The 55,297-nt window shown below is 63.9% G+C and carries 55 protein-coding genes and 1 pseudogene (1 of these 56 only partly in view); 32 read left to right on the forward strand and 24 right to left on the reverse strand.

Annotated features, from left to right (window positions below; all coding sequences use genetic code 11):
* From VDQ28_RS13575 to VDQ28_RS13590, 4 genes are all read left to right on the forward strand, one after another.
* On the forward strand, window positions 1-91 hold the 3' portion of the coding sequence (locus tag VDQ28_RS13575) for an ABC transporter permease (RefSeq protein ID WP_416349429.1). The gene continues 848 nt to the left of window position 1, outside the view; only the last 91 of its 939 coding nucleotides appear in the window; the start codon falls outside the window, past its left edge; its stop codon occupies window positions 89-91.
* Between the two features lie 37 nt (window positions 92-128).
* A complete protein-coding gene (locus VDQ28_RS13580; protein ID WP_323036445.1) occupies window positions 129-575 on the forward strand; it encodes a cytochrome c in 447 nt (148 codons plus the stop codon).
* A 258-nt stretch (window positions 576-833) separates the two neighbouring features.
* Window positions 834-2,165 carry a trigger factor gene (gene tig, locus VDQ28_RS13585; protein ID WP_323036446.1) on the forward strand — a complete coding sequence of 444 codons (1,332 nt, stop codon included), beginning with the start codon at window positions 834-836 and terminating at the stop codon, window positions 2,163-2,165.
* Window positions 2,166-2,303: 138 nt separating this feature from the next.
* Entirely contained in the window at window positions 2,304-3,020 is a 717-nt protein-coding gene (locus VDQ28_RS13590; RefSeq protein WP_323036447.1) for a hypothetical protein, read from the forward strand.
* Window positions 3,021-3,159: 139 nt separating this feature from the next.
* On the opposite strand, the gene VDQ28_RS13595 is transcribed toward VDQ28_RS13590, so the two are convergent.
* Window positions 3,160-4,290: an acyl-CoA dehydrogenase family protein gene (locus VDQ28_RS13595; RefSeq protein WP_323036448.1), complete on the reverse strand. Its 1,131-nt coding sequence runs from the start codon at window positions 4,288-4,290 to the stop codon at window positions 3,160-3,162.
* A 129-nt stretch (window positions 4,291-4,419) separates the two neighbouring features.
* Here VDQ28_RS13595 and radA point away from each other — a divergent pair, with 129 nt between their 5' ends.
* The 3 genes from radA to VDQ28_RS13610 are packed head-to-tail and all read left to right on the forward strand — an operon-like array spanning window position 4,420 to window position 6,992.
* Window positions 4,420-5,778, forward strand: coding sequence for a DNA repair protein RadA (radA, locus tag VDQ28_RS13600; protein WP_323036449.1), 1,359 nt, complete (start codon window positions 4,420-4,422; stop codon window positions 5,776-5,778).
* A gap of 18 nt (window positions 5,779-5,796) precedes the next feature.
* Complete coding sequence (locus VDQ28_RS13605) at window positions 5,797-6,357, forward strand: CvpA family protein (protein ID WP_323036450.1); 561 nt, start codon at window positions 5,797-5,799, stop codon at window positions 6,355-6,357.
* A 14-nt stretch (window positions 6,358-6,371) separates the two neighbouring features.
* Window positions 6,372-6,992 carry a hypothetical protein gene (locus VDQ28_RS13610; protein ID WP_323036451.1) on the forward strand — a complete coding sequence of 207 codons (621 nt, stop codon included), beginning with the start codon at window positions 6,372-6,374 and terminating at the stop codon, window positions 6,990-6,992.
* Here VDQ28_RS13610 and ppk2 read toward each other — a convergent pair.
* Entirely contained in the window at window positions 6,958-7,830 is an 873-nt protein-coding gene (gene ppk2 / locus VDQ28_RS13615; protein WP_323036452.1) for a polyphosphate kinase 2, read from the reverse strand. The two genes, VDQ28_RS13610 and ppk2, sit on opposite strands and share 35 nt — an antisense overlap.
* 132 nt (window positions 7,831-7,962) lie before the next feature.
* Between ppk2 and VDQ28_RS13620 the strand changes: the two genes are divergently transcribed.
* The 3 genes from VDQ28_RS13620 to VDQ28_RS13630 are packed head-to-tail and all read left to right on the forward strand — an operon-like array spanning window position 7,963 to window position 9,064.
* Window positions 7,963-8,217: a hypothetical protein gene (locus VDQ28_RS13620; protein ID WP_323036453.1), complete on the forward strand. Its 255-nt coding sequence runs from the start codon at window positions 7,963-7,965 to the stop codon at window positions 8,215-8,217.
* On the forward strand, window positions 8,214-8,576 hold the full coding sequence (locus VDQ28_RS13625) for a TfoX/Sxy family DNA transformation protein (RefSeq protein WP_323036454.1): 363 nt from the start codon (window positions 8,214-8,216) through the stop codon (window positions 8,574-8,576). The genes VDQ28_RS13620 and VDQ28_RS13625 overlap by 4 nt, the downstream gene beginning before the upstream one ends.
* On the forward strand, window positions 8,576-9,064 hold the full coding sequence (locus VDQ28_RS13630) for a transglycosylase SLT domain-containing protein (protein ID WP_416349430.1): 489 nt from the start codon (window positions 8,576-8,578) through the stop codon (window positions 9,062-9,064). Before VDQ28_RS13625 ends, VDQ28_RS13630 begins: the two co-directional genes overlap by 1 nt.
* A gap of 191 nt (window positions 9,065-9,255) precedes the next feature.
* On the opposite strand, the gene ndk is transcribed toward VDQ28_RS13630, so the two are convergent.
* Window positions 9,256-9,678 carry a nucleoside-diphosphate kinase gene (gene ndk / locus VDQ28_RS13635; RefSeq protein WP_323036456.1) on the reverse strand — a complete coding sequence of 141 codons (423 nt, stop codon included), beginning with the start codon at window positions 9,676-9,678 and terminating at the stop codon, window positions 9,256-9,258.
* A gap of 251 nt (window positions 9,679-9,929) precedes the next feature.
* On the opposite strand from ndk, the gene VDQ28_RS13640 reads away from it, so the two are divergent.
* Window positions 9,930-11,789, forward strand: a complete 1,860-nt coding sequence (locus VDQ28_RS13640) for an ABC-F family ATP-binding cassette domain-containing protein (protein ID WP_323036457.1) — start codon at window positions 9,930-9,932, stop codon at window positions 11,787-11,789.
* Between the two features lie 22 nt (window positions 11,790-11,811).
* On the opposite strand, the gene VDQ28_RS13645 is transcribed toward VDQ28_RS13640, so the two are convergent.
* Window positions 11,812-12,123 (reverse strand): hypothetical protein, encoded by a 312-nt coding sequence (locus VDQ28_RS13645; protein ID WP_323036458.1) that lies wholly within the window; start codon window positions 12,121-12,123, stop codon window positions 11,812-11,814.
* A gap of 19 nt (window positions 12,124-12,142) precedes the next feature.
* On the opposite strand from VDQ28_RS13645, the gene VDQ28_RS13650 reads away from it, so the two are divergent.
* Both VDQ28_RS13650 and VDQ28_RS13655 read left to right on the forward strand, forming a co-directional pair.
* Entirely contained in the window at window positions 12,143-12,754 is a 612-nt protein-coding gene (locus VDQ28_RS13650; protein ID WP_323036459.1) for a MarC family protein, read from the forward strand.
* Between the two features lie 100 nt (window positions 12,755-12,854).
* Window positions 12,855-13,463: a retropepsin-like aspartic protease family protein gene (locus VDQ28_RS13655; RefSeq protein ID WP_323036460.1), complete on the forward strand. Its 609-nt coding sequence runs from the start codon at window positions 12,855-12,857 to the stop codon at window positions 13,461-13,463.
* A gap of 103 nt (window positions 13,464-13,566) precedes the next feature.
* Here the strand turns inward: VDQ28_RS13655 and VDQ28_RS13660 are convergent, their stop codons facing one another.
* Window positions 13,567-14,052, reverse strand: a complete 486-nt coding sequence (locus VDQ28_RS13660; protein ID WP_323036461.1) for an Rrf2 family transcriptional regulator — start codon at window positions 14,050-14,052, stop codon at window positions 13,567-13,569.
* 204 nt (window positions 14,053-14,256) lie between these two features.
* Here VDQ28_RS13660 and VDQ28_RS13665 point away from each other — a divergent pair, with 204 nt between their 5' ends.
* From VDQ28_RS13665 to VDQ28_RS13720, 12 genes and pseudogenes are all read left to right on the forward strand, one after another.
* Window positions 14,257-15,573, forward strand: coding sequence for an FAD/NAD(P)-binding oxidoreductase (locus tag VDQ28_RS13665; RefSeq protein WP_323036462.1), 1,317 nt, complete (start codon window positions 14,257-14,259; stop codon window positions 15,571-15,573).
* A 10-nt stretch (window positions 15,574-15,583) separates the two neighbouring features.
* A complete protein-coding gene (locus VDQ28_RS13670; protein ID WP_323036463.1) occupies window positions 15,584-15,937 on the forward strand; it encodes a DUF5368 domain-containing protein in 354 nt (117 codons plus the stop codon).
* 111 nt (window positions 15,938-16,048) lie between these two features.
* The gene (locus VDQ28_RS13675) at window positions 16,049-16,963 is read left to right on the forward strand and encodes a DMT family transporter (protein ID WP_323036464.1); all 915 of its coding nucleotides are present in this window, start codon (window positions 16,049-16,051) and stop codon (window positions 16,961-16,963) included.
* A 207-nt stretch (window positions 16,964-17,170) separates the two neighbouring features.
* Window positions 17,171-18,559 (forward strand): cysteine--tRNA ligase, encoded by a 1,389-nt coding sequence (cysS, locus tag VDQ28_RS13680; protein WP_323036465.1) that lies wholly within the window; start codon window positions 17,171-17,173, stop codon window positions 18,557-18,559.
* A gap of 115 nt (window positions 18,560-18,674) precedes the next feature.
* Complete coding sequence (gene cimA / locus VDQ28_RS13685) at window positions 18,675-20,342, forward strand: citramalate synthase (protein ID WP_323036466.1); 1,668 nt, start codon at window positions 18,675-18,677, stop codon at window positions 20,340-20,342.
* 264 nt (window positions 20,343-20,606) lie between these two features.
* Window positions 20,607-21,107: pseudogene (locus VDQ28_RS13690) on the forward strand (class I SAM-dependent methyltransferase); the annotation flags it as partial.
* 18 nt (window positions 21,108-21,125) lie between these two features.
* Window positions 21,126-21,308 (forward strand): hypothetical protein, encoded by a 183-nt coding sequence (locus VDQ28_RS13695; RefSeq protein WP_323036467.1) that lies wholly within the window; start codon window positions 21,126-21,128, stop codon window positions 21,306-21,308.
* A 91-nt stretch (window positions 21,309-21,399) separates the two neighbouring features.
* On the forward strand, window positions 21,400-22,173 hold the full coding sequence (locus tag VDQ28_RS13700) for a squalene/phytoene synthase family protein (RefSeq protein WP_323036468.1): 774 nt from the start codon (window positions 21,400-21,402) through the stop codon (window positions 22,171-22,173).
* 132 nt (window positions 22,174-22,305) lie between these two features.
* The gene (locus tag VDQ28_RS13705; RefSeq protein ID WP_323036469.1) at window positions 22,306-23,505 is read left to right on the forward strand and encodes a glycosyltransferase family 87 protein; all 1,200 of its coding nucleotides are present in this window, start codon (window positions 22,306-22,308) and stop codon (window positions 23,503-23,505) included.
* Between the two features lie 39 nt (window positions 23,506-23,544).
* The gene (locus VDQ28_RS13710; protein ID WP_323036470.1) at window positions 23,545-24,303 is read left to right on the forward strand and encodes a glycerophosphodiester phosphodiesterase family protein; all 759 of its coding nucleotides are present in this window, start codon (window positions 23,545-23,547) and stop codon (window positions 24,301-24,303) included.
* Window positions 24,304-24,311: 8 nt separating this feature from the next.
* The gene (locus VDQ28_RS13715; protein WP_323038127.1) at window positions 24,312-25,397 is read left to right on the forward strand and encodes a CaiB/BaiF CoA-transferase family protein; all 1,086 of its coding nucleotides are present in this window, start codon (window positions 24,312-24,314) and stop codon (window positions 25,395-25,397) included.
* The gene (locus VDQ28_RS13720; protein WP_323036471.1) at window positions 25,394-26,779 is read left to right on the forward strand and encodes an FAD-dependent oxidoreductase; all 1,386 of its coding nucleotides are present in this window, start codon (window positions 25,394-25,396) and stop codon (window positions 26,777-26,779) included. The genes VDQ28_RS13715 and VDQ28_RS13720 overlap by 4 nt, the downstream gene beginning before the upstream one ends.
* Window positions 26,780-26,785: 6 nt before the next feature.
* On the opposite strand, the gene VDQ28_RS13725 is transcribed toward VDQ28_RS13720, so the two are convergent.
* The 8 genes from VDQ28_RS13725 to VDQ28_RS13760 form a co-directional block, all read right to left on the reverse strand.
* Window positions 26,786-27,796, reverse strand: a complete 1,011-nt coding sequence (locus VDQ28_RS13725; protein ID WP_323036472.1) for an SMP-30/gluconolactonase/LRE family protein — start codon at window positions 27,794-27,796, stop codon at window positions 26,786-26,788.
* Window positions 27,797-28,008: 212 nt separating this feature from the next.
* Entirely contained in the window at window positions 28,009-28,794 is a 786-nt protein-coding gene (locus VDQ28_RS13730; protein WP_323036473.1) for a cyclase family protein, read from the reverse strand.
* Between the two features lie 12 nt (window positions 28,795-28,806).
* Window positions 28,807-30,120, reverse strand: coding sequence for a TRAP transporter large permease (locus VDQ28_RS13735; protein WP_323036474.1), 1,314 nt, complete (start codon window positions 30,118-30,120; stop codon window positions 28,807-28,809).
* Window positions 30,117-30,668, reverse strand: coding sequence for a TRAP transporter small permease subunit (locus tag VDQ28_RS13740; RefSeq protein ID WP_323036475.1), 552 nt, complete (start codon window positions 30,666-30,668; stop codon window positions 30,117-30,119). The genes VDQ28_RS13735 and VDQ28_RS13740 overlap by 4 nt, the downstream gene beginning before the upstream one ends.
* Before the next feature lie 54 nt (window positions 30,669-30,722).
* Window positions 30,723-31,790: a C4-dicarboxylate TRAP transporter substrate-binding protein gene (locus VDQ28_RS13745; protein ID WP_323036476.1), complete on the reverse strand. Its 1,068-nt coding sequence runs from the start codon at window positions 31,788-31,790 to the stop codon at window positions 30,723-30,725.
* Between the two features lie 68 nt (window positions 31,791-31,858).
* On the reverse strand, window positions 31,859-32,518 hold the full coding sequence (locus VDQ28_RS13750; protein WP_323036477.1) for a TetR/AcrR family transcriptional regulator: 660 nt from the start codon (window positions 32,516-32,518) through the stop codon (window positions 31,859-31,861).
* 34 nt (window positions 32,519-32,552) lie between these two features.
* Window positions 32,553-35,198 carry a chromosome segregation protein SMC gene (locus tag VDQ28_RS13755; RefSeq protein WP_323036478.1) on the reverse strand — a complete coding sequence of 882 codons (2,646 nt, stop codon included), beginning with the start codon at window positions 35,196-35,198 and terminating at the stop codon, window positions 32,553-32,555.
* The gene (locus VDQ28_RS13760; protein WP_323036479.1) at window positions 35,195-36,328 is read right to left on the reverse strand and encodes a metallophosphoesterase family protein; all 1,134 of its coding nucleotides are present in this window, start codon (window positions 36,326-36,328) and stop codon (window positions 35,195-35,197) included. The genes VDQ28_RS13755 and VDQ28_RS13760 overlap by 4 nt, the downstream gene beginning before the upstream one ends.
* 189 nt (window positions 36,329-36,517) lie before the next feature.
* Between VDQ28_RS13760 and nagA the strand changes: the two genes are divergently transcribed.
* The gene (gene nagA / locus VDQ28_RS13765; protein ID WP_323036480.1) at window positions 36,518-37,654 is read left to right on the forward strand and encodes an N-acetylglucosamine-6-phosphate deacetylase; all 1,137 of its coding nucleotides are present in this window, start codon (window positions 36,518-36,520) and stop codon (window positions 37,652-37,654) included.
* Window positions 37,655-37,656: 2 nt separating this feature from the next.
* On the opposite strand, the gene VDQ28_RS13770 is transcribed toward nagA, so the two are convergent.
* The 7 genes from VDQ28_RS13770 to VDQ28_RS13800 form a co-directional block, all read right to left on the reverse strand.
* A complete protein-coding gene (locus tag VDQ28_RS13770) occupies window positions 37,657-38,535 on the reverse strand; it encodes an N-acetylmuramic acid 6-phosphate etherase (RefSeq protein WP_323036481.1) in 879 nt (292 codons plus the stop codon).
* A complete protein-coding gene (locus VDQ28_RS13775; RefSeq protein WP_323036482.1) occupies window positions 38,532-39,425 on the reverse strand; it encodes an N-acetylglucosamine kinase in 894 nt (297 codons plus the stop codon). The genes VDQ28_RS13770 and VDQ28_RS13775 overlap by 4 nt, the downstream gene beginning before the upstream one ends.
* A 465-nt stretch (window positions 39,426-39,890) precedes the next feature.
* Entirely contained in the window at window positions 39,891-40,436 is a 546-nt protein-coding gene (locus VDQ28_RS22620) for a UDP-galactopyranose mutase (RefSeq protein ID WP_416349381.1), read from the reverse strand.
* 318 nt (window positions 40,437-40,754) lie between these two features.
* Window positions 40,755-41,738 (reverse strand): UDP-glucose 4-epimerase GalE, encoded by a 984-nt coding sequence (gene galE / locus VDQ28_RS13785; protein WP_323036483.1) that lies wholly within the window; start codon window positions 41,736-41,738, stop codon window positions 40,755-40,757.
* Between the two features lie 31 nt (window positions 41,739-41,769).
* Entirely contained in the window at window positions 41,770-42,501 is a 732-nt protein-coding gene (locus tag VDQ28_RS13790; protein ID WP_323038128.1) for a UTP--glucose-1-phosphate uridylyltransferase, read from the reverse strand.
* Window positions 42,434-42,640 carry a sugar phosphate nucleotidyltransferase gene (locus tag VDQ28_RS13795; protein ID WP_323036484.1) on the reverse strand — a complete coding sequence of 69 codons (207 nt, stop codon included), beginning with the start codon at window positions 42,638-42,640 and terminating at the stop codon, window positions 42,434-42,436. Before VDQ28_RS13795 ends, VDQ28_RS13790 begins: the two co-directional genes overlap by 68 nt.
* A 196-nt stretch (window positions 42,641-42,836) precedes the next feature.
* Complete coding sequence (locus tag VDQ28_RS13800) at window positions 42,837-43,865, reverse strand: hypothetical protein (protein ID WP_323036485.1); 1,029 nt, start codon at window positions 43,863-43,865, stop codon at window positions 42,837-42,839.
* 88 nt (window positions 43,866-43,953) lie between these two features.
* Here VDQ28_RS13800 and cysD point away from each other — a divergent pair, with 88 nt between their 5' ends.
* From cysD to cysC, 3 genes are read left to right on the forward strand one after another with little or no spacing between them, the layout of a single operon-like run.
* On the forward strand, window positions 43,954-44,859 hold the full coding sequence (gene cysD, locus VDQ28_RS13805) for a sulfate adenylyltransferase subunit CysD (RefSeq protein ID WP_323036486.1): 906 nt from the start codon (window positions 43,954-43,956) through the stop codon (window positions 44,857-44,859).
* 45 nt (window positions 44,860-44,904) lie between these two features.
* On the forward strand, window positions 44,905-45,744 hold the full coding sequence (locus VDQ28_RS22625) for a GTP-binding protein (protein WP_416349382.1): 840 nt from the start codon (window positions 44,905-44,907) through the stop codon (window positions 45,742-45,744).
* A complete protein-coding gene (gene cysC, locus VDQ28_RS22630) occupies window positions 45,728-46,813 on the forward strand; it encodes an adenylyl-sulfate kinase (protein WP_416349383.1) in 1,086 nt (361 codons plus the stop codon). The genes VDQ28_RS22625 and cysC overlap by 17 nt, the downstream gene beginning before the upstream one ends.
* Window positions 46,814-46,894: 81 nt before the next feature.
* On the opposite strand, the gene VDQ28_RS13815 is transcribed toward cysC, so the two are convergent.
* Window positions 46,895-47,614, reverse strand: a complete 720-nt coding sequence (locus tag VDQ28_RS13815; RefSeq protein WP_323036487.1) for an endonuclease NucS domain-containing protein — start codon at window positions 47,612-47,614, stop codon at window positions 46,895-46,897.
* A 56-nt stretch (window positions 47,615-47,670) separates the two neighbouring features.
* On the reverse strand, window positions 47,671-49,272 hold the full coding sequence (guaA, locus tag VDQ28_RS13820) for a glutamine-hydrolyzing GMP synthase (protein WP_323036488.1): 1,602 nt from the start codon (window positions 49,270-49,272) through the stop codon (window positions 47,671-47,673).
* 117 nt (window positions 49,273-49,389) lie between these two features.
* Here guaA and VDQ28_RS13825 point away from each other — a divergent pair, with 117 nt between their 5' ends.
* Together VDQ28_RS13825 and VDQ28_RS13830 are read left to right on the forward strand one after the other, a co-directional pair.
* Window positions 49,390-49,626: a hypothetical protein gene (locus tag VDQ28_RS13825; RefSeq protein ID WP_323036489.1), complete on the forward strand. Its 237-nt coding sequence runs from the start codon at window positions 49,390-49,392 to the stop codon at window positions 49,624-49,626.
* A gap of 102 nt (window positions 49,627-49,728) precedes the next feature.
* Complete coding sequence (locus VDQ28_RS13830; RefSeq protein ID WP_323036490.1) at window positions 49,729-51,273, forward strand: trimethylamine methyltransferase family protein; 1,545 nt, start codon at window positions 49,729-49,731, stop codon at window positions 51,271-51,273.
* 44 nt (window positions 51,274-51,317) lie between these two features.
* Here the strand turns inward: VDQ28_RS13830 and VDQ28_RS13835 are convergent, their stop codons facing one another.
* Window positions 51,318-52,976 (reverse strand): alpha/beta hydrolase, encoded by a 1,659-nt coding sequence (locus VDQ28_RS13835; protein WP_323036491.1) that lies wholly within the window; start codon window positions 52,974-52,976, stop codon window positions 51,318-51,320.
* Between the two features lie 23 nt (window positions 52,977-52,999).
* Complete coding sequence (locus VDQ28_RS13840; protein ID WP_323036492.1) at window positions 53,000-53,470, reverse strand: Lrp/AsnC family transcriptional regulator; 471 nt, start codon at window positions 53,468-53,470, stop codon at window positions 53,000-53,002.
* Between the two features lie 120 nt (window positions 53,471-53,590).
* On the opposite strand from VDQ28_RS13840, the gene VDQ28_RS13845 reads away from it, so the two are divergent.
* Window positions 53,591-55,198, forward strand: a complete 1,608-nt coding sequence (locus VDQ28_RS13845; protein ID WP_323036493.1) for a GMC family oxidoreductase — start codon at window positions 53,591-53,593, stop codon at window positions 55,196-55,198.
* The last annotated feature ends 99 nt before the right edge of the window (window positions 55,199-55,297 follow it).

The following is a 55,297-nucleotide window of genomic DNA, read 5'->3' on the forward strand; positions in this document are numbered from 1 at the left end:
TGTGTTGTCCATCGTGGCGCTGATTCTGGTGGCCCGGCGCGCCGAGGTTCCGGCGGCGCTGATGATCCCGTATCGGCGCGGCGAGCGATGACACTCGACCGATGATACCCGGGGTTGCGGGGGGTTTTATGCGCGTGATCTTCTTGATTGTGATCTGCCTGACCGGCGGCGCGGCCCTGGCGGATCATGAATTGCTGGGCCGGGATATCGAGCACGGGCAGGGGCTCTATGCCGCGCAGTGTGCGTCCTGCCACGGCCTTGCGCTAGAGGGGCAGCCCGATTGGCAAACGCCGGGCGCGGATGGCGTGCTGCCCGCGCCGCCCCATGACGACACCGGCCATACCTGGCACCACGACAACGGCCTGTTGTTTGACTACACCAAACAGGGCGGCGCCGCGGCTCTGGAACAACGCGGCGTGGTCGGATTTGCCAGCGGAATGCCCGCCTTCGCCGGAACCCTCTCGGATGACGAGATCTGGGATGTGCTGGCCTATATTCGCGCAACCTGGTCGCCGCAATTTCAAGACTATCAGGCCGACAGGAACCCCGCGCACAACGCGACGTCTGACCGCTGATCACCCGCCACGCGTGCCCACGGACGGCGGCACATCCACCCCGCCAGTCAAAGCCTGCGCAACGCCGCGATCCAGCCCCGCCCCGCCGCATCGCGCCTGAACCGAAGGGTGCATTCGTCGCCATGAGCGGATTTGGCCGCAAATGCGCAGCCCGCGACGCCAGAATCAGGGTTGATCCCCCTTCGCGCGCCAACTACTAAGACGCTGAAATTATCAGGCCGCCGTCCGGGCGGCCTGTCAGCATATGCGAGGAACACGATGCAAGTCACCGAGACCCTGAACGACGGCCTGAAGCGTGGCTACACGATCACCATTGCGAACTCTGATCTGGAGGCGAAGGTGGACGCGAAGCTGCGCGAGGCACAGCCCGAGGTGGAAATCAAAGGGTTCCGCAAAGGCAAAGTGCCAATGGCCATGCTGAAAAAGCAGTTCGGTCAGCGCATGATCGGCGAAGCCATGCAGGAAGCCGTTGACGGTGCCATGCAGTCGCATTTCGAGGAAACCGGTGCGCGCCCTGCGGGCCAGCCAAAGGTCGAAATGAAGAACGGCGAGACCTGGAAAGAGGGCGACGATGTCGTCGTCGAGATGTCCTACGAGGCGCTCCCCGAGATCGCCACGCCTGATTTCAGCGCCATCACGCTGGAGCGTCTGGTGGTAAAGGCCGATGAGGCCGCCGTTGCCGAGGCCTTGGACAATCTGGCCAAGCAAGCGCAGGATTTCGCCGAGAAAGACGGCGTCGCCGAGAACGGCGATCAGGTTGTGTTCGACTTTACCGGCTCGATCGACGGTGAAGAATTCGAAGGTGGTGCCGCGCAGGATTACCCGCTGGTTCTGGGATCGGGTCAGTTCATCCCCGGCTTTGAAGAGCAACTGGTCGGCGTCAAGGCCGACGACAGCAAGGACGCCACCGTGTCCTTCCCCGCCGACTACGGCGCAGAGCATCTGGCCGGCAAGGAAGCCGTGTTTGCCTGCACCATCAAGGCCGTGAAATCGCCCGTCGCCGCCGAGCTGAACGACGAATTGGCCGCAAAATTCGGCGCCGAATCGCTGGACGGCCTGAAAGAGCAGATCCGCACCGGGCTCGAGGGGGAATACGCCCAGGCCGCCCGCGCCATCGTCAAGCGCAACCTGCTGGACGCGCTGGACAGCACCGTCGAGTTCGAACTGCCGCCGAGCCTGGTGGATGCCGAAGCCTCGCAAATCGCGCATTCGCTGTGGCACGACGACAACCCCGATGTGCATGATCACAACCACCCCGAGATCGAGACCACCGACGAGCACCGCAAGCTGGCGGTTCGCCGCGTGAAGCTGGGCCTGTTGCTGGCCGAAATCGGCCGCAATGCCGAGGTTGAAGTCACCGATGCGGAAATGACCCAGGCGATCATGGGGCAGGCGCGGCAGTATCCGGGCCAAGAGCGTCAGTTCTTCGAATTCGTGCAAAAGAACCCGCAGATGCAGCAGCAATTGCGCGCGCCGATCTTTGAAGACAAGGTCGTCGATCTGGTTCTGGCACAGGCCACCGTGACGGAAAAAGAGATCTCCAAGGACGCGTTGAAGGCCGCTCTGGACGCGCTGGAAACCGAAGCCTGAACCCTTGCGGGATGTGAAACCGTCGAAACCCCGCGTCGTGAAGGCGCGGGGTTTCGCTATGCAAAGAGGGCGTCATAACCCGTATCGAGGGCGCCGGTTTTTGCGCCCGACCATGATTTCAGAGACAAGAGTAGACCGATGGAAACGCACACGATCATTGCCTATCACCTGGCCACCTATACCTGGGCCCTGACCTATATCGGGATCATTTACCGGGGCTTCAAAGACCAGACCTATGGTATGCCGATTGTCGCGCTGACGCTGAACCTGTCGTGGGAAATCGTCTTTGCGCTGTTCATCCCACCCTATGGCAGCGCCGACGCGGGGTTGATCCCCTATGGCGGGCTCAAGGCGCAGATGATCTTCCTGATCTGGGCGACGCTGGATCTGGTGATCCTGTATACGTTCTTCAAATACGGCTACAAACATTTCGCCAAGGTTTACAACATCACCCGCGCGCAGTGGATCGGATTCACCGTGGCGATGCTGATCTTCTCGTTCTTCATCATGTACACGGGCGGGTTGTTCTTCTGGGAATTCGAGGAATATTTCCGCAATGACCAGATCGAGGGCGCAAAGCTGATCGCCTTCGTGCAGAACGCGTTGATGTCGATCTCGTTCATCGCGATGTTCTACATGCGCGGCTCGACCGACGGGCAGAGCTTTACCATTGCCTGGGCGAAATGGATCGGCACCTCGATGACCGGCGGGGTGATCTATATCCTGTCGCGCCCCGATGAGTGGTATTTCGTCGGCACCTTCATCGCCGCGGTGTTTGTGGCGGATGTCTATTACATGGTGATCGTCTACCGCGCGCTACGCCGCCAGGGGATCAACCCGTGGACGCGGCTGTAAGCCTCTTGTGACACGGAAACACCCGGTGCTGGCGCACCGGGTGTTGTTGTTTTGAAGCGCCTGCGGCGCGGGTGGGGGCTTTGCCCCCGGCCTTCGGCCTCCCCCAGGATATTTGCAGAACAAAGACGGGGGCGCGGGTTTATGCGCTGAGGGCGCGGGCGATGATCAGTTTCTGGATGTCCGAGGTGCCCTCGTAGATTTGGCAGACGCGGACATCGCGGGCGATGCGTTCAATCCCGGATTCAACCATATAGCCCATGCCGCCGAAGGTTTGCAGCGCGCCCGAGACGATGCGCTCGGCGGCCTCGGAGGCGAAGAGTTTGGCCATCGCCGCCTCGGTCAGGCAGGGGATGCCGGCGTCCTTGAGGGAGGCTGCATGCAGGGTGAGTTGGCGCGCGGCCTCCAGTTGTGTGGCGAGGTCGGCCAGGCGAAAGCCGACCGCCTGGTGGTTGAGGATCGGCGTGCCGAAGGTCTGGCGGTCCTTGGCATAGGCGACGGCGGCGTCGAGGGCCGCCTGCGCCATGCCCACCGATTGCGAGGCGATGCCGATGCGCCCGGTTTCCAGACTGGCCAGCGCGATCTTGTAGCCTTGCCCCTCGTCGCCGATGCGGGCGTCGTCGGCGATCTCCAGATCGGTGAAGCGCAGGGCGCAGGTGTCCGAGGCACGCTGGCCCATTTTCTCCTCGACGCGGGCGACCTCGAAGCCTTGCGCGTCGGTGGGCACGATCAGCGCGGTGATGCCCGCCTTGCCGCTGGTCCCTTCGAGCCGGGCAAAGGTGATCACATAGCGCCCGATCTTGCCCGAGGTGATGAATTCCTTGGCCCCGTTCAACACATAGCCGCCCTGCACCTTGCGCACCGTCGAGCGCACCGCGCTGGCGTCCGAGCCGGCCTGGGTTTCGGTCAGGCCAAACGCGCCGATGAATTCGCCGCGTGCGGCGGGGCGCAGGATATCCTGTTTATGCTGGTCCGAGCCGAAGCGTTCGAGAATCGCGTTGAACGGCGCGTTGTGCACGCTCATCACCGTCGAGATCGCGCCGTCACCCGCGGCGACCTCCATCAAGGCCAGCGCATAGCTGACGTAATCCGCACCCGCGCCGTCATACTCGGGGTCAACGGTCATGCCCAGGAACCCCAATTCGCCCATCTCGCGCAGGATTTCCGGCTCGATGGTGCCGCTTTTGTCACGCGCCGCGGCGCCGGGGGCGAGGCGGTCGCGGGCAAAGGCGCGGGCGGTGTCGCGGATCAGGGTTTGGTCTTGGGTCAGCATGGCGTCCTCCGGTCAAGGTTGCGCGACTATCGAAGGTCGCGCCGGGCAGGTCAATGCGACACCCGCGATTTGATCGGTGTTTTGGCGCAGGGCGCTTGCGCCGGGGCGACGCGCGGGTGATAACGCCGCATGGCCAAGGCATCCCCACAATTCACCTGCACATCCTGCGGCGCGGTCCACAAGAAATGGGCCGGGCGCTGCGATGGCTGCGGGGCGTGGAACGCGATTGTCGAGGAAGCGCCTTTGGCGGCCGGCCCCAAGGGGCCGGTGGGGCGTGGCCGCAAGATCGCGTTGAGCACGCTGCAAACCAAGGAAGCGCCACCGCCGCGCACCCTGTCCGGCGTGGCCGAGTTCGACCGGGTGCTGGGCGGTGGTCTGGTCGCCGCCTCGGCGATTCTGGTCGGTGGTGATCCGGGGATCGGCAAATCGACGCTGCTGTTGCAAGCCGTGGCAGCTTTTGCGCGCAAAGGGCTGAAATGTCTCTATATTTCCGGCGAGGAGGCGGCGGCACAGGTGCGCATGCGCGCCCATCGGCTGGGGCTGGATGACGCGCCGGTGCAACTGGGGGCCGAGACCAATCTGCGCGATATCCTGACCACGCTGGACGCGGAACGCCCGGATCTGGTGATCATCGATTCCATTCAGACCATGTGGCTGGACAGCGTTGAAAGCGCGCCGGGCTCGGTGGCGCAGTTGCGCGCCGCCTCGCATGAACTGGTGACCTTTGCCAAGAAACGCGGCGTGTCGGTGGTTCTGGTCGGTCACGTCACCAAAGAAGGGGCCATCGCCGGGCCGCGGGTGATCGAACATATGGTCGATTGCGTGCTCTATTTCGAGGGGGAACGCGGCCACCAGTTTCGCATCCTGCGCGCAGTGAAAAACCGCTTTGGCCCCGCCGATGAGATTGGCGTGTTCGAGATGACCGGGGCCGGGCTGGCCGAGGTGCCCAACCCCTCGGCGCTGTTCTTGTCCGAACGCGGCGCACCGGCGGCCGGGTCGGTGGTGTTTGCGGGCATGGAGGGCACGCGCCCGATGTTGACGGAAATTCAGGCGCTGGTCTCGGCCTCGCCGCTGTCGATGCCGCGCCGCACGGTGGTGGGACTGGATTCGGGGCGCCTGTCGACGATTCTGGCGGTGCTCGAGGCGCGTTGCGGCATTCCATTCACCGGTATGGACGTGTTCTTGAACGTTGCAGGCGGCATGCGTGTGCATGAACCCGCTGCCGATCTGGCGGTTGCCGCCGCCTTGCTGAGTGCGCGAGAGGACATCGCCGTGCCCCCGGATACCGTGGTTTTCGGGGAAATCTCGCTGTCGGGGGCGTTGCGTCCGGTCAGTCAGAGCGAAAATAGGTTGAAAGAGGCGCAAAAACTTGGTTTCACCAGCGCCATGTTGCCAACCGGCGGAAAGCCCGGCGCGGTGACGGGTGTTCAGTTGCGCGAGATGACCGATTTGACCGGTTTCGTAGGCGAAGTTTTTGGCGCAGGTTGACGCCCAAGGAGCGGATTGATGGATTCCTTTACTCTGATTGATGGTGCCGTCGCCCTGGTGATCATCGTGTCCGCCATTCTGGCGTATTCGCGCGGCTTGATCCGCGAGTTGCTGGCGATCGCGGGCTGGGTTGTCGCGGCGATTGTTGCCTTCACCCTGGCCCCGACGGTGGAGCCCTGGGTGCGCGAGATCCCCTATCTGGGCGATATTCTGGGCGACAGTTGTGAATTGACCATCATCGCGTCTTTCGCTGCCGTGTTTGCCGTGACCTTGATGATCGTCGCGCTGTTCACGCCCCTCTTTTCCAGCCTGATCCGCAATTCGGCGCTGGGCGGCATTGATCAGGGGCTTGGCTTCTTCTTTGGTGTCGTGCGGGGCATCTTGTTGATTGCGGTTGCGCTGCTGGTGTTCCAGCGCGCGGTGCCGGTGGGCAATGTGCCGATGGTCGACAACAGCCGCTCGGTGGCGCTGTTTGCGCGGGTGCAGACCGCGTTGGTCGACAATCTGCCCGCCGATGCGCCGAACTGGATCATCGAGCAATACAACGGCCTGACCGCAAGCTGCCGTCCCGCCCAATAACGGGGGCGCGTGGCATGGACGCGCAGTTTCTGGCAGAGTTGAACGAACGGCTTTTCGTGCATTATGCAGACGGTCAATGGCGCGCTCCTCTGGGGCAGCGTCTGTTGCCGGTGCTGCCGTTTGACGACGGGCGCATGGGGCGCATCGTCTGCGCCGAAGACGCGGATATAGAGCGCGCGCTGTCCTCGTTGGGCAAGGGCGGCGTGGCGGATATCGCCGCCTTGCAGCACGCCTGGGACAGAATTCAGCCGATGGCCCGGCAATTGCGCCTGTTGGAGGGGGTCGAGGACCGCGTGTCGTCGCCGCAGCGGCCCTCTGTGCCGGGCGAGGGGCCCGTTGTGCTGCTCAGCGCGGCACAGACCCCGGTGGCCGATCTGGTCGGTGTCTTGTTAAGCTCCGTGGCGCGCGGCGTCCTGTGGAAACCTGCGCCCGGTGCTGCGGCCTCTGCGCATCTGGTGGCGCGGGCGCTGGGGCCGTTGATGGGCGGCAATCTGGCGATGGTGCAGGGCGATCACGACACCGGCGGCTTGTTGGTCAATCGCGGGGCGCTGGTCTGGGCCTCACCGCACGCCGTGCCGCAGGGCTTCGCACCACCCGCCCTTATCCTCGCGGCCAAAGCGCCACACCGCCGGTGATCTTCGGATCAACCTCGCCGACGGTTTTGGCGTCTTTGCGGTCATAGTCGAACGCGGACAGGATCCGCTGCACGGCCCCGATCCGCGCGCGGTATTTGTCATCCCCCCGGATCACCGTCCAGGGCGCAAAATCAAAGTCCGACCGCGCGAAGGTCTCGCCGATCGCCTGCGTATAGGCATCCCATTTCGCCAGGCCCTTGACGTCGATGGAGGACAGTTTCCACTGTTTCAACGGATGGCTCTCGCGCGCCAACATGCGGCGCAATTGCTCGGCGCGGCCGACGTTGAACCAGAGTTTGATCACCCGGATGCCATCGTCGATCAGGGCCTTTTCATAGCCCTCGAGTTGGTCAAAGAAATGGGCGCGCTGCTCTGGGGTGCAAAAGCCAAAGACATGTTCGACCACGGCGCGGTTGTACCAACTACGATCCATCAGCGCGATCTCGCCAGCGGCGGGCAGATGGGCGATATAGCGCTGGAAATACCATTGGCTCTGCTCGCGGTCGGTCGGTTTGGGCAACGCCACGATGCGCGCGCCGCGCGGGTTCATGTTTTCGGACACACGTTTGATCGCCCCGGATTTTCCCGCCGTATCGCGCCCCTCGAACACCACCACAACCCGCTGCCCGGTGGCTTCGATCCAGCGTTGCAGCTTCACCAATTCGACCTGAAGATCCTTCATCCGGTTCTCATAATCGGACTTCTTGATCCAGCGGTCATAGGGATAGCTGTCGTCCAGAATGTCGCGCTTGGCACCGTCCTCGACGGCCTCGCGAATGGCCTTGGGCGCGTCATGCTTGAAATAGTGCGAAATGGCGCCGTCGAAGGGTAAATCCATGCGGGTCTCCTTTTGTCGTTTGAGTTTGGCGAGGTGTCAGACCGCAAGCAAGGGGATTTGCTGGAATTGAATGTCAGGCAATTAATGGTCTGATCTATGGCGAGGGGTGAAATTAGGGAATTCGTCAATTGTATGATGTTTCATTTTCTCGTTCAGTCGGTGCAATCGATGCGCCTGGCGCTTTGGGATATTGCTAATTGTGTGCTGCAACAGATTGTAAACATTAAATGTCATACCTTTTTGCAGGTTGACGACCCCAGCACGAATCTGGACAGGAACCCGGCGCGTGCCATGATCCGTGCGGTTGATTTGCGCCATGTATCGGCCTACGAAATTGGCATGAAAGATGTTGCAAATTTCGGGCGATTGGGCAGTCTGAGAGCATGAACACGCCAATTTCCACCATCCGAAATCTGGGTCCGCTGGCGCAAGAGGCGTTTGCGCGGGCTGGCATAACCTGTGCCGAAGACTTGCGCGAACTGGGGGCCGATGCGGCCTATCAGGCGTTGCTGCGGTCTGGGCAGCGCCCGCATTTCATCGGCTACTATGTTCTGGTCATGGCCTTGCAAGGGCGCCCGTGGAATGATTGCAAAGGGCGCGAAAAAGAAGATCTGCGCGCCCGCTTCGATGCGCTGAAAGCCGCGCATTCTGCGTCAGGGGGGATTGCGGGGATCGAGGCGATCCTGGATGAAATCGGCATTCTTGTTCCCGCCAGATCCCGGCGGACAAAACGGCGGAGTGAATGATGCGGGTATCGGTCTGGGTGGCGGTTGTCGGGCTGGGGTTTCTGACCGCTTGCGGGGGTGGGCGAGCATCGGACCCGGAGCCTGTGACGCGGGGGTTATATCCCGGTGAAACGGCGGAAATGCGCCGCCTGATTCAACGTGCCGCGTCGGATCTGGAGATCCCCGAGGCGCTGTTGCACCGGGTCATTCAGCGCGAAAGCGACTATCGGGCCGATGCGCGAAACGGGCCGTATTGGGGGCTGATGCAGATCCTGCCGCAAACCGCGCGCACCATGGGGTTTGACGGGCGCAATGAGGAGTTGCTGCGGCCCGAGGTCAACCTGCGCTATGCGGGACGCTACCTGCGCGGTGCGTGGTTGGTCTCGGATGGGGACATGGATGCGGCGGTGACCCGTTACGCGCGCGGCTATTACTACGAGGCGCGGGATCGGTGCCTGTTGGTGGAAACCGGCTTGTTGAACCGGGAGGTCAATCGGCGCTGCCGTTAAATTCAGGGGGGGGAGCGGCGTGGCGGGGCATCGAGCCCCGCCACGCCGCGCGGGTCCCCACCCGCACCCGGCCAAAGGGGTGCGACGCACCCCCTTGGAACCCCGGTGAGTATTTGTGGCAAGATGAAAACCGGGCGCATGGAAAAAGGGCGGGGAAATCCCCGCCCTTTTTTGGTGTTGCTTGGGCGATCTCAGCCGACCAGTTCGAGGCCCGAGAAGAAATACGCGATTTCTTCGGCGGCGGTTTCCGGCGCGTCCGAGCCGTGGACCGAGTTTTCGCCAACCGAGAGGGCGAAGTCCTTGCGGATCGTGCCTTCGGCGGCCTCGGCCGGGTTGGTGGCGCCCATGACGCCGCGGTAGGTTGCGATGGCGTTCTCACCTTCAAGCACCTGCACGACGACCGGTTCCGAGGCCATGAATTCGCACAATTCGCCATAGAAAGGGCGCGCGGCGTGGACGGCATAGAACACGCCAGCCTGGGCCGGGGTCATGTGAATGCGCTTTTGGGCAATGATGCGCAGGCCGGCGGCCTCGATCTTGGCGTTGATCGCGCCGGTCAGATTGCGCTTGGTTGCGTCGGGTTTGATGATGCTGAAGGTGCGTTGAATTGTCATCTGCGTCTCTCTCGGTAGGGCGGACCCGGCCCGATGCCGACCCGCCGATAAAATCGAAGCGGCGTCTAGCATGGCTGATGGGCCTTGAAAAGCCGCGATTGGGTCTGGCGGACACGCCCCGCCGCCTGTCTTGCCGGTGCGCGCGGCCGACGGACTCGCGTCAACGACGGGCGGCGGCAATTTGCACACGCGGCCCGCCGGGAATGCAACAGGTGCTGGTGGACGCGCAAAGCCTCTGCTATGCGGCGGCCATGCTCAGTATTACAGATCTCTCCTATTCCGTCGATGGCCGCCCCCTGATCACAGGGGCGTCGGCCCGGATTCCGTCTGGCCACAAGGTTGGCCTCGTTGGGCGCAACGGATCGGGGAAAACCACCCTGTTCCGCCTGATCCGCGGTGAATTGGTGTCCGAAGGCGGCACCATCAGCCTGCCGTCACGCGCCCGTATCGGCGGTGTCGCGCAGGAGGTGCCATCCTCCTCGACCAGCCTGCTGGATACGGTCCTTGAGGCCGATACCGAGCGCGCCGCGCTGCTCGCCGAATCGCAGACCGCCACCGATGCCCACCGCATTGCCGATATTCAGGCGCGGCTGAACGACATCGACGCCTGGTCCGCCGAGGCGCGCGCCAGTGCGATCCTCAAGGGGCTGGGCTTTACGCATGACGAAATGCTCATGCCGTGCTCGGATTTTTCGGGCGGCTGGCGGATGCGTGTCGCGCTGGCCGGGGTGCTGTTCGCGCAGCCCGACCTGTTGCTGCTCGACGAGCCGACCAACTACCTCGACCTTGAGGGCGCGCTGTGGCTTGAGGCCTATCTGGCGAAATATCCGCATACCGTCATCGTCATCAGTCACGATCGCGGGCTGTTGAACCGGGCGGTGGGGGCGATCCTGCACCTCGATGAGAAGAAACTGACCCTGTATCAGGGCGGTTATGACACGTTCGCCCGCACCCGCGCCGAGCAGCGCGCGGTTCTGGTGGCGGAATCGAAAAAGCAGGACCTGCGGCGCGCGCATTTGCAGTCCTTTGTGGACCGCTTCAAGGCCAAGGCCTCGAAGGCGCGTCAGGCGCAGAGCCGCGTGAAGATGCTGGAAAAGATGCAGCCGATCACGCCGCCGGCCGAGGCCGCCAAGCATGTGTTCACCTTCCCGACGCCCGAGGAACTGTCGCCGCCGATCATCGCCATGGAGGGGGTTTCGGTGGGCTATGGTGACACGGTGGTTCTGCGGCGTCTGAGCCTGCGCATCGACCAGGACGACCGCATCGCCCTGCTGGGTCGCAACGGCGAGGGGAAATCGACGCTGTCCAAACTGTTGGCCGACAAATTGCCGCCGATGGGCGGCGAGATGACCCGCTCGAACAAGCTGCGCGTCGGCTATTTTGCCCAGCATCAGGTTGATGAATTGTATCTTGATGAGACCCCGGTGCAGCATATCCGCCGCCTGAAACCGACCGAGGGCGAGCCGCGTTTGCGCGCCCGGCTGGCCGGGTTCGGCCTGATGGCCGATCAGGCGGAAACCGTGGTCGGGCGCTTGTCGGGTGGGCAAAAGGCGCGTCTGTCGCTGTTGCTGGCGACCATCGAGGCACCGCATTTGCTGATCCTCGACGAGCCGACCAACCACCTCGACATTGAATCCCGCGAGGCCCTGGTCGAGGCGCTGACCGCCTACACCGGCGCCGTGGTTCTGGTCAGCCACGACATGCATCTGTTGTCGCTGGTCGCTGACCGGTTGTGGTTGGTCAAGGATGGCGGCGTCGAGCCGTATCTGGACGACCTCGACAGTTATCGCAAATTGCTGTTGTCGGACAATCCCGAGAAGGCCGAGAAAGCCCGCGAGAAAAAGCAGCAGCCCGAAAAGGTCAAAGCAACGCGCGAGCAGTTGATGGCGCTGCGCGCCGAGGTTCGCAAATGCGAGCAGCGGGTCGAGAAGCTGGAAGAGATGCGCGAGAAACTGTCGCGCAAACTGGCCGACCAGGCCCTCTATGACGACAGCCGCCGGGGTGAGTTGGACACCTGGAACCGCAAATACGCCGAGGTGATGGAGGCTGTGGATCGCGCCGAGGCCATGTGGATGAAGTCCATAGAAGTCCTTGAGAAGGCAAGCAAATAGGGAATATCAGGAATGTCAGTCATTAAAATGACTGACATTCCGAACCCTGAAATTGCCGGCAAGGCGCAAATGTCATATCATTCTGACCGATGCGACCCGCGCCAAGCCGTGTCAGGCTTGCCTCGCCGTCTTGGCGAGAGCCGTCTGCCTCGTCATCCGGCGTCAGCATCAGGTCTGGACCCTGCGGCGTGATCTGCTGAACGACGCAGATCCCGCCGCTCGACCGATCCAGATCACCGTCGATCGTGAACGCCAGTCCCAGGGTCCGATCGCCCGCCGGACCGGCCGAGCCAATGCGCCGCGTCGTGGCGCGCGTGGTTGACTCGCGCGCCAACTTCCGCAATCTCCTGACCATGTTTGAAACCTCCGCTCTCATTTCGGTTTTTGTCACGCTGTTCGTGGTCGTGGATCCGATTGGCCTGACGCCCATGTTCATTGCCCTGACGCAGGGCACCAGCAACGCGCACCGGCGTCTGGTGGCGATTCGGGGGTGCGTGGTGGCGGCCGTCTTGCTGACCGTTTTCGGACTGGCCGGCGAGACGATCCTGGCGGGGGTCGGCATCACCATGCCCGCCTTTCAGATCGCCGGCGGCATCCTGTTGTTTCTGACGGCACTCGATATGCTGTTTGACCGGCGCACCAAACGCCGCGCGGGCCATGCCGACGCGGTGCCTGATCCGTCGGTGTTCCCGCTGGCCATGCCGTTGATCGCCGGGCCGGGGGCGATGGCGACGATGATCTTGCTGGTCGGCGAAACCTCGGACTGGAGCGGCATTCTGGCGGTGCATCTGGCGATGCTGGCGGTTTTGCTGATTGCCTTCATCCTGTTTTTGTTCGCCACCCCCTTCGAGCGCGCCTTGGGGCCGACCGGAACCATGGTGATCACACGGCTGCTGGGCATGTTGCTGGCGGCGCTTTCGGTGCAATTCGTGCTGAACGGCATTCAGGGCGCGGGCCTCATCTGACGGCTCTGTGACGGCTTGGCCCTTGGTCTGGCGCGCGTCTGGCCCTAAGTTATCATCACCCACGGCACGAAAGGGGCGCAACCCGCGCTACGCAGCGACCATGTCCATGCTCGATTCCCTGACCAGCGATCAGTTGACCCGCCTTGTGTATCTGGGGATTCTGGGCACGGTGTTGATTTCCTATGCGCTGGTGTCGATGCGCGGGCGGATCGCGGAAAGCCTGCGCAGCCTGATCTTGTGGGCGTTGCTGATCACGGGCGTCGCGGCAGGCTATGGGCTGTGGGAGGGCGCGCGCTATTCGGCGGCCTCGGTGCAAAGCTCGGATGGCGAGGGCATCGTGCTGCGCCGGGCGCTGGACGGGCAATATCATCTGACGCTGGAGATCACCGGACCCTCGGGGGCCCCGCATCCGGTGCAGTTCATCCTGGATACCGGGGCCAGCGATATCGTGCTCACGCAAGCCGACGCCGCCAAATTGGGGTTCGGTGCGCGCGATCTGCTCTATCTGGGCACGGCGCGCACCGCCAATGGCGTGACCCGCACGGCACAAGTGGTTCTGGACGCCGTGACGCTGGGCGAGCACACCTCGCACCGCGTCGGCGCATTGGTCAACGAAGGCGAGTTGCACGCCTCCTTGCTGGGGATGCGCTATCTCGAACGGTTCTCGCGCATCGAGATCATGCAGGACCGTTTGCGCATCCAGTTCTGAGGCTTGTTGCGCCCCCTTGCATTCATCTGTCGGTGTGCGTGCCTGTGTGGCGCGGCCTCACCCCATGCGGCGCGTGCCGGAATCCCCAGTGAGACGCCGCCTCTCAGGCGTCTTCGGTGACCTTGGCGCACAGCCCGGATTCGACGGCCCGCGCGCTGGGATCCAGCGCCAGGATCGCATCCAGCGCGTCGTTGCAATCCACCAGATCGCTCAGCATCACCGGATCGAGCGAGGTATAGAACGCCTCGACCGCGCGGTTGATATGCCCCGACATGCGGCAAACCCCCTTCAGCGGGCAGGTGTTGTGATCGGTAAAGCAATCCATGAACGGCAGGCTCGCTTCAAAGATGCGAAACAACCCGCCGACGCTGATTTCAGTGGCGGGCCGCGCCAGCGAAAACCCGCCGTGACGGCCGCGCAGCGTTGTGATCAGCCCTTCCTGCCCCAGTTGGTTGACCACCTGTGCCAAATGGTTCTCCGAGGCATTGATCGCCGTGGCAACGTCGCTTTTGCGAACGATGCGCTCAGGATTTACCGCACAGACCATCAAGGTGCGCAGTGCGAGGTTGGTTCTGGTCGTCAGACGCATGAGAAATGCTCCTAGGTCAGGTTTGTCATCGTTACATACAACCCAAACTAAGATTTAATTGCAGATGCAACATTGATTGAGATCAAGTCGCGGGGGGGTAAATCGGCTAATAGTAAACATATTCACAGAATCGCTTGTGTTCTGGGGTTGATCTTGGGGCGCCGCGACAACGCGGCGTTGTGCCGAACTTAGGGAGGGGCTGTCATGGCAGGACACGATACGTTCAACGCGACACGACGCGGATTTCTGGGCTTGGCCGCAGGCAGTGCGGCGCTGGTGGCGGGCGGGGGCGCGGTGCAGGCGCAGCGCGTGCAAACCTCGGCGCGCATTGCGATTGTCGGCGCGGGGGCAGGCGGCACCGCCATTGCCAACCGCTTGGCCAACCGGCTGGACGGGGCGACGATCACCATCATCGACGGGCGCCAGCAGCATTGGTATCAGCCGGGCTTCACGCTGATCGCTGCGGGTTTGAAGCCATCGACCTATTCGGTCAGTCAGACTGCCGAATGGTTGCCCGATGGTGTCGAGTGGGTGCCGGAATTTGCCGCCGAGATCGACCCCGAGTCCAATGTCGTCACCACCGCCGCCGGGCGGCGCGTGCCCTATGATTATCTCATCGTCGCCACCGGATTGACGCTGGACTGGGACGCGATCGAGGGGTTCTCGCTGGATATGGTCGGCGAAAACGGCGTCAGTGCGCATTATGCCGGCCCCGATTATGCCGAATTCAGCTGGCGCGCCCTGGATCGGTTCCTCGATGAGGGTGGCACCGGCCTGTTCGGGCGTCCCGCGACCGAGATGAAATGCGCCGGTGCGCCGCTGAAAATCACCTTCCTGGCCGATGATATCGCCCGGCGGCGCGGCATGCGCGACCAGGTCGAGGTGATCTATAATGCGCATGCGCAATCGCTGTTCGGCGTGCCGATCGTGCATCACAAGGTGCGCCAACTGTTCGATGAGCGCGGTATCACCACGCGTTATGACCATGTGCTCAAGGCGATTGACGGATCGCGCAAGGTCGCGACCTACGCCACGCCTGCCGGGGATGTCGAAACCGCGTATGATTTCATCAACGTCATCCCGCCGCAGCGCGCCCCGCAAGTGGTGCGCGACTCGGGCCTGAGCTGGGCGGATCGCTGGGTCGGCGAGGGCTGGATCGAGGTCGATATGGAGACCCTGCGCCACCTGCGGTATCCGAACGTGTTCGGCATCGGCGATATCAACGGCGTGCCCAAGGGCAAGACCGCCGCCAGCGCCAAATTCCATCAACCCGTCGTCGAGGACCATCTGGTCTCGGAAATCATGGGTCGGGAAGGCACGGCAACCTACTCGGGCTATACCAGTTGCCCGATGATCACCAAAATCGGCCGCGCGATGCTGATCGAATTCGACTATAACAACAACCTCGTGCCCTCCTTCCCCGGTGTGATCGCCCCGCTCGAAGAGCTGTGGATCAGCTGGCTGATGAAAGAGGTCGCCCTGAAACCCACCTATAACGCCATGCTGCGTGGCTTGGCCTGAGGAGGCACCGATGGAAGAACTCACGTTTTCAACCCTGATCGCGGTGTTCGAGGAGATGTTCGGCACCGGCGTGTTCTGGGCTATGGTCGTGGTCGCCGTGGTGATCACTGTGCTGTATCTTTATGTGCTGATCCGCGACCGCGAAATGTCGATGCGCAAATTCCTGTTGGCGCAACTCAGTATGCCGGTGGGCGCGATTGCCGCGGTCTGGTTCGTGCTGACCTTCACCAATTCGACCCTGGCCGATATGGGCGGGCCGATCGACTGGTTGGCGATCCTCGGCATCGGCGCGATGGGGGCGGTCGGCTTTGCGATCCTTGTCTATGTCGCGCAATCGCTGATCCGGGGCAAAGACGCCGAGTAACCGCCTGCCGGAAAAAACGCACCCTTAACCACGACCAGCGCCACCGTCCGGCGCTGGTCTTTTGCGTGTTGACGGCCTAGCCTGTCGCATCCCTCGGAATAATGGCCCCCGATGCGCTCTGTTGCCCTGACTGCCGCCCTGATGATGGTCTGCGCAACCCTGCTGATGGCGGGCACCACGCTGCTGGCCAAAGCGCTGGGCAGCGGCGCGATGGGGCAATCCCTGCACCCGCTGATGGTCGCCCAGGGGCGGTTTGTCTTTGGCTTTGCGGCGGTGATCGTGATGCTCGGGGCGATCAAGGCCTCGGGCCGCGCCGCATGGCCCGCGCACAGCGCCCGCCCCAACTATCTGCTGCACGCCACCCGCACGCTGCTGGGCTGGTCGGCGGGCGGCATGATGTTTGCCGCCGCCGCGCAAATGCCGCTGGCTGACGCCAACGCGCTGGCCTTCACCGCCCCGGTGGCCACCATGCTGTTTGCCATTCCCCTGCTGGGCGAGAGGCCCGGCCGCTGGCGCTGGCTGGCGGCGGGTCTGGCGATGACCGGCGTGTTTGTCTTGCTGCGCTCGGGCGACGGCGTGATCCAACCGGCCGCCCTGCTGGCGCTGGGGGCGGCGGCGGCGATGGGGCTGGAAGGCATCGCCATCAAACGCCTTGCGGTCAGCGAACCGACCAACCGCACCATGCTGATCAACAACGCGATGGGCGCGGTCCTGTCCTCGGGCGTCGCCCTCAGCGTTCTGGTCTGGCCGCAAAGCAGCGGCCATTGGCTGGCGCTGATCGGCATCGGCGTGATGATGGTCTTGGTGCAGATCCTCAACCTGCGGGCCAATCGCATCGCCGATGCCAGCTTTGTCGCGCCGTTCTTCTATCTGACGCTGGTCTGGGCCGCGCTCTATGACCTGGTGTTCTTCGACGTCTGGCCCGACTGGATCAGCCTCACCGGCGCCTCGATCATCGTCGCCGGCGGGCTGGTGATGACCTGGCGCGAGGTCCACACTCAACGACTGCGCGCCCGCCGGGTCTAAGCCCTCCGTTGCGCTTGCGCGACTTTGGGCGCTGTGCTACCCGCGATGCCATGACGACGCTGCACATCATCCTTTGTTGCTGCACGACCGAGTGACCCCCAAGGGTCGCGCGGGGCGCTGTCTTTTTCCCACGTCGGAGAGATAAGCCGCCACCCCGCGTGAGGGGGGTTTTGACCTGTGCAAACCAAAGGTGAAAAGAGGACGACGATGACCAGGATCCGGCTGTACAACACGCGCACGCGCAGCAAAGACGATTTCACGCCGATTGATGATCAAGACGTGCGGCTCTATGTCTGCGGCCCCACGGTCTATGACCGCGCCCATGTCGGCAATGCGCGCCCGGTGGTGGTGTTCGACACGCTGTTTCGCCTGCTGCGCCATGTTTACGGCCCCGACCACGTCACCTATGTGCGCAATTTCACCGATGTCGATGACAAGATCAACGCCACCGCCCTGCAACGCCAGCAGACCGGGGCCAAGGGGTCGCTGGAGGATCTGATCCACCAGCGCACCGAGGAAACCATCGGCTGGTATCACGCCGATATGGACGCGCTGGGCGCGCTGCGCCCGACCCATGAGCCGCGCGCGACCGAATACGTCGGCGCGATGATCGCCATGATCGAAACCTTGATCGCCAAGGGCCACGCCTATGCCAAGGACGGCCACGTCCTGTTCCGCGTGCGGTCTTACAAGGATTACGGCGCGCTCAGTGGCCGCTCGGTCGATGACATGATCGCCGGCGCGCGGGTCGAGGTCGCGCCCTTCAAAGAGGACCCGATGGATTTCGTGCTCTGGAAACCCTCGGATGCCGACCTGCCGGGCTGGGACTCGCCCTGGGGCCGGGGCCGTCCGGGCTGGCATATCGAATGCTCGGCGATGTCGTTCGAGCTGCTGGGCCCGTCCTTTGACATTCACGGCGGCGGGCTGGACCTGCAATTTCCGCACCACGAAAACGAGATCGCGCAATCGTGCTGCGCCCACCCCGGCGAAGGCTTCGCCAAGGTCTGGATGCACAACGAGATGCTGCTGGTCGAGGGCAAGAAAATGTCCAAATCCTTGGGCAACTTTTTTACCGTGCGCGAGCTGCTGGACCAGGGCTATCCCGGCGAGGTGATCCGCTTTGTGATGCTGTCGACGCATTACCGAAAACCGATGGACTGGACGGCGGAGAAGGCGCGCGAGGCCGAGGCGACGCTGCGCAAATGGCGCGCGCTGGTTGACGGGGTCGAGGGCGGCACCGTGGCGCAGCCGGTGATCGACGCCTTGGCGGATGATCTGAACACCGCTGGCGCGATGGCCGCGCTGCATGATCTGGCCAAGGCCGGGGATGCCGCCGGGCTGCGGGCCTCGGCGGCGGTGTTGGGGCTGCTCACGGAGGCGCTGGGCGATTGGGCCTTGGGCGTTGACCTGTCACATTGGGCGGAAAAGCTGGCCTCGGTCCGTGCCGACGCGATGGCGTCCAAGGATTTCGCGCCGGTCGACGCGCTGAAAACCGCCCTGATCGCCGCCGGGGTTGAAGTGCGCATGTCCAAAGCCGGTGTCGAATTGGTCCCCGGTGCCGGGTTCGACGCGGCCAAACTGGAGGCACTTCGATGAGCGCCGCGCGGGTTTCGGCGTTGGAACTGGGGGTTTCACACCCCCAGACCCCCGTGGAGTATTTTTGGCAAGATGAACGGGCGAAACCGTTAAGAAAAAGTGAAGGCTGCACGCCATGTCCTTGAAAACACACGATGTGTCAACTGTCCCACCCGTGGGACAGCGCGAACGCCTCTATCTGTACGACACCACGCTGCGCGACGGACAGCAGACGCAAGGCGTGCAATTTTCGACCAAAGAAAAGATCATCATCGCCAAGGCTCTCGATGATCTGGGCGTCGATTATATCGAGGGCGGCTGGCCCGGCGCGAACCCCACCGACTCTGAGTTTTTCGAGCAACGCCCCCAAACCCGCGCGACCCTGACCGCCTTCGGCATGACCAAACGAGCGGGTCGCTCCGCCTCGAATGACGAGGTGTTGGCAGGGGTGATGAACGCGAAAACCCCGGCTGTTTGTCTGGTCGGCAAGACCCATGATTTCCACGTCGCAACCGCGCTGGGGATCACCGAAGCCGAGAACCTCGAAAACATCGCCAACTCGGTTGCCCATATGGTCGCCCAAGGCCGCGAGGCGCTGTTTGACGCCGAGCATTTCTTTGACGGGTTCCGCGCGAACCCCGGATATGCGCTGGCCTGTCTGAACGCCGCGCTGAACGCCGGGGCGCGCTGGATCGTCTTGTGCGACACCAACGGCGGCACCCTGCCCAGCGTTGTCGGGCAGATCGTTGCGCAGGTGATCGCGTCGGGCATTCCCGGTGATCATTTGGGCATCCATTGCCATGACGACACCGGAAACGCGGTGGCCTGTTCCCTGGCCGCCGTGGATGCCGGCGCGCGTCAGATTCAAGGGACGTTGAACGGGTTGGGCGAGCGCTGCGGCAATGCCAGTCTGACGACATTGATCCCGACCTTGCTGCTCAAGGACCCTTACGCGCGCCGCTATGAAATCGGCGTCAGCCCGCAGGCCCTGACCGGATTGCTGCGTCTGTCGCGTCAATTGGACGATATCTTGAACCGGGTTCCGACCCGCGCGGCGCCATATGTGGGCGCCAGTGCCTTTGCCCACAAGGCGGGGCTTCATGCCAGCGCGATCCTGAAAGATCCCAGCACCTATGAGCATATCGACCCGGCGCTGGTGGGCAATGCGCGGGTCATCCCGATGTCGAACCAGGCCGGGCAATCGAATTTGCGCGCACGTCTGGCCGCGGCGGGGCTGGAGGTTGCGGCGGGTGATCCCCGGTTGGCGCGCATTCTGGATGTGGTCAAAGAGCGCGAGGATCAGGGCTATGCCTATGACGGCGCGCAGGCCTCGTTCGAGTTGCTGGCGCGGCGCGAATTGGGCCAGATGCCCGAGTTCTTCGAGGTCAAACGCTACCGGGTCACCGTCGAGCGGCGCAAGAATCGCTATGATCAGATGGTCAGCATCTCGGAAGCGGTGGTGGTGGTGAAAATCGGCGGCACCAAGGTGTTGACGGTGTCCGAAAGCATGGACGGCTCGGGCACCGACCGCGGCCCGGTAAACGCGCTGGCCAAAGCCTTGGCGAAGGACCTTGGCCCCTATCAGGCCAGCATCGACGACATGCGGTTGGTGGATTTCAAGGTGCGCATCACGCAAGGCGGAACCGAAGCGGTGACGCGGGTGATCATCGACAGCGAGGACGGGCAGGGCCGGCGTTGGTCAACGGTGGGAGTCAGTGCGAATCTCGTTGACGCATCGTTCAGCGCCTTGCTGGATGCGATCCAATGGAAACTGATCCGTGATGGTCTGGAACCGGCAGGATAAGCACGACAATACGCCGCACTGGACGATTGGCAATTTCCCGCTTAGGCTGAATGCTACCGGTCAAGGGGATTTATTTTGTCGACATTGGCCACTTTGTTTTCAGGCTTGGATCGGCTGGGTCCAGGGAGCACCGAGAGCCTGCGATGGGCCTTGGGGATCGCCGATGTCGAACGTGGCGCACGGGTCCTGGATGCCGGGTGCGGCACCGGGGCCGATCTTGGGATACTCACGTCCCTGTTCTCGCATGAATAGGTCGTCGCGGTCGACCTTGAGCAGACCATGATTGCGCGTGTCAAAAGCCGATTTCCCAAGGTCGAGGCACATGTTGCCGATATGACAAACCCACCGGGTGGCCCGTTCGATCTGATCTGGGCCGCGGGCTCGATCTATTGTGCCGGGGTTATCAAAGCGTTGTCGGCGTGGCGTCAGCATTTGACGCCACATGGAGCCGTCGCGTTTTCAGACCTTCGGGCGCGCCAAGAGCATGTGCCCGATGCCGTGCGAGATTTCTGGGCCGGTGAAGGTGTAGAGCTTGGTTCTGCCGCGGCGCTCGAGGCCGATGTCAATGCGGCCGGCTATCAGGTACTTGGCGCGCGCTGGGTTGGCCCGGCCGGTTGGGCCTCGTATTACGGCCCGCTGGAAAGCGAATTGGACAGTTTCGACCAAGACCCAAAGCTTGTTGCAAAGCTTCGCGCCGAAATTGCCCTGTGGCGGACCCACGGCGTCACCTATGGCTATCGGTTGATCGTTGCGAAACCGGTTTGAACCGATGGAAATTCCGGATTGGCGCGGCGCGATCTGGCAGCGCTGCGAGGTGGGCCGGGTCGCTTTTGCGCGGGCCTTGTGCGGGCGTGTTTGGCCCTTGGCCTGATCGCTGGCGAGGGGGTGCGGGTGCGGGTCTGGATTTTGCTGTGCGGACGTGTGGGGATGCCGACAACGCTGCGCAAGCGGACCCGCGACCTTTGACCACCCGGAACGCGAAGTCGGATCGCAGAATTTGCGGCCATGCCCCAAGCGCGCTCTGGTCCGGCGCGCCGTGGCGGGCTATGTCGCCTGCATGACAGATTCGAACGCCCTTGCTGCCTGTGCTGCCCATGTTGAACGGGGCGATCCTGACCGTTTTCTGGCGGTGATGGCCGCGCCGCCGGAACGCCGTGGCGGGCTGTTCGCGCTTTATGCCTTCAATCTCGAGGTGGCGCGCGCGCCTTGGGTCACGAAAGAGGCGATGCTGGCGCAGATGCGGTTGCAATTCTGGCGCGATGTGCTGCGCGGCGAGGCCCCGCCGGTCCATGAAATTGCGCCGCCGCTGATGGATCTGGTCGCCGAGAAACGGCTGGACATTGATGTGCTGTTGCGGGTGATCGACGCACGCGAGGTTGAAATCGGCACCAAAGCGCCCTTTGCGGATGCCGCCGGATTGTGGCGCTATCTGGAGGATGGTGCCGGGGCGCTGCTGGCGCTTGCCGTGCAGGCCTTGGACGGCCCGGCGTCGCATCCTGACGTGATATCGCTGGGCACGGCGCAGGGCCTGGCGAATTACCTGATGGCCATCCCGGCGCTGGAACAGGCGGGCCGTCTGCCCTTGCCCGACGGCCGACCCGAGGCCATTGCGGCACTGGCCAAACAGGGGCTGGACCGGCTGAACGCCGCGCAACCCGGGTTGCGCCGGGTGCCGAAATCGGCGCGCCCCGCCTTGTTGGCCGCGTGGCGCAGCAAGGCCATTCTGACCCAAGCCATGACAGAGCCTGCGCGGGTCTCGCAGGGGGCGTTGGGGCAATCCGAATTTGCGCGCCGCGGCAGTTTGCTGTGGCGGGCGTCGGTTGGGTTCTGACGCACTTTAGCGCTGGGCCGGATCCCTGCCACCACGCACCGCTTGCCAGATCGGCACGGCGCGGGCTAGGGTCGTCGCGAAAAACGGGCAGTGCGGTTCGCGCGTCCTGACCCGCCCGAGACCGGAGCCTCTATGCAAGACCCCCCCAGACCCTTTGCGCGATGGCTGAGGGTTGCGACCGGTTTGCTGGTTATCGTCTTTTTTGCCGGAATCCTGCAATATTCCCTTTTGTTGCCGCAGGTTGGCGCGCGGGGGGTGCTGGTCGATTTCGACGCGTTCTATATCGTCGGGCAATTGTTCCACGAAGGCCGCGTTGCGCAGGCGTATAGCGCGGCGGTGATGGCGGAAATTCAACACGCGCTGGTTGGCCATGATGGCTTCATGCCCTGGACTTATCCGCCGCAATTCGACCTGATCGCGCTGACCCTGCCGATGCTGCCGCGCGGCGTGGCCTATGGCCTGTTCACCGGCTTGAGTTTGGCGGCCTATCTGTTTGTGCTGGCGCGTCTTGCGGGCGAGCGCTTGTTTTGGGTTCTGCTGGCGCTGGTCCCGCCGATTTATGTGACCGTGACAATTGGCCAGAACGCCTTTCTGACCGGGGCGTTGATGGGCTGGTTTTGCCTTGCCAGCCTGCGTGGTCGAACGGTCGCGGGTTGGCCCCTGGGGCTGCTGGTGATCAAGCCGCACCTGGGGATTGGCTTGGGCGTGCAGGCGCTGGCTGCGGCGCGTTGGCGGGTGCTGGCGCTTGCGATGGCGATTGTGCTGGCCTCGTCCGCGCTGGCAACAGGGGTTCTGGGGGCGGACATCTGGGGGGCGTTTGTGGGCGGCGCGCGTCAGGCGGGTGAGGCCCTGCGCACCGAGTTCTACCCCTTGTTCCGCATGACCTCGATCTATGCTGCGCTGCATTCCTTGGGGGCGTCGCCCGCGGTGGCGCTGTGGGTTCAAACCGGGGTTGGCGTCGCCGCTTGTCTGGCGATTGTGCTGGCGGTCCGGCGCGGCGTCCGGACCGCGCAGACCCTGGCGATGGCGTGTTTCACCTCGGCGCTCGTGAGCCCGTATCTGTATGATTATGACATGGTGGTGACGGGCATCGGGCTGGCGCTGGTGGCCGCCGATATCGCCGCGCGTAGCACGCGGCTGGAACAGGTCTTGCTGCTGGCGCTCCTTTGGGTGGCGGGTGGCTGGGGGATGATTCATGCGCTGGCCGGTGCCGGGTTGGAATGGGCCGACCGTGCCGCCACGGCCCGCGAAACCCTGTCTTACGGGGCCTTTGCCTATTTTCTGGTGTTGCTGCTGCTGTGGCGAATCCTGCGCCGCCCGGTGCAGGCTTAATCGGCTCGACAGCCGAACAATTCTGGGCAACATTGCATCATGCATCCCCATCTTGATCACCCCAGCCCGATCGCGGTTGCCCATCGCGGCGGTTCTTTGGAAAACGAAGAGAACACGCTGCCCGCTTTCGCGCATGCGGTGGCGTTGGGGTATCGGCATGTGGAGACCGATGTTCACCTGACGGCGGACGGCGAAATCGTCATTCACCACGATCCGACGTTGCAGCGCATGATGGGCGACCCGCGCGCCATTGCCGCGCTGACGTGGCCACAGATCAGACCGCTGCGCACGCCAAAGGGGGCCGGGGTCACGCGGCTGGCGGATCTGCTGGAGGAATTTCCCGGCCTGCATGTCAACATAGAGGCCAAATCCGATCAGGTCGTTGCTCCGCTGGCGCAGCTTTTGCGGCGGATGGATGTTTTGCACCGCGTGGGGGCAGGCAGCTTTGCACCAAACCGGACGCGCCGATTGCGCGCGGAACTGGGCGCCGCGCTGTGCTGGTCGCCCGCCCGGCTGGAGGTGTTCGCCATGTGGCTCAGGGCCTGGGGTCTGCCGCTCCGGTTGGGCGAATACCCCATGGTGCAGGTGCCGCCGCGGTTTCATGGCCTGGCGGTGGTGACGCCGCGGTTCATACGGCTTGCGCAGCGTCATGGCATTCAGGTTCAGGTCTGGACCGTGGACGACCCGGCGCAGATGACGCATTTGCTGGATATGGGTGTGAACGCGCTGATGACAGACCGCCCGACGGTGCTCAAACAGGTGCTGATCGAACGCGGGCAATGGAGGGACGGCGTATGACGAAGGCAATGCTCACGGGCGTTCGGGTCGTGGAGATCGAAGGGCTGGGGCCGGGGCCGTTTGCGGCGATGATGCTGGCCGATCTGGGGGCCGAGGTGATCTGCGTGCAGCGCCGCAGCGGGCCGCCCTTGCCCGGTCTGCCCAAGCGCAATCTGCTGGATCGCGGCAAGAAAACCATCGTGCTGGATCTGAAATCCGCCGAGGACCGGCCCGTTCTCGAAGCCCTGATCCGCAGCGCCGACGCGTTGATCGAGGGGTTCCGCCCCGGCGTGATGGAGCGGCTGGCGCTGGGCCCAAAGGACTGCCAAGCCCTGAACCCGCGTCTGGTCTACGGTCGCATGACCGGTTGGGGGCAGGAGGGCCCGCGCGCGCAAGAGGCCGGGCATGATCTGAACTATGTGGCGCTCTCGGGTGCGCTTTGGTATGCCTCACCGCCCGGTCAACCACCAATCACGCCGCCAACGCTGGTGGGCGATATCGGCGGCGGCGCGCTCTATCTGGTGGCGGGACTCCTGGCGGGTCTGATCAATGTCGGGCGCACGGGTACGGGCGCTGTGGTGGACGCGGCGATTGTCGACGGTTCGGCGCATATGATGGCGCTGTTGATGGCGCTTCAGGCGGGCGGGCTGTTTCAGACCCCGCGCGGTGCCTCGATTCTGGACGGGCCGCATTGGTCGCGTACTTATCTTTGCGCGGATGGTGGCCATATCTCGGTGCAATGCCTGGAGCCGAAATTCTACGCGGCGTTCTTGCAGATCCTCGCGCTGGGCGATGATCCCGAGTTTGCCCGCCAGAATGATCCGGCCGCCTGGCCCAAGGCCACGGCGCGCCTGACGGCGATTTTCGCGGCGCGCCCCCGGGATCACTGGACCGCTGTTTTTGCCGGGTCCGATGCTTGTGTCGCCCCGGTCCTGTCGCCCACCGAGGCCGCCGCCGACCCGCATCTGGTGGCGCGCCAGACCTGGGCGACCCGCGACGCCATGCTGCAACCGCGCGCCGCGCCGCGGTTTGACGGGCAGGTCACAGAGCCTGGTCCAGCGCCCTTGCGCGACCAGCACCGCGTTGAAATCCTTGCATCATTGGGCCTGTCATGAAGGCCGGACCCCGCCTTGGGGAGGTCTCGTTCTGGTATGCCGATATCGGCCTGCCCACAACGCGGCGCGCGCCACTGCCGGGCGACAGGGCCGCCGATGTGGTGATCATCGGCGCGGGCTATACCGGGCTATGGGCGGCCTATTATCTCAAACAGGCGGACCCGTCCTTGTCGGTGGTGGTGCTGGAAAAGGAGTTTGCCGGGTTCGGGGCCTCGGGCCGCAATGGTGGCTGGCTGTCGGGCGGCTTTGCCTGGAACCACGAGCGCTATGCCCGAACCGCTGGCGCTGACGCGGTGCGCCGCATGGTGCGCGCCATGATGGGCACCGTCGATGAAGTGATCCATGTTGCCGAAACCGAGGGCATCGACGCCGATATTCGCCGCTGCGACGAATTGATGGTCGCCACCAACCCCGCACAAGCCGAGCGCCTGTTGGCCGAGGTCGCGCATCGCGCAAGTTGGGGGGAGGGCGAGCGGATCCACGCCATCGACGCCGAGGACGCCCGCGCGCGGATCCAGATTCCCGGCACGTTATGCGGGATGGTCGTGTCCGGTGTGGCGCGCATCCAGCCCGCGAAACTGGTGCGCGGCTTGGCGGCGGTGGTTGAGCGCCTGGGGGTTGTCATCCATGAGGATACCGAGGTCACCGCCATTGCGCCGGGGCAGGTGGCAACCCCGTCGGGCCATGTGCGCGCGCCGATCATCCTGCGCTGCACCGAAGGGTTTACCGCAACGCTGCCGGGGCATCGCCGCACATGGCTGCCGCTGAACTCGGCACAGATCGCGACCGAGCCTTTGCCACCGCAAATCTGGGCGCAGATCGGCTGGAACGGGCATGAAATCCTGGGCGATTTTGATCACACCTATTGCTATTGCCAACGCACGCGCGACGGGCGCATCACGGTGGGTGCGCGCGGCGTTCCGTATCAGTTCGGCTCACGGCTTGACGATAACGGACGTCCGGACCCGGAAACCGTGCGCCGTCTGATCGCGATCCTGCACCGGCATTTCCCGGCGGCCCGGCACGCCCGGATTGATCATGCGTGGTGCGGCGTGCTGGCGGTGCCGCGCGATTGGTGCGCGACCGTGGGCCTCGATGCCAAAACGGGGATCGGCTGGGCCGGGGGCTATGTGGGGGTCGGCGTCTCCACCGCAAATCTGGCGGGGCGCACGCTGGCGGATCTGGCGCTGCGCCGCGAGACCGGGTTGACCGGTTTGCCCTGGGTCAACCACCGGGTGCGCCCGTGGGAGCCCGAACCGCTGCGCTGGCTGGGGGTGCGGGGCATGTACGGGCTTTATGGCGCGGCCGATCGCCACGAGGCCAGGGGCGGGGGGCGGTCGCGTCTGGCGCAGGTCGGGAACTGGCTGACCGGGCGCGGTTGAGCGCCGCTATCGCCAATGCACCATGGGCAGACCCGCGACCGGGCTTTTGAAGGCGGGAATGCGGTTGCCGCGCAAAGAGCCAATGTAAACCGTGCGCAAATCCGGCCCGCCAAAGGTCACCGACGCAAACCACGGCGCGATGGTGCCGCCACAGGCCAGCATGTGATTGGGCGTCACGGCATCGCGGGCGAACGCCTCATACAGTGCCGCCGAGGGGGCGGGGTTGTCGTCGTCGAGGATCACCCGGAACTCCCCCTCGGGCGTGATGGCGAAAATCCGGTCTGACATCACCTGCGTGCCCCACAGGTTGCCGTAGGCGTCAAAGGCGATCCCGTCGATGAAGCCGCCGGTATCCGCCGGGCCAAACCCCTCGCGCGCCAAAACCTGCGCCTCGTCGCCGATCCGCAGCCTTGTGATGCAGCGCCCGGTGGTCTCTACGACATAGAGCCAGTCCTCGGCAGCATCGAAGCGGATTTCATTGGTGAAGCGGAAGCCATCGGCCACAATCCGCGCGCCGTTGTCATCCAGCACCGCGACGTAGCCATCGTGATACGCAGGGCTGATGGCCGCCATCCAGTTGACGATCCGGGTTGAGATGGTCAGCCAGATGCGACCCTTGCTGTCGCGCAGCACGAAATTCACCTTGCCGATTGGCGTGCCGTCGATGGTGTCCAGCACCACGGTGGTGCGCCCGTCGCGGGTCATGCGTTCCAGCCGGTCGGTGCCGAAATTCGAGATCAGCAGCGAGCCATCCACATCAAAGGCCAGACCGTTCGGCAGCGTGCCTTGGGTGAAGCGGTCGGCCGCGTCCTTGGTTGCGCCGAACCGCGTGTCGAGGGCCTGGGCGATCAGCGCTTGTGTGCCGTCCGGCCGGATATGCACCACGCCGCCGCGTGCATCCGCCGCCCACAGGCTGCCGTCGGGTTCCGCGAGGATGCACTCGGGGCGCTGCAAATCCGCACCGACATACCACAGATCGTCTTTGGTGACGCTGAAGCCATCAAGGGGGTTGGGCATGGGCGGCTCCTGTCAATCTGTGTGCTGGTCTGTCTGGGGTGGCGCGGCGCTCTGGTGATCGCGGACATCCGCCCTTTGGCCCGAAATTGTGTGCTGTTGCGCGCCGTCCGCCCCGCGACAAGCAGCGCCAGCGGCGGTGGGGCGGCCGGGGTGAGGGCCCTCCTCCGTGGCCTTCTGCCCGGTGCGAACGGGTTGAACGAGGGCTTTGTCCATCAATCGTCCAGAATGGCCACGGCCCGGATATAGCCCGCCGAGGCCCCCTTGATCTTGAACGGAAAACACGAGATGCGGAACCCGGTGGCGGGCAGTTGATCAAGGTTGGCCAGTTTTTCCATGTGCGAATAGCCGATCTCCATGCTGGCGCGGTGGCCCTCCCAGATGATCGAGGCGTCTTTGTCGCGGATATAGCGGTCGCGGGTGAAGGAAAACGGCGCGTCCCAGGACCAGCCGTCCGTGCCGGTCACCCGCACCCCGCGTTCCAGCAGATACAGCGTCGCGGCTTTGCCCATGCCACAGCCCTTGTCGAGATAATCGGGCTGGCCGTATGCCGCCCCCGCCGAGGTGTTGATCACCACGATTTCCAAGGGGCTGAGGGTATGGCCGATGCGCGCCAGTTCCGCCTCGACATCCTCGGGCGTCACCAGATAACCGTCGGCGAAATGGCGGAAATCCAGCTTCACGCCGGGCTGAAAGCACCATTCCAGCGGCACCTGATCAATGGTCAAGGCCGGGCGACCACCGGGCACCAAGCCGCGGTCCATCGTCGAATGATGGTGATAGGGCGCGTCCAGATGGGTGCCGTTATGCGTCGACAGGGTCACGGTTTCCACCGCCCAGCCCTCGCCACCCGGCAATTCATCGGCGGTCATGCCGGGGAAAAAGCTGGTCATCTGCGCCGGCGTCTGGCGGTGGTTCATATAGGCAATCTGCGGCTCCATCCCCGGAGGGTCCGAGGCAATGCCGGTTTCCAGCGCGACGGAGAGGTCGATCAATCTCATGGGCAGGGTTCCTTATAGCAGGGCGGTGGCAATGGGTGGAAAGGCGATGATCAGCATCAGCACGAGGGCCATGATCGCCGCAAAGGGCAGCGCGCCTTTGAACACATCGCCCAAGGGGATGCCGGGATCATCGAGCGCGCCTTTGATCACATAGACCGACAGGCCAAGCGGCGGCGTCAGCAAGCCGATCTCGACGGCCAGCACCGTGACGATGCCGAACCAGATCAAGTCGATGTGCAGGGCGGTGGCGATGGGCAGCACGAGGGGCAGGGTGATCAGCATGATCGACGAGCTGTCCAGGATCGTGCCCAGCAGCACCAAGATCAGGCAATAGAGCAGTACGAACCCGGTGACGCCAAGCTCTTGGGCAATCGCCCATTCGGTGACGAAGGCGGGCAGGCCGGACAGCGCGAGGAAGCGCGAATACATCGTCGCGGCGATGATCAGAAAGCAGATCGCGGCGGTGATATGCCCGGTTTCCAGCGTCACCTGCCACAGGATGCGCGGCGTGATGCGGCGTTTGAGCGTGGCGATGATGATGGCGCCGAGGGCACCAATGGCCCCGGCCTCGGTGGGGGTGAAGATGCCGCCATAGATGCCGCCCAGAACCAGTGCGATGAGGGCGGCGATTGGGGCCAGTTTGCTGGCCGTGTCGCGGGCCAGAGATCCTTCATAGGCCATCGGCGCAGCGGGTTTTGGCGTGCCGGTGAAGCCCGGTGCGATGCGCATCATCACCGCAATGCCGACGCAAAACGCCAACGCCAGCACGACGCCGGGACCGATACCGGCGACGAACAAATGCCCGACCGATTGCTCGGCCAGGATGCCATAGAGGATCAACAGCAGGCTGGGCGGGATCAACATGCCCAGCACCGACGACCCGGCGACAACGCCCGTGGCAAAGCGTGCGGTATGGCCGATGCGCATCATTTCCGGCACCGCGACCTTGGCGAACACCGCCGCCGAGGCGATGGAAATCCCGGTGATCGCCGCGAAAACCGCATTCGCGCCAACGGTGGCCATGCCCAAGCCGCCCTTGAGCCGCCCCAGCGCGCGGTTCGCCACGTCAAACGTGTCGCGGCCGATATCGGCGCGGCTGACCACGAGGCCCATCAGCACGAACAGCGGCACGACGCCGAACAGATAGCTGGAAATGCTTTCGCGCGTGGCCAGGGACAACAGGCGGGCGGCATAGGTCGGGTTGTCGCGCAGCGCCCAGACGCCGACGAAACTGACCAGCGCCAGCGCAATGGCGACATGCATGCCCAGCCAGATCAGGCCCAGAATGCCGACCAGCGACCACAGGCCGATCTCGACCCCGGTCATGGCGCACCCCGGATCGCGCGGATCGCCAGGGCCAGAGCGCGGGTGACGAACACCAGAAACATCAACCCCGCGCCCAGCAAGACGATGCCATGCACCGGCCAGATGGGGGCGAGGAACTGGCCGACGGTGCCGATCATTTCGCTGCGGCCATAACTGCGCAGGAATTGCGGGTAAAAGGCTGAAACGAGGATCGCCAGCAGCGTCGCGCCCGCCAGATGCAAAAGCGCATCGAACCCCTCGGCCAGTCGCGGGTTGTTGCGATGAATAGCGCCGATCAGCGCGTCCGAGCGGGTCAGTTTCCCCTCGGCCAAGGTGTTGGAGATTTGCAGGAAGACAATGGCAAGGATCGACATGGCGACCATTTCCGGGACACCGGCAATCGGCGTGCCAAAAAAGAACCGACCCGTGACATCCACCGAGATCAACACCATGATCCCAAGGATCAGCAGCGTGCCGACCACCGACAACAGCGCCGTGATGCGGGTCAAAAACCGCGCCAGAAGGTCAAAGGGTTTCAGGCCGGTGGGCAGGTCTTGGATCGCGGACATCAGGTCCTCCGGATGGCTGGGGGCGCGGATCGTCACGCCCCCAGACGGCTCAGATCAGCGGATCGACCAGTCGCGGCCAAGGCTGGCCCCGGCCTCGGTCACGGCGGCGACATAGGCGTTCAGCACCTCGGTTCCCGGCAGACCCATGCCGTCAGCGCTCGCCGCCCAGGTGCCGGCGATATCGGGCAGGGCTGCGGCCCAGCGGGCGCGCTCGTCTGGCGCCAGAACGTGCAGATTGGCCGGATCGGGCGCAATCGCCGCCATCGCCGCGGTTACCCGCGCGGTTTGCTCGGCCAGATAGGCCACGGTATAGGCCGCGGCCCCCGTCCGCAGGGCGTTCTGCACGACTTCGGGCTGCTCGGCCAGCCATGTGGCATTGGCAACCAGCGTGCCCGCATATTGCGCGCCAAAGTCGGTGACGGTGACATAGGGGGCGACCTCTTGCAGACGGGCGGGGGCGGCGGCGGTCGGGAAGACGATGACGCCCTCGAACACCCCGGTCTGGATGTCGTTGTAATAGGTCGTCAGGTTCCCCGCGACGCCCACCGCCCCGGTGCCCTCAAGCCAGTTGACCGCAGGCCCCGGCGCGCCAATCCGGCGGCCGGCCAGATCGTCAATCGAACTCACCGGGAAATTGGTCATCAGCAGATAATTGTCCAGCGCAAAGCCGCCGCCCAGGTATTCGGCGTCATAGGCGTGCCAGCTTTCGATCATGCCGGGGATGGTGTTGTGCAGGTTGTCCATGACCTCCATCACCATCTGCGGGTCCGAGGGGCCAAACGGGGTGTTGTAGGTGACGTTCTGCAAGGGCAGTTTGTTGGGCAGGAACACGGTCGGGATCGCGGCGACTTCGGCCAACTGGTCCTCGATCGCGTCCAATTCGCCGCCAACCGCTGCCAGACTGCCGCCGTAGGCTTCGGTCCAGTTGATCGCATAGCCAGACCCCTCAAGGGCCGCGTTCACGGAGGGAATAAAGGTTTCCGTCAGGTGCTTGACCCACAAGAAGATCGGCGGGTGGCCATTGACGACAGTGATGTCGATGGTTTCCTGGGCGGTGGCGGGCAGGGCAAGGCAGGTTGCCAGCGCCGTCCCGGCCAAAAGGCTGCGTAGGGATTTGGTCATGGGTGGTCTCCTCCACGGGGTTGGATGCGCCGTTGGTTTCTGATGCCCGTTGGCGCAGACGTCCGGTGTCAACCGGGCGGTTTGGCAAGCGCGCGAATGCCCGCTGCAAGAAAGCGCACGGCCTGGCCGATGATCTCCTCCAGATCATCGTCGCGTAGCGCGCCGTCGGAAAGATCCTGGCTGCGGCCGGTCGGGGCCATCAGCGAGATGCCGATGGCAACCGCGTTCAGGTAGCCGCGCACGGTGTCCTCGGGGCTCAGGCCCGGTACAATGGCGGCGATTTCGGCGATGAACACGCGGGCAATGGCGTTGTAATGCGCGCCCGTCAAACGGCGCGAGCGTTCATCCGTGCCCGAGGCCGCGTGGCCCAACAGCCGCGCATAATGCGCCCCGCCGCGCGACGGGTCCCGGCCAAGCGCGATGGTGGGGCGCAACAAGGCCTCGAGGATGGTTTCCAACGTTACCGCCCCCCGCGCATGAAGCGCGGCAATCCGGGTGCGGCGCTCGTCGTTGATCGCCCCGGCACGGCGCGCCACGACGGCCTCATAGAGCGCCTCCTTGGAGCCGAAATAATAGTGGATCAGCGCCGCATTTGCCTGTGCCCGCTCGGCAATGGCGCGGGTCGTGGCACCGTGGAAACCGCTTTCGGCAAACACCACCTCGGCAGCGTCGAGAAAGGCCTCCTGGGCCTCGCCACGTTCCGGGCGCTGTTCAGCGGGTCGTGCCATGGTAGACTCCCTCGGGATTTAATTAGTCGCCTGATTAAATGTGGACCTGCGACGACTGCTGAGTCAATCCCCTTCGCAAGCGCCCGCGTGTCAGCGCGCGCCGATCACCGGCGTGATGGTCAACGTCTGCCCCCCCCAGCGCCCGCATCGCCCGCGTCCGGCAACTCAGCACCAGAACCTGCAAATCGGCCGATTGCGCGTGAAGCGCGGTGAACATCTGTTCGATGCGGTCGTCGTCGGTGTAGACCAGCGCATCGTCGAGGATCACCGGCGCGTGCTGGCCCGCCTTGGCCAGAAGCCGCGCGAAGGCCAGCCGCACCAGCAGGGCAATCTGCTCGCGGGTGCCGCCCGAGAGCGTGCCCAGATCCTCGGACTGGCCGTTGCGCACCAGCGCACTGGGCAGCAGGCTGTCGCCGTCAAACTGCAATTCGGCGTCGGGCCACAAGAAGCGCAGCATCGGCCGCAGCTCGGCCAGCACCGGGGCGAAATAGCGGTCGCGGGCCTGCGATTGCGCGGTTTCCAGCGCCGTGATCAATGTCTTTAAGACAGCAACTTCATGGGTTTGCGCCTCGACGTTGGCTTGCGCTGCGGTCAACTGCAACGCGGTGTCGGCAAGTTCCTCGTCGATTCCGTTGCCCGCGTCGGCGTCGATCAGCGTGTCGAGTTTGGTCAGATCAATGCGCAGTTGCACGAGATCGGCATCAGCCCGGCGCACGACGTCCTGCGCCCGGTCCAGCGTTGCGCGGCAGGTGGCGAGGTCGGGCGCATCGGCGGCCAACGTCTGATGCCGGGCTTGTGCGGCGTGATAGGCGGCCTCGGCATCGGTGACGGCGGCGTGCAAGGCGGCGGTCTCGGGCAGGGCGTCGCGCGCGGCTTGGGCCTCGGCAAGGCGCAGGTTCAGGCTGTCACGCTCGGTCGTTGCTCGCACCAATGCCTCGGTCGTCACATCGCGCTGCGCCCGCGCTTCTTCCAGCGCAACATCAGCCTCGTCCTGCGCTTGCGTCGCGGCATTGGCGGCGGTTTGCGCGGCTTCGGGGTTTTCTGCGGTGGTTTCGGCCGCAATCGGGGCGAGGCGCGCGATTTCGGCGCTCAGGGCGTCGATCCCGTCCGGCGCCAGGCGTTTCAGGTCGGCCAGCGTGTCGCGCAAACGGGTTTGCGCCTCGACCCGGGCGCGGGCGGCGGTGCGGGCGGCCTCGGCCGAGGTCAGGCCGCAGCGGGCCAAGAGGTCATCCAGCTGCGCGCGGGTTTTCGCCAGCGTGCCCTGATCATCGGCACCGCGCCCCGGATTGATCGTCAGACGCCCGAAGCCGGGCAGAATGACGGTGGTGACCTCGGGCAGGGCGGTTTCTCCGTCCAGCGGTTCGCCGCTGATCGTCGCGCGCGGGGTTTGTGGGCTGTCATAGGCCAAGGAGATGCGCGGGGCCGCGGCCTTTGCCAGCCCCTCGGCGAGTTGCAACGCGCGGTGCTTTTCGTCAATCGCGTGCAGGGTTTCCGCGTCGGGTCCGGTCGCGGCCGCGGCGCGCAGGTCCGGCAGCGTGGCGGCGATGGCCTGCGCTGTACCCAGCGCCTGAACGAGGTCTGCGTGACGGGCGATCTGTGCCTGACGGGCGGCGGCGCGCAGGGCGGCTGTCAGGCGTGTCTCGCAGTCGCGGCGTGCCTGATGGGCCGCCTGTGCGCGCGCCGAGGCGGCCTGCAGCGCGGTCGCCGCGGCATCCGCCGCCTGTTTCGCGCGCAGCCCCAGCGCGTTGCAGTCCGCCACCGCCTGCGCCAGTTTCACCGAGGCCTCCTCGGCCCGTTGCCGCGCGGTGGCTTGTTGAACCGCCGCCGCGCGCGCCAATTCGGCGCTGCGACGCTGATCCGACGCCGCGCGCAGGGCCTCGGCATGGCGATCGGCGGCCTCGAACGCCGTCTTGGCCTGGGCCAGACGCGCGGCGCGCTTTTGCGCCTCGACCGGGTCGCTCAGGTCCTTGAAGTCCCGCCGCTTGCCGCGCCGCTGATCCAGGAGCATCCGCAAATGCGCGGCCTTGGCTGACAGGTCGGTGTGGCGCTTTTCCAGCGTTTCCAGATGTTTGACGGCGATATCCAAGGGCCCGTTGGCCTTTGGCCCGCGCGAGGTCACCAGCAGATCCAGTTCTTCACGCGCCCGCGACAACGCAAGATCCATGCGTTTGCCGCCGGTCAGCGCCTCGAATTCCCCGGTCACCGAGGACATCAGGTCGCGTCGCGCGCTGTGGGCGGATTTCTGCTCTTTGGGCGTGCCCTCATCAAGGGCGGTCAAGCCTTGGCGTACCCACAACAACCCCGCCGGGCCGCCCTCTTCGGCGGGCTGGGTGAGGGCGGCGATGAACGCCTCGGCCTCGTCGCCCTTGGCAATCAGACGCCCGTCGCGATGCACCTCGGCCAAAGCCCCGCGGCCCCAGCGTTTGTGCAATTGCAACCGCGCGCCGTCGTGCTCGATCTCCAGCGTGATTTCCGGGTTGCCACCGACACTTGGGCGCAACGACGCGATTTTAATGGACCGGTGCGGGATGAAAAACACCGCCTGAATCGCATCGAACAGCGTTGATTTCCCCAATTCATTGGCCGCCGACAACACGTTCAACCCATCCGCGATCCCTGCCACTTGCACGGGGCTGGTGAATTGGCGCACGTCGCTGAGGGTGATGGCGCGCAGCTTCATGCGTCGTCCCGCAGATAGGAAAACAGCCGGTTCACGGCCCCGGCGGCGATGCGGCGCTCGGTCTCGCTGCGTGCCGGGTCTTGGGTTTGCTGCGCCAAGTCTTCAGCCGCGAGGCGCAGCGCGCCGCCGTGGTCCAGCGCCTCCAGATCATGGGCCGAGATTTCCGTCCCCAGAGCCTGTGTTTCGAGCTGGAAACAGGCGAAGTCCGGGGCCAAGGCCTGCGCCGTGTCCTGAAGGGTGAGCCGGTCCGCCAAAGTCGTGCGCCCGGTTGCGCGCACCCGCAGCAAATGGTCGCGCCGCACGGCGCTTTGCACCGGGACAAGCTGGCGCAAAGCCGGGCCGGGGTCTTGGCCCGGCACCAGCGGCATCGGCATCTCGGCCCAATGGAATTGACCGGTTTCAACCCGGTCCAAGTGCGGCGGCGCGCCTTTTTGCACGGTCACCGCAAGGCACGCGCCGCGCCCGGTGTGGCGAAAGCTGTCAGCCTCGGGCGTGCCGGCATAGGCGGTGCGCGATCCGCGACTCATCTGCCCGTGCCAATCGCCCAGCGCCAGATAATCAAGCCCCGCCGTGGCGGCGCGATCCTGTGCGATCACCTCGTCGGCGTTGCCGCCCTCCTCGGAGAAATCCTGCACCGGACCATGCGCCAAGCCGATGCGCAAGGCGCCTTCGGGGGTCGCGGCCTCGGTCATCCAATCGGTCAGATCGCGCCCCGGTCGGCGCCGTGGCAGCGGTGCGGGCAACAGCATGACACCGGGTTGCAGTTCGATCACCGCGGGCGTGGTGATCACCCGCACATTGCCCGAGGCCTGTGCGATCACCCGCGACCACAGGCTCTCGGCGGCCAGACTGTCGTGATTGCCGGGCAGCATCCACCAGCGCAGATCCTCGGCGGCGGCCATCGCGGCCAAGGCCTGCGACCAGATCTTGTCGGTCGGGGTTTCGGTGTCAAAGGTATCGCCCGCCAGAAACACATCGCGCGCGCCATGGCTGCGGGCGGCGGCGGCCAGACGGTTGAGGATCTGGTGGCGCGCCTCCATCAGCCGCCCGCGCACATCCTCGGGCAGGTTGCCGAACCGGCGGCCAAGATGAAGATCAGCGCTGTGAAGGCATCGGAACGGGTGTGTCATGGTGTGGCGACCGTGCGGGAAAACGCGGCGCGCGGCAAGGGGTTACGCGCAGGGAACGGTCCTGCGTCCGGTGTTTGCGGGGCGCGATGCCGGGCCGATGCGGGAAGCGGGGTGACGCGGCGCGCGCGATATGATTACGTCGCGCTGGCACCTGTAAAGGGCGAGACGGTGGGGGTTCGGAGAGCGGATATGCGACGGATGTGGCGCGCGGCGCAGATTTTTGACGGGCAAACCCTGCACCGGAACCGCGCGTTGTTGACCGACGGCGGAGTGGTTGTCGATTTGATCGACGCAGCGCTTGTGCCGACCGATTGCGCGGAAAACGACCTTGGAGAGGGCATCCTGTGCCCCGGATTCGTCGATCTGCAGGTGAATGGTGGCGGCGGCGCCCTGCTGGGGCTGGGCGATCCCTACGAATCGATCGTGGCCCTGTGTGCGGCGCATGGCCGGTTGGGAACGCTTGCGCTATTGCCGACCTTGATCACCTCGGACACGGCGACCTTTCATGCCGTGCTTGATGCCGGGCGGCGTGCGCTGCGTGATCAGGTGCCGGGGTTCGCCGGGCTGCATCTGGAGGGGCCGTTTCTCGACCCGAGGCGCAAGGGGGCCCATGATCCGGCCTTGATTCGGCGCATGACCGACCGCGATCTGGCGGCGTTGATCGAGGCGGCGCGCGACCTGCCGGCGGTGATGGTCACGCTGGCCCCTGAAAATGCGAGTCTTGATCAGATCGCGGCGCTGGCGGCGGCGGGTATTGTCGTCAGTCTGGGCCACACCGACACCGACGAGGCCACCGCGCGCAAGGCGATCGCTGCCGGGGCCACCTGCGCCACGCATCTTTACAACGCCATGAGCCCCTTGAGCCATCGCGCGCCCGGATTGGTGGGAACAGCCCTTGATGCGCCGATCTGGGCAGGCATCATCCCCGACGGGGTGCATGTGTCGCCGACGGCGTTTCGTGTGGCGATGCGGGCCAAGCCGGGGCGTGTGTTTGCGGTCAGCGATGCGATGAGTGTGGCGGGCACCGATACCACGGAATTCACGCTGAACGGTCGGACGATCCTGCGCCGTGACGGGCGGCTGACGCTGGCGGATGGGACTTTGGCGGGGGCGGATATCAGCTTGCCGCAAGCCTTGAAATGGATGGTCGAGACCGTCGGCGTGCCGCTGGCCGAGGCTCTGGCGATGATGACCGCGATCCCCGGCCAGATCCTGGAGCAGCCGTTGCGCGGCACGCTTGCGCCCGGCGCGCCCGCCGATCTGGTGCATCTGGGCGAGGGATTTTCGGTGCAGGGCGTCTGGCGCGGAGCAGAGCCGGTTCGCTGACCTCAGCCCGCCAGCGCACGCGCCAGAATTCCCCCCGAGGCCGCCAGCCGTGCCCGCGCGGCCTCGGCATCCAACCCCAAGCCCAGCATGACGACCGCAACCTTGATGGTCTCGCCGCGCGTGAGGGCGTCGGTCGCTTGATCAACGCTCGCCCCCGTCAGATCCGCCACCATCGCCACCGCACGCGCCTGAAGCTTGGCATTGGTCGGGCGCATTTCGACCATGCGCCCGCGGTACACATACCCAAGCCGGATCATCACCCCGGTGGACAGGCAGTTGAGCAGGATTTTCTGCGCGGTTCCGGCCTTCATGCGGGTTGAGCCGGCGATGATTTCGGCACCCGTTTCCGCCAGTAAAGCGATGTCGCAGTCGTCGTGCATCGGGGCTTGGGCGGCGTTGAAGATGCCAATGGTCAAAGCGCCGGAGTTGCGCGCATGGGCCAGACCGGCGCGGGCGAACGGGGTACGCCCCGACGCAGCGACGCCGATCACCACATCCGTGCGGTTGATTGCCAGCGCATTCAGGGCCTTGATCGCCGCCGGGCCGTCGTCCTCGGCCCCCTCGACGGCGTGCAGAATGGCCCGTTCGCCGCCCGCCATCACGGCCACGGCACGCGCAGGGGGCCAGTCGAAGGTCGGGGGCAGTTCGGCGGCATCGAGCACCGCCAGACGCCCCGAGGTGCCCGCGCCCAGATAAACCAGCCGCCCCCCCTGCGCCAGACGCATGGCGGCGGCGTCTATGGCGCGCGCCAGCGCATCGCGCGCCGATGCGGCGGCGCTGGCGGCGGCCAGTTGGGTCTCCAGCAGGGCATCGGCCAGGTCGGCGGTGGGCCAGGTTTCCACGCCTGAAAAGCGTGCCGCGGCGGTTTCGGTGCTGCTCATGGGGCCTCCAGACGGGTTTGAGCCATGAGCGCCGCATGACAGGCGACATCAAGGGTCAAGGAGTGTAACGGTGTATCCGGCAGGGCGGCTTGCATCGTCGATTTGATCGAGGGATGAAGGGCAAACACGCCGCCCGTTATTCCAACCGGGGCCGCACCGCAGCGCGCGCGCAAGGCGATGACCAGACGCGCCAGTTCGCGCCCGGCACGGTGCAGGACATGGATCGCCGTCGGATCGCCCGCCTCGGCGGCTGCCGCCACCGCCGGGGCCAGCGCCGCAACCCGGCCACGGTCACCGCCATACACCCAGCGTTGCGTCGAATCCCAACCCGCGCCGCCAATGACCGTTGCAAGGTGCTCGGCCAAGATCGCGGCACCTTCGGGATGACCGTGAAGGTCGATCAAGCGCCAGACCTGATCCAGAGCCCGCAACCCGATCCACGCACCGGACCCCGCGTCGTCAATCAATGTTCCGCGCCCGCCCACCAAGGTCACGCCGCCATGGGTGTCGATCGAGACCCCAACCGAGCCGGTGCCCGCCGAAATCAGGTGGCCACGCGCCGCAGGGAAGGCCGCGTGCCACGCCAGAACAACATCGTTGAGCACCCGGACACGGTCCGGCGCAAGCGCCAAGGCCCGGGCGCTGTCTTGTCTCAAGGCGTCGTCAGGCACCAACCCCGACCCGGTCACACCCAGCACCGCGCCGTCGAGCGGTGAGGGCAAGGCGGCGGCAATCTCGGTCAGCGCCCTGCGATAATGCGTCCGATTGTGCGCGTCGGGCAGGGCGGTTGCCCCGGCGACCGATCCACGCGCGACAATATCTCCGCTCTGCGCCCGCGCAACCCAGCGCGTCGCCGTGCCGCCCATATCGACGCCCAGCCACAGGCTCATGCGGAACCGCCTGAATGGCGCACGATCCCTGGCGGATGCGGCGAAATGTGGTGGCGAAAATTCACGGCGAAAGGTCCTGTGCAAGGTGATGCAGTGTCGGGTATCCGCTGAGATGCCGCGCATTGCAAGAGCCACCCCTGGCACCCGGATAGATCAAAATCCGTCGCCGCCCCGCGCCTTTCGTCGTGAAAAGCCTGCGTTTTGCGTCAGGGTCGGCCATCGAGACGCGATTCTGCCGCTCACTTAGGCCGCAGACGCCATGCACAAGCCGGTATCAGACGAGACCGCGCGCCCGCGCCGGTTGGTGACCTCCGACGGCATACGCTGAAGCCTGTTCGCGCGCGACGACGACAGTTCTGACCCCCTCGGATACGACCAATGCCGGTGCCCTCGGCGCGGGCATGGCAGAGCGGTTCCATCAAAGGTTTCTCCGACAGGGGCCCGTGCCCCGAGGTTATGGGTTCATCAGTCCCACCGACAGGTTTTGCGGGTTCCCCGTGCCTCGGTCAGACGCGGCGCATCGCGGTCGCCGTAATTCATCACCGCACAACCCTGATCGTCGCCAGTGTCGCGGAACGGCCCGAAATCCTGTGTGCGATAGCCCAGCCGCCCCTTGGCGAACGCGAAATAGCCACCCAGCGCGCCTGACCAGAACACAGGATCGACCCCCTCGGCCATGGCGGGCGCAGAGGGCGTGTTCAGGGCAACCGATATCCCCGGATGATCCAGAATCGCCGCGATCATCGGCGTATAGCCATCCTCGGGCATACCTTGGAAGCGGTGGAAAGAGTTGTTGTCGTTACAGTTGACGCGCACCGGCAAGCGCTTGAGGATCGAGGCGGGCAATTCGGTCGCCGAGCAGCCCCATTGCTTTTCGGTATAGCCCTTGAAGAACGCCTCATAGAGATCGCGCCCGACATCGCGCAGTGCCTGTTCCGCAAAGCTTTGCGGATCGGTGATCGAGGTGTCGGCAACATCGGCCAGAAGTGCTTCGGCTTCGGCGGACCGCATGGTCTTGCCGCCTGTTGATTGATCGTGTGCAGGGTGATCGGCTGCGCGTACACCGCGCCCTGCGCCGTGGTCTTGACCTGATTCTTGAAGGGCCGGAACCGGGTGAAACGGTTCCCATAGTCCCAGACGCCCTGATCATCGGTGTGAAAAATATGCGGACCAAAGACATGCACCAGAACGCCGGTCTCGGCATCGCGCTTGGTCTAACAATTGCCGCCAATATGCGGACGGCTGTCGATGATGCGCACCGACCAGCCAGCCCCGACAAGACGTGCTGTTTTTCTGGTCCTATCGCGGATGGCCCCCGCGCAAGACACCTCAGCCGGAGTAACCGCCCGTCTTGTGCCAGGTCCAGGCGTCCGAGATCATCACCTTCAGCGAGGACCGCGTCGGATCCCACCCCAGTTCAGACAGAGCGCGATGGCTGCCCGAGACCAGGCTGGCCGCGTCTCCGCCGCGGCGCGGGCCAAAGCGGTGCGGCACCTTTTGGCCGGTCGCCGCGCGGGCGTGTGTGATCACCTCGTTGACCGTGAACCCGCAGCCGGTGCCAAGGTTGAACACCCGGCTTTCCTTGCCCTCCAACAGCCACTCAAGCCCGAGGATATGCGCCTCGACCAGATCCACGACATGGACATAGTCGCGCACGCAGGTTCCGTCGGGGGTGTCGTAATCGGTGCCATAGATCACCAGTTCGGGCCGCTGGCCGTCGATCGCTTCCAGCATGACCGGGATCAAATGGGTTTCGGGCCGGTGATGTTCGCCGATCTCGCCCGCCGGATCCGAGCCCGCGACGTTGAAATAGCGAAAGATCACCGTGCGCAATTCATCGCTGGCGCGGAAATCGCGCAGGATTTCCTCGACCGCGCGCTTGGTCGAGCCGTAGGCGTTGATCGGCAATTGCGCGCTGTCTTCGGTCAACAGAACGCCATCCTGTTCGCCGTAGGTCGCGCAGGTTGACGAAAAGACGAACTGCTTGCACCCGGCATCGACGGCCGCTTCCACCAGGTTCAACGACCCCAGGACGTTGTTGCGCCAGTATTTTCCGGGGTTTGACATGGCTTCGCCAACAAGGCTGAAGGCGGCGAAATGCATGACGGCGACCGGTTGGTATTCGGCAAAGGCGGCGTCCAGCGCCGCGCGATCCAGCAAGTCGCCTTGTACGAAGGGGCCGTATTTCACTGCCTGCGCCCAACCGGTCGAGAGATTGTCAAAACACACGGGAATAAACCCGCGCGCGGCAAGGGCTTTGCAAGCGTGTGAACCGATATAGCCGGCGCCACCCGTGACCAAAACATGTGTCATCGTGATTGCCTCTTGGTGGAATTCCGTTGGGTTACAGGTCTTGCAAGCGGTTGCGCATCATGGCGATCATCCGCTCGCGGAATTCCTCGCGATCCAACGCATGATCGATGATGGCCGTCAGATACCCCATTTTTGACCCGCAATCATAGCGTTGCGCACTCATCGGCAGGGCTTTGACCCGGCCGAGCTTAGCCAAGGCGTCAATCGCGTCGGCAAGCTGGATTTCACCGCCTGAACCGGGGCCAAGAATACGCAGGATGTCGAAGACCTCGGGCTCGAACACATAGCGCCCCATTGATGCAAGGCGCGAGGGCGCATCGGCGAGGGCCGGCTTTTCGACCAGCCCGCCGACGCTCAACTTGCCGTTTGATCCGGGCCGCACGATACCGTATTTGCCGACTTCGGCGTCGTCCACTTCGGTGACGCACAGGTATGTGCCGGGGTTCGCATGATGGGCATCGACCAATTCGAGGGTTGGCAGCAAATCACCCTTCATCAGATCGTCGGCCAACAGCACGGCAAAGGGCGCGTTGCCCACGGCGGGCGCCGCGCATAAAACGGCGTCGCCCAAACCCTTGGGCTCGGGTTGACGGATAAAGATGCAATTGACGCCCGGCGGCACGATGTTGCGCACCATATCGCGCTCGGCGTGTTTGCCGCGCTGGGTCAGTTGAAATTCCAGCTCCAGATTGGCGTCAAGATGGTCGCCGATTGCGCGTTTTGGCCGTCCGGTGACAAAAATCAGGTCGGTAATCCCGGCCAGCGATCGCTTCTTCGACGGCGTATTGAATGATCGGTTTGTCGATGATTGGCAGCAGTTCTTTGGGCATGGCCTTGGTTGCCGGCAAGAAGCGGGTTCCCAAGCCAGCAACAGGAAATACGGCTTTTGTGATACGAGTCATACTAATAATATTCCAAAATATGTGGGGTCGATAATCGGTTCCCTTCTAGTACGTCGGGGCGGCGATGCAACCTCGAATTGGGTCGCACAAGGCGTTTCACAAGGCGTACGCGTAAATTCGCTGAGTGCACCTGCCGCCAAGTTGGCCGCCAGTATGGGCCGGAAAGCGCCACTGTCGAGGGCGTGGTGTCTCGTTGTCATCGCGGAGCCGTGAACCAAAGCGTGCTGTTGAGTATACGGCGCAACAGGCCGGTTTGGCCGCGAACCTCCAGCTGCGCGTATATCTTCTTGGAGCAGCTTCTTGCCGTGTCCTCGGTCCAGCCCAGCGACGTGGCTGCGTCTTGTAATGATAAGCCATCGCAGATCAGCGCCGCAAGACGTGTTTCGCTGCGGCTGAGATGCAGAACCTTCGCGGCGTGGCTCAAATCCAGGGCCTGCACCGATGGCTCATGGCGCAAGATGACCAGCAGCGCAGGCTCGCCCCGCCAGGGATGGAGCGACAAGGTCATCTGGAACAGGGGAGCCTGCGAAACCTGAACGGTCACGTCAGGCTTTGCGCCCGCAGCCAGGTCCGCCAAGGCGTTGCGAAAACCTTGCGCGACACGAGGGTCGGAAAAGCCGAAACGGCCGTGAGATTCCAAGGACATGCGACCACTGGACTTCAGCAAACGATGGGCGGTCGGGTTCAGGTGCGACACCATGCCGTTGAAACCAAGGACGCCCCAGCCGGTGTTCAGCGCGCTTCCGATCCGCTGATCCAGCGTCGCGCATTCTCGCTCTTCGGTGAGGGTCAACCACGTCGAGAAGGCGCGGTCCAGAAAGGGCAAGAGCGCCGACAGCCGACTGCTGTCGACGGCGCGAAAATCGGCAGTCGCGCGCCGCAGAACCAAAGTTCCCATGCCCTGGCCGCCCACGCGCCATTTCAACGCCCTCAGGGGGGGCTGATCCGGGTCTGACCCGGGCAGGTCCGTCTGCGAATAGACCCGGTTCTCGCGCATCGCCTCGCGCTGGGTGGCGTCAAGACGTGCGCCCTCGCCGATGCTCCATAGGCGTGCGAAACCAGACGTTTGCACCAACTCGACGGTGACGCTGTCAGCTTGCGTTGCGTCGCGCAGTTCTTGCAGAAAGCCGTCCCAAAGTTGCGTGGCCTTGCGATCAACGGCATCCCCGACCGCGGCCGCGAACAGCGCCAAAATCAGGTCGTGATCCGAACTTGTGTGCAACATTTTGGCATTTTACCCCCCAAATGGGGGGTTCGCCAGTGCAATTTCGCCGCTACGAGAGGGAAATCCATGAGCAGACAGAGTTTTCCGCATGACCCTCAAGTCCCTGACCCACCTGCAACGGCTTGAAGCCGAGAGCATTCACATCCTGCGCGAAGTGGTTGCCGAGGCTGAAAACCCGGTGATGCTGTATAGCGTCGGCAAGGACAGCGCCGTGATGCTGCATCTTGCCAAAAAAGCGTTTTACCCGTCGCCGCCGCCGTTCAAATTGCTGCATGTCGATACGACGTGGAAATTCCGCGACATGTACGCGCTGCGCGACCGGGCCGCGAAAGAGGCGGGGATGGAGTTGCTGGTCTATCGGAACCCCGAAGCCGTTGAGCGTGGGATCAACCCGTTCGACCACGGCGGGTTGCACACCGATATGTGGAAGACCGAGGGTCTCAAGCAGGCGCTGACCAAATACAATTTCGACGTGGCCTTTGGGGGTGCGCGCCGTGACGAGGAAAAATCGCGCGCCAAGGAGCGTGTGTTCTCGTTCCGCTCGGCCAATCACCGCTGGGACCCCAAGGCGCAGCGCCCAGAGCTTTGGCGGCTCTATAACGCGCGCAAGGCCAAGGGCGAAAGCGTGCGGGTGTTCCCGATCTCGAACTGGACCGAGTTGGACATCTGGCAATATATCCACCTCGAGCGAATCGAGATCGTGCCGCTGTATTTCTCGGCCCCGCGCCCGACCGTAAAGCGCGACGGGCTGATCCTGATGATCGACGATGATCGCTTTCCGCTGAAGCCCGGAGAGGTGCCGCAGATGCGCTCGATCCGGTTCCGCACGTTGGGATGCTACCCGCTGACCGGCGCGGTGGAAAGTCAGGCCACCACGCTGCCGCAGGTCATTCAGGAAATGCTGTTGACCACCACCTCGGAACGGCAAGGCCGCGCGATCGACCACGATCAGGCCGCCTCGATGGAGAAGAAGAAGCAAGACGGCTACTTCTGACCCGCGCCCATCCTTCCGAGTTTTCACACCGTAAACAGGTGCCCCATGACGCCCAAAGACACGATCTATAAAACCGACGCCCTCATCGCCGAGAATATCGACGCCTATCTGGAAACCCATCAGCACAAGACCATGCTGCGGTTCATCACCTGTGGTTCGGTGGATGACGGCAAATCCACGCTGATCGGGCGCTTGCTTTATGACAGCAAGATGATTTTCGAGGACCAACTCGAGGCCCTGACCGCCGACAGCAAGCGCGTTGGCACGCAGGGTCAGGACATTGACTTTGCGCTGCTGGTCGATGGTCTTGCCGCCGAGCGCGAGCAGGGTATCACCATTGACGTGGCCTACCGGTTTTTCTCGACCGAAAAGCGCAAATTCATCGTCTCCGACACGCCGGGGCATGAACAATACACCCGCAACATGGTCACCGGTGCCTCGACCGCGGATCTGGCGGTGATCCTGATCGACGCGCGCAAAGGCGTGCTGACCCAGACGCGGCGGCATAGCTATCTGGTGCATCTGCTCGGCATTCGCCATGTCGTCCTGGCCGTGAACAAGATGGATCTGGTTGGCTACGATCAGGCGACTTACGATCGGATTGTCGAAGATTACAGCGATTTCGCGCGCAGCATCGGTATCACCGAATTCACCGCAATTCCGATTTCGGGGTTCAAGGGCGACAACATCACCGCGCCCAGCGAGAACATGAATTGGTACACCGGCACCGCGCTGTTGCCGCATCTGGAAGCGGTCGAGGTCAACGCGACTGTGGCCCAATCCAACCCGTTCCGGATGCCGGTGCAGTGGGTGAACCGGCCGGAACCTCGATTTTCGCGGATTCGCCGGTCTGATCGCCAGCGGGACCGTGCGCCCGGGCGATGAAATCCGGGTGTTGCCGTCGGGCAAGACCTCGAGCGTGGCGCGGATTGTCAGCATGGACGGCGACCGCGAGCTGGCGGTTGCCGGCGAATCCGTGACCTTGACCCTGAGCGACGAGATCGACTGTTCGCGCGGGCAGGTGATCGTTACGGCACAGGCCCCGCTTGAGGTGGCCGATCAATTCGAGTCCACCATCGTCTGGATGGACGAGGTCGATATGGTTCCGGGCCGTGCCTATTGGCTCAAGATCGGCACGCAAACCGTGTCCGCCACCGTGCACGAACCGAAATACGAGGTGAACGTCAACACGCAGGAGCATCTGGCATCCAAAACGCTGGATCTGAATGCGATCGGCGTCGCCAACATCACCACCGACCGCGAGATCCCGTTTGCGCCCTATAGCGAGAGCCGCGATCTGGGGGGGTTCATCCTGATTGACAAGATCAGCAACAAGACGGTTGCGGCGGGCATGATCCATTTCGCGCTGCGCCGGGCGCAGAACATCCACTGGCAAGCGATGGACATCAGCCGCGAACACCACGCGATGATCAAGAACCAGAAGCCTGCCGTTTTGTGGCTGACGGGTCTGTCGGGCTCTGGCAAATCCACCATCGCCAATGCTGTCGAGCGCAAACTGGCGCGCATGAACCGGCATACCTTCATGCTGGACGGCGACAACGTGCGGCATGGGTTGAACAAGGATCTGGGCTTTACCGAGGCCGACCGGGTGGAAAATATCCGCCGCGTGGGTGAGGTCGCCAAGCTGATGGCCGACGCCGGGTTGATCGTGATCACCGCCTTCATCTCGCCGTTCCGGTCCGAGCGCGACATGGTGCGCGGCATGATGCAGCCGGGGGAATTCATGGAAGTGTTCATCGACACGCCGCTGTCGGTGGCCGAGGAGCGCGACGTGAAAGGCCTCTATGCCAAGGCGCGCGCCGGTCAGCTCAAGAATTTCACCGGCATCGACTCGCCCTATGAAAGCCCGATCAGCCCGGAATTGTGGATCGACACCACCAAACTGACCCCGGACGAAGCCGCGGATCTGATCATCGCCAAGCTGATCCCGTGACAGCCAACCCGCCGCGTCTGTTACTTCCTAACGGGCGCGGTGGGTCTGGCGCAGGTCCAGCCTCACAGAATTTGCAGTGGCCTAGACGTCGGAGAAAGAGAAGGAAAAACTGTAGCGTTTCAGCGTCAGGCCGCTGATCATCCGCGCGCCCGAGATGAGTTTGGCATCAAAGTCCGGGGCGATCAGAATTCCGCGCGGGAGTTTGCCGGTTTGATCCTGAATATCGGCCATATAGGCCGCGATCTGGCCCAGAACTTCGCGTCGTGCGGTGACGGCTTTAAGTTCGATGACGACATCGCGTCCTTCGCTGTCGCCTGCAAAAATATCGATTTGCCCCGAGGGGACAGATTTTTCAACGCCGCCATCGCGAATGGATAAACCCGGTTCAATCTGGTTTGGATTCGCTCTCAGGGCAGCCTGAAGATCGCGTTCGAGGGAAAGCGTTCGATCCATCGGGTCGGGAAAACTGCCTGACAGCACTGACGGCTGGTCGTCAGAGTCATTGATCACTTCGGTATCAGATTCTTTGAAGCTGACATAAAAACGTAGATGGCTACGCAGGTTGGATAGTTGCTTATATAGGTTGGTGGATATTGGAATGCGCGACGGGTTCTGAGCGCCAGTTCGCTCATCATAGCTGCTGAAGGTTAGGTCCCGAAAAACACTGTCAAACCGATCTTCGTCATATAACTGATCGAGATCGCCATAATTCGTCTCTATAGAGCGCAAACCAGACATGTACGAATTGAGCGACGCCGCTGACAAAGACCGCGCCGCCCATTTTTGAAACAAATAGTTCATCTCTAACTTCGCCTCGTATTGGTCTTTAGGATGCAAAGCATAGAGCGGAATATCGTCTACTCCAGCTCGATGGTTCCCGGCGGCTTCGAGGTGCAGTCATAGAACACCCGGTTGATGCCTTGCACTTCGTTGATGATCCGCGTCGAGGTTTCGCCCAGAAACTCATGCGTGAAGGGGTAGTAATCGGCCGTCATGCCATCGACCGAGGTCACGGCGCGCAAGCCCAGCGCGAAGTCATAGGTACGCCCGTCACCCATCACGCCGACGGTGCGCATCGGCAGGATCGCGGCGAAGGCTTGCCAGATTTCATCATAGAGCCCGTGCTTGCGGATCTGGTCGATATAGACCGCATCGGCCTTGCGCAGGATCTCCAGCTTTTCGCGGGTGATCTCGCCGGGGCAGCGAATGGCCAGACCCGGTCCGGGGAAGGGGTGGCGGCCGATGAAGCTGGCGGGCAGGCCCAATTCACGCCCCAGCGCGCGCACCTCGTCCTTGAACAACTCGCGCAGCGGCTCGACCAGCTTCAGGCCCATCTTTTCAGGCAATCCGCCGACATTGTGGTGCGATTTGATTGTCACCGAGGGGCCGCCCGAAAAGGACACCGATTTAATCACATCCGGGTACAGCGTGCCCTGGGCCAGAAATTCCGCGCCGTCGATCTGGTTGGCGTATTTCTGGAACACGTCGATGAACAGCCGACCGATGATCTTGCGCTTGGTTTCCGGATCGGAAACGCCGTCGAGCTCACCGAGGAACAGCTCGGATTTATCGGCGTGAATCAACGGGATGTTGTAATTGTCGCGGAACATTTTCACGACGTCCTCGGCCTCATTGAGCCGCAACAGGCCGTGGTCAACAAAGACGCAGGTCAGTTGATCGCCAATCGCCTCGTGGATCAGCACGGCGGCGACCGAGCTGTCAACGCCGCCCGACAGGCCGCAGATCACCTTTTTGTCGCCGACCCGCTCGCGGATCAGGCGGATCGCCTCTTCGCGGTAGGCGCCCATCGTCCAGTCGCCCTTGAAGCCGGCGATGCGCACGAAATTGGCGTAAAGCTGCGCGCCCTTGGGCGTGTGGTGAACCTCGGGGTGGAATTGCACCGCGTAGAAATGGCGGCTGGCATCGGCGGTGATGGCAAAAGGCGCGTTGGGCGAGGTGCCGTAGACCTCGAACCCCGGCGCGATCTTGGACACATGGTCGCCGTGGCTCATCCACACTTGTTCGCGGCCCGCGTTTTTCCCGGTGCCGGTGTCGGCCCCGGTGAACCAGCCTTGCAGCAGATCCAGCGATCCGCTGGGCGTCACAAAGGCGCGCCCGAATTCCGCCGTGCCATGCCCGCGCTCGACCTTGCCGCCCAGCATGTGCATCATCACCTGCTGGCCGTAACAGATGCCCAGAATCGGCACGCCCATCTCGAACGCCTTGGCGGGTGGCCGTGGCGAGCCCTCGCGCGGAACGCTGTCCGGCCCACCCGAGAAGATGATCGCCTTGGGCGCGAACTCGGTCAGAAAGTCATCGGTGACATTCTGATAGGGATGGATTTCGCAATAGACGCTCAACTCGCGCAGACGCCGCGCGATGAGTTGGGTCACTTGGCTGCCGAAATCAATGATCAGCAGGCGCTCATGGGGGCGGGGGGCAAGGGTGTCGGTGCTCATGCTCTGGCAATACGGCGGGACGCGCGAACGCGCAAGCGAGTCGGTGCCGTCCGAACCTACTATGACGAGCAGGTCCCACACGCTATACTGTCGGCCTGCACAGAACAGGAGAAACAGATGAGCGACCGGGTTCCCACATGGCGGATTGTGTTGGCGGCGATCCTCGACTTTTTCACGGTGTTTGCGTTGGGCGGCTATATTATTGCCAAATTCACCGGAAACATGACTGAAAACGGGTTCCAACTGAACGGTATGCCGGCGTTGGTGTTGTTTGCCGCGATCATTGCCTATTTCGTGATTGCGCGCTTTGTCGGGGGCACGCTTTGGCAGCGGATCCTGCGGGCGCGCCGCTGACAGCATGTCGGGATTCGCCGTTATGGGGCGTTTCCGATGCGTCTTTGTGACCGCTGAAACAGTAATCCTCGGCAAACGATCAATGTTGCGGGGAGTTGTCCGATGAATGAAGTCAGATCCGAGCGGCGGGCCCGTGGCGGTGGTGGTGCGGCGCGGCGCGCAGAGCGCACGGCTGTTTCCATTGAAACGGCGCGGTTCATCCAACGCAACATTCCGAATTTCGAACTGTTGAACGAAGAGGCGTTGCAGGTCATCGAGTACAACGCGGAAACCGTGTTGGAGGAGATCGGCGTCAATTTCGTCGACAATCCGGCCGCCCTGCAATTGTGGCGCGATGCCGGGGCCGATGTCACTGGCGAGCGGGTGCGCATTCCGCGGGGATTGGCGCGCAAACTCTGCGCAACCGCGCCGTCGATGTTCACCCAGCACGCCCGCAACCCAGAGCGCAACGTCGATATCGGCGGTCGCAATCTGGTGCTGGCGCCGGTCTATGGCCCGCCCTTCGTGCGCGACAACGAGGGCGGTCGCCGCTACGCGACAATCGCGGATTTCCGCAACTTCGTGAAGCTCGGCTATATGTCGAAATGGCTGCACCATTCGGGCGGCACGGTCTGCGAACCGACCGATATCGCGGTCAACAAGCGCCATCTGGATATGCTGCTGGCGCATATGACCTTGAGCGACAAGCCTTATATGGGATCGGTGACCGAACCGATTCGCGCCGAGGACTCGGTGAAGATGTCAAAGATCCTGTTTGGCGATGACTTCGTTGACCAGCATACGGTGATGACCTCGCTGATCAACATCAACTCGCCGCTGACCTTTGACAGCACGATGATGGGCGCGCTGGAGGTTTATGCACGCGCCAATCAGGCCTCGATCATTTCGCCGTTCATTGTTGGCGGAGCGATGGCGCCGGTGACGGTGGCGGGCACCTTGACGCAGGTTCTGGCCGAGGTTCTGGCCGGCGTCGCTTATTCCCAGATGATCCGCGCGGGTGCGCCGGTGATCATGGGCGCGTTTGTGACCTCGATCGACATGAACTCGGGCGCGCCGACCTTTGGCACACCCGAGGCCGCGCATATCACCTATGGCGTGGGCCAGTTGGCGCGGCGTCTGGGGTTGCCGTATCGGTCCGGCGGTGCGTTCTGTGGCTCGAAATTGCCCGATGCGCAATCGGCCTATGAATCGGCAAACTCGCTGAACATGGCGCTGTTGTCAGGTGTCAACTTCATGCTGCACGCCTGCGGTTGGCTCGAGGGTGGATTGGTCGCGTCCTTCGAGAAATTCGTGCTCGATGCTGACCAGTTGGGAACGCTGCATCACCTTGCACAGGGGATCTCGATGGATGCCAACGGGCAGGCGATGGAGGCGCTGCGCGAGGTTGGGCCGGGGGGGCACTTCCTGGGCTGCGAACACACGCAGGCGAATTTCAAGACCGCGTTCTGGCGCTCGGATGTGCTGGATTACAAACCTTACGAGCAATGGGAAGAGGAAGGCGCGCGCGATTCCGCCACGCTGGCGGCGGTACGGGTGCGCAAGCAGTTGGGCGATTATCAGGCCCCACCCCTCGACCCCGGTATCGCCGAGGCGCTGGAGGCCTTTGTGGCGCAGCGCAAGGCCTCGGAACCCGACGCGTTCGGCTGATTTCGATCGCCTGTCAGGCCCGCAGGGTGGGCCTGCACACCCCGTCACTCAGCGGCGCAACCGTTCTGGAACCCGGTATCGCAATGCGCGATCAGGCGGGCGGTGTCGGCCGCGGACCAATTCGGCGGGTCCGTCACCGCGACCCACGGCCCGATGTAATCGGGGCCATAATAGGCGTGGCCATGCCCGGGCGGCGCGGTGTTGGCCAGCGCCATGTCCATTGCCAGTTGAAACTGCGTCACGATCGGCATGAACCGCAGCTCGGGCGAGACATCGCTGGCGGGTGGCTCGGACATCCAGGCGGGTGCACGAAACAGCGAGGCAGGTTCATAAAACACAATCGGATCGCTGGAATATTGCAGGAACATCAAACGCATACTGGTGCCCCATCCGTCGGGGCCACCGGCGTCCCGGGTATGCGAGGCAAAGCGCACCAACTGCCCGTTGCCAATGATCGGCGCGACATAGGGGCTATCCGGCGCGCGCTCGGCGGTGATGGCTTGCCATGTCGCCGAGGGAAACGGCGGGCCGGTCCAGAAGGCGCCGTCAATCGGATCATCGAGCAGCGCGAACAGGTCGGTGCCATACATCGACGACCACGCACCAAGGCTCAGGCCGTGGATATACAGCTTTGGGCGTGTCTCATGGGGCAGGCTGCGCCAATAGCCGTGCACCGTGCGGATCAATTCGCGCGCCTGGTCCAACCCGGCGCGGGTTTCCAGGATCAGCGCCAGCGGCGATTGCAGATACGAGTACTGCACCGCAACCGTGGCGATGTCGCCGCCGTGCATGTATTCCACGGTATCGACGCTGCCGGGGTCCAGCCAGCCGGTGCCCGTTGGCAGGGCGATGATCAGCACCGAACGCTCGAACCCGCCGACGCGCTGCAACTCGGCCAGCGCCACGGCGGCGCGCGCCTCGGGCGTTTCCGATTGCGCAAGCCCAACGTAAACCCGCAGCGGGTCCAATGCCGGGCGACCGGAAAAGGCCGTGATATCCGCGGCATCGGGGCCCCTGAGAACATAGTCGCGCCCCGGTTGCCCCATCGCGCCCCAATCCACCAGCGACGCGGTGCTGCCCGATTGCAGGGCGCGGGTCGGGGGCGGAGGCGCATCGTCGAACAGCGCCTGACCAAGGGTATAGGAGCGGTCCAGCGCGGTGATGACATAGTCCAGTACCCCGTCGCGGGTGACAATCAGCAACACGAATGCGGTCAGCACGAACCCGGCCACATCGGCGGTGCGCTGCGGCATGTAGCGATACAGCCAATGGCGCACACGGTCGAAAAGATAGCGCAGGGCATAGGCGAGCAGCATCATCAGCGTGAAAACGACGATGGTCATGGCGATCATACGCAGCGTATGGACATCGGTCACCGGCGCCAGCCCCATGCGCGTGCGGATGCCGTTTTGCCAGTCCTGCGTCTGCATCAGGCACAACACGACAACCACCGCGACCGGCACGGCAAAGACCAGGTGCACGATGGTGGCGATCCGCCCCTTCAGGGGCGGCAGGGCCATCAGCCACCAGACCGCGCCAATCGCCTTGCCGACGCCGTATCCCAAGGCCATGACCACGCCGCCCAGAACGCCCTGCACCAACCAGTCGCGCGGGATCAGCGAGGGGGTCAGCGAGGTTGCAAAGAACAGCAGCCCTAGCAAGAGTGGCAAAACGGCCAGCCCCGGTGCTCGTAGATATCGCATGACCTCTCCTGCGTCGGGGGCGTTTATTCGGGAATCGGCAGGATCGTCGTGGATTTGATTTCCTCCATCGACAGCAGCGCCGTGACGTTGTGAATGCGCACGTCGCGGATCAGGTTTTGATAAAACACATCATAGGCGCGGGCGTTTTTCACGCGCACCTTGAGGATATAGTCGATATCGCCCGCCAGGCGGTGCGCCTCCATCACCTCGGGCCGGGTGCGCACCGAGGTCAGGAACCGGTCCTGCCAGTCGGGGTCATGCTCGGCGGTGCGGATCAGCACGAAGAAACAGGCCTCCAGCCCCAGCGCCTCGGGGTCGAGCAGCACGGTTTGCCGCCCGATCACACCCGCCTCGCGCATCTTGCGAATGCGGTTCCAGACCGGCGTTTTCGACGACCCGGCCTTGCGCGCGATATCATCGAGCGACTGGCTGGCGTCCTCTTGCAACTCCGTCAGGATCTTGCGGTCAAGGGGGTCGAGGTCTGATTTGGTCATGCGTGGCTCTCCGGGGGCTGGACCTGTTCTAGCCTTGGACGCGGCGCGGGTCCAGCGATGCCCCCTTGCGAAACGGTGGGGCAGGGGTTTGAGTGGCGGCACGTGCGGTCGGAGGCGGGCATGGATGGGACGTTTGATTATGTGATCGTGGGCGCAGGCTCGTCAGGGTCGGTGCTGGCCGAACGCCTGTCGGCGGCCGGGCGCAAGGTGCTGGTGCTCGAGGCCGGCGGCAGCGATCGGCGGTTCTTTGTGCAGATGCCCTTGGGCTATGGCAAATTGTTCTATGACAGCCGCGTCAACTGGGCCTACCGCACCGAGCCCGACCCCGGATTGAACGGCCAGCGCGATTATTGGCCGCGCGGCAAGGTGCTGGGCGGGTCGTCGTCGATCAACGCAATGGTCTGGGTGCGCGGCGATGCCAGCGATTATGACGATTGGCAGGCGGCAACCGGGTCATCGGCGTGGGGCGGCGAGGCGGCGCGCGAGGCCTATCGCGCGATCGAGGATAACGCCGACGGCGCGGACCCATGGCGCGGGCAGGGCGGGCCGCTGCATATCCGCTCGGGCCGCGATCCGGCGCATCCGTTGGTCACCCCCTATCTGGAGGCCTGCGAGGCCGCCGGGCTGGCGCGCAACCCGGATTTCAACGGCGCCACGCAAGAGGGCTGCGGCCTGTATCAACTGACGATCAAGGGCGGGCGGCGCAATTCCACGGCGCGCGCATTCTTGCGCCCTGCGTTGAAAACCGGGCGCGTGGCGCTGCGAACCAAAGCGCATGTGACGCGGGTTTTGCTGGAGGGGCGGCGCGCGGTCGGGGTCGAGTATCGTTGGAAAGGTGGGCTGCACCGCGCGATGGCGGGTGAGGTGATCCTGTCGGGCGGGGCCATCAACACGCCGCAAACCCTGATGCTGTCGGGGATCGGACCGGGTGCGGCGTTGCAGGCGCTGGGCCTTGAGGTGTTCGTTGACAACCCCAATGTCGGCGCACATCTCAATGACCATCAGGGGCTCAATTATACCTGGCGCATGACCGTGCCGACGATGAACGACATCTTGCGCCCGTGGTGGGGCAAGGCTTTGGTGGGGATACAATATCTGCTGACCGGCAGGGGCCCGTTGTCGGTGTCGATCAACCACGGCGGCGGGTTTTTCCGCACCGATCCGGGGTTGGCACGCCCCAATATGCAGCTCTATTTTCAGGCATTCTCGACGCTGATGCCGCGCGAGGGCGAACGTCCGATCCTGAGCCCGGATCCGTTTCCGGGGCTGTCGATCGGCCTGTCGAATTGCCGACCCTCCAGTCGCGGGCATATCCGTCTGGCCAGCGCCGATCCGTTTGTCGCGCCGAAAATCACCGCCAATGCATTTTCCACCGCGCAGGACGTGGCCGAAATGCTGGCCGCCGTGAAATTCATTCGCCATATTGCCGCGCAAAAACCGATTGCCGACCTGATCGCCGAGGAATTGCGCCCCGGCCCGCACATCACCAGTGACGAGGCCCTGATCGACGATTTCCGCCAGCGCTCGGGCACCGTCTATCACCCCAGTTGCACGGCGCGGATGGGGGCCGATCCGGCGACCTCGGTTCTGGATGCTGATCTGCGGGTGCGCGGCGTGGATGGCTTGCGCGTCTGCGATGCCTCGGCGTTTCCGACGTTGATTGGCGGCAATACCAACGCCCCGGCGATTCTGCTGGGCTGGCTGGGTGCGCAACGCATCTTGGCCTGATCACGCGTCACGGGAACCGATTGGCCCCAATTTGATCCGTATCAATGTCAGGCTGGCGTTTCACGGGCATCTTGGGTTCATGAACAGGCAAAGCGGAGC

It is taken from the genome of Pararhodobacter sp. (genome assembly GCF_034676545.1).
GTDB lineage: Bacteria > Pseudomonadota > Alphaproteobacteria > Rhodobacterales > Rhodobacteraceae > Pararhodobacter.

Coding starts and splice junctions, on each gene's coding strand:
- VDQ28_RS13580 (WP_323036445.1), top strand. CDS start 129: ATGCGCGTGATCTTCTTGATTGTGATCTGCCTGACCGGCGGCGCGGCC.
- tig (WP_323036446.1), top strand. CDS start 834: ATGCAAGTCACCGAGACCCTGAACGACGGCCTGAAGCGTGGCTACACG.
- VDQ28_RS13590 (WP_323036447.1), top strand. CDS start 2,304: ATGGAAACGCACACGATCATTGCCTATCACCTGGCCACCTATACCTGG.
- VDQ28_RS13595 (WP_323036448.1), bottom strand. CDS start 4,290: ATGCTGACCCAAGACCAAACCCTGATCCGCGACACCGCCCGCGCCTTT.
- radA (WP_323036449.1), top strand. CDS start 4,420: ATGGCCAAGGCATCCCCACAATTCACCTGCACATCCTGCGGCGCGGTC.
- VDQ28_RS13605 (WP_323036450.1), top strand. CDS start 5,797: ATGGATTCCTTTACTCTGATTGATGGTGCCGTCGCCCTGGTGATCATC.
- VDQ28_RS13610 (WP_323036451.1), top strand. CDS start 6,372: ATGGACGCGCAGTTTCTGGCAGAGTTGAACGAACGGCTTTTCGTGCAT.
- ppk2 (WP_323036452.1), bottom strand. CDS start 7,830: ATGGATTTACCCTTCGACGGCGCCATTTCGCACTATTTCAAGCATGAC.
- VDQ28_RS13620 (WP_323036453.1), top strand. CDS start 7,963: ATGATGTTTCATTTTCTCGTTCAGTCGGTGCAATCGATGCGCCTGGCG.
- VDQ28_RS13625 (WP_323036454.1), top strand. CDS start 8,214: ATGAACACGCCAATTTCCACCATCCGAAATCTGGGTCCGCTGGCGCAA.
- VDQ28_RS13630 (WP_416349430.1), top strand. CDS start 8,576: ATGCGGGTATCGGTCTGGGTGGCGGTTGTCGGGCTGGGGTTTCTGACC.
- ndk (WP_323036456.1), bottom strand. CDS start 9,678: ATGACAATTCAACGCACCTTCAGCATCATCAAACCCGACGCAACCAAG.
- VDQ28_RS13640 (WP_323036457.1), top strand. CDS start 9,930: ATGCTCAGTATTACAGATCTCTCCTATTCCGTCGATGGCCGCCCCCTG.
- VDQ28_RS13650 (WP_323036459.1), top strand. CDS start 12,143: ATGTTTGAAACCTCCGCTCTCATTTCGGTTTTTGTCACGCTGTTCGTG.
- VDQ28_RS13655 (WP_323036460.1), top strand. CDS start 12,855: ATGTCCATGCTCGATTCCCTGACCAGCGATCAGTTGACCCGCCTTGTG.
- VDQ28_RS13660 (WP_323036461.1), bottom strand. CDS start 14,052: ATGCGTCTGACGACCAGAACCAACCTCGCACTGCGCACCTTGATGGTC.
- VDQ28_RS13665 (WP_323036462.1), top strand. CDS start 14,257: ATGGCAGGACACGATACGTTCAACGCGACACGACGCGGATTTCTGGGC.
- VDQ28_RS13670 (WP_323036463.1), top strand. CDS start 15,584: ATGGAAGAACTCACGTTTTCAACCCTGATCGCGGTGTTCGAGGAGATG.
- VDQ28_RS13675 (WP_323036464.1), top strand. CDS start 16,049: ATGCGCTCTGTTGCCCTGACTGCCGCCCTGATGATGGTCTGCGCAACC.
- cysS (WP_323036465.1), top strand. CDS start 17,171: ATGACCAGGATCCGGCTGTACAACACGCGCACGCGCAGCAAAGACGAT.
- cimA (WP_323036466.1), top strand. CDS start 18,675: ATGTCCTTGAAAACACACGATGTGTCAACTGTCCCACCCGTGGGACAG.
- VDQ28_RS13700 (WP_323036468.1), top strand. CDS start 21,400: ATGACAGATTCGAACGCCCTTGCTGCCTGTGCTGCCCATGTTGAACGG.
- VDQ28_RS13705 (WP_323036469.1), top strand. CDS start 22,306: ATGCAAGACCCCCCCAGACCCTTTGCGCGATGGCTGAGGGTTGCGACC.
- VDQ28_RS13710 (WP_323036470.1), top strand. CDS start 23,545: ATGCATCCCCATCTTGATCACCCCAGCCCGATCGCGGTTGCCCATCGC.
- VDQ28_RS13715 (WP_323038127.1), top strand. CDS start 24,312: ATGCTCACGGGCGTTCGGGTCGTGGAGATCGAAGGGCTGGGGCCGGGG.
- VDQ28_RS13720 (WP_323036471.1), top strand. CDS start 25,394: ATGAAGGCCGGACCCCGCCTTGGGGAGGTCTCGTTCTGGTATGCCGAT.
- VDQ28_RS13725 (WP_323036472.1), bottom strand. CDS start 27,796: ATGCCCAACCCCCTTGATGGCTTCAGCGTCACCAAAGACGATCTGTGG.
- VDQ28_RS13730 (WP_323036473.1), bottom strand. CDS start 28,794: ATGAGATTGATCGACCTCTCCGTCGCGCTGGAAACCGGCATTGCCTCG.
- VDQ28_RS13735 (WP_323036474.1), bottom strand. CDS start 30,120: ATGACCGGGGTCGAGATCGGCCTGTGGTCGCTGGTCGGCATTCTGGGC.
- VDQ28_RS13740 (WP_323036475.1), bottom strand. CDS start 30,668: ATGTCCGCGATCCAAGACCTGCCCACCGGCCTGAAACCCTTTGACCTT.
- VDQ28_RS13745 (WP_323036476.1), bottom strand. CDS start 31,790: ATGACCAAATCCCTACGCAGCCTTTTGGCCGGGACGGCGCTGGCAACC.
- VDQ28_RS13750 (WP_323036477.1), bottom strand. CDS start 32,518: ATGGCACGACCCGCTGAACAGCGCCCGGAACGTGGCGAGGCCCAGGAG.
- VDQ28_RS13755 (WP_323036478.1), bottom strand. CDS start 35,198: ATGAAGCTGCGCGCCATCACCCTCAGCGACGTGCGCCAATTCACCAGC.
- VDQ28_RS13760 (WP_323036479.1), bottom strand. CDS start 36,328: ATGACACACCCGTTCCGATGCCTTCACAGCGCTGATCTTCATCTTGGC.
- nagA (WP_323036480.1), top strand. CDS start 36,518: ATGCGACGGATGTGGCGCGCGGCGCAGATTTTTGACGGGCAAACCCTG.
- VDQ28_RS13770 (WP_323036481.1), bottom strand. CDS start 38,535: ATGAGCAGCACCGAAACCGCCGCGGCACGCTTTTCAGGCGTGGAAACC.
- VDQ28_RS13775 (WP_323036482.1), bottom strand. CDS start 39,425: ATGAGCCTGTGGCTGGGCGTCGATATGGGCGGCACGGCGACGCGCTGG.
- VDQ28_RS22620 (WP_416349381.1), bottom strand. CDS start 40,436: ATGCGGTCCGCCGAAGCCGAAGCACTTCTGGCCGATGTTGCCGACACC.
- galE (WP_323036483.1), bottom strand. CDS start 41,738: ATGACACATGTTTTGGTCACGGGTGGCGCCGGCTATATCGGTTCACAC.
- VDQ28_RS13795 (WP_323036484.1), bottom strand. CDS start 42,640: ATGACTCGTATCACAAAAGCCGTATTTCCTGTTGCTGGCTTGGGAACC.
- VDQ28_RS13800 (WP_323036485.1), bottom strand. CDS start 43,865: ATGTTGCACACAAGTTCGGATCACGACCTGATTTTGGCGCTGTTCGCG.
- cysD (WP_323036486.1), top strand. CDS start 43,954: ATGACCCTCAAGTCCCTGACCCACCTGCAACGGCTTGAAGCCGAGAGC.
- VDQ28_RS22625 (WP_416349382.1), top strand. CDS start 44,905: ATGACGCCCAAAGACACGATCTATAAAACCGACGCCCTCATCGCCGAG.
- VDQ28_RS13815 (WP_323036487.1), bottom strand. CDS start 47,614: ATGAACTATTTGTTTCAAAAATGGGCGGCGCGGTCTTTGTCAGCGGCG.
- guaA (WP_323036488.1), bottom strand. CDS start 49,272: ATGAGCACCGACACCCTTGCCCCCCGCCCCCATGAGCGCCTGCTGATC.
- VDQ28_RS13825 (WP_323036489.1), top strand. CDS start 49,390: ATGAGCGACCGGGTTCCCACATGGCGGATTGTGTTGGCGGCGATCCTC.
- VDQ28_RS13830 (WP_323036490.1), top strand. CDS start 49,729: ATGAATGAAGTCAGATCCGAGCGGCGGGCCCGTGGCGGTGGTGGTGCG.
- VDQ28_RS13835 (WP_323036491.1), bottom strand. CDS start 52,976: ATGCGATATCTACGAGCACCGGGGCTGGCCGTTTTGCCACTCTTGCTA.
- VDQ28_RS13840 (WP_323036492.1), bottom strand. CDS start 53,470: ATGACCAAATCAGACCTCGACCCCCTTGACCGCAAGATCCTGACGGAG.
- VDQ28_RS13845 (WP_323036493.1), top strand. CDS start 53,591: ATGGATGGGACGTTTGATTATGTGATCGTGGGCGCAGGCTCGTCAGGG.